The organism is Pseudomonas sp. PsB, from assembly GCF_043658375.1.
Classification (GTDB): domain Bacteria; phylum Pseudomonadota; class Gammaproteobacteria; order Pseudomonadales; family Pseudomonadaceae; genus Aquipseudomonas; species Aquipseudomonas putida_Z.
On record NZ_JBIGLU010000023.1, the window covers coordinates 1 to 57,671 of the forward strand.

At 64.3% G+C, this 57,671-nt stretch carries 47 protein-coding genes and 1 riboswitch; of the genes, 25 read left to right on the forward strand and 22 right to left on the reverse strand.

Translation table 11 applies throughout. The annotated features are described in order from the left end of the window. Positions 1 to 243: 243 nt before the first annotated feature. The 3 genes from ACGLHT_RS22390 (at position 244) to treS (ending at position 4,566) form a co-directional block, all read left to right on the forward strand. Complete coding sequence (locus ACGLHT_RS22390; RefSeq protein ID WP_075045108.1) at positions 244 to 1,464, forward strand: putative DNA modification/repair radical SAM protein; 1,221 nt, start codon at positions 244 to 246, stop codon at positions 1,462 to 1,464. Further along, positions 1,455 to 2,297, forward strand: coding sequence for a TIGR03915 family putative DNA repair protein (locus tag ACGLHT_RS22395; protein WP_025338955.1), 843 nt, complete (start codon positions 1,455 to 1,457; stop codon positions 2,295 to 2,297). Before ACGLHT_RS22390 ends, ACGLHT_RS22395 begins: the two co-directional genes overlap by 10 nt. A 202-nt stretch (positions 2,298 to 2,499) precedes the next feature. Next, the gene (gene treS, locus ACGLHT_RS22400; protein WP_274120905.1) at positions 2,500 to 4,566 is read left to right on the forward strand and encodes a maltose alpha-D-glucosyltransferase; all 2,067 of its coding nucleotides are present in this window, start codon (positions 2,500 to 2,502) and stop codon (positions 4,564 to 4,566) included. Positions 4,567 to 4,650: 84 nt separating this feature from the next. Here the strand turns inward: treS and ACGLHT_RS22405 are convergent, their stop codons facing one another. Continuing rightward, positions 4,651 to 4,893 (reverse strand): hypothetical protein, encoded by a 243-nt coding sequence (locus ACGLHT_RS22405; RefSeq protein ID WP_137163793.1) that lies wholly within the window; start codon positions 4,891 to 4,893, stop codon positions 4,651 to 4,653. Here ACGLHT_RS22405 and ACGLHT_RS22410 point away from each other — a divergent pair. Both ACGLHT_RS22410 and ACGLHT_RS22415 read left to right on the forward strand, forming a co-directional pair. Beyond that, entirely contained in the window at positions 4,892 to 5,518 is a 627-nt protein-coding gene (locus tag ACGLHT_RS22410) for a riboflavin synthase subunit alpha (RefSeq protein WP_075045104.1), read from the forward strand. The genes ACGLHT_RS22405 and ACGLHT_RS22410 overlap by 2 nt on opposite strands. Positions 5,519 to 5,528: 10 nt before the next feature. Then, positions 5,529 to 6,230 carry a YoaK family protein gene (locus ACGLHT_RS22415; protein ID WP_025338952.1) on the forward strand — a complete coding sequence of 234 codons (702 nt, stop codon included), beginning with the start codon at positions 5,529 to 5,531 and terminating at the stop codon, positions 6,228 to 6,230. Here ACGLHT_RS22415 and proP read toward each other — a convergent pair whose 3' ends face one another. The 6 genes from proP to glaH form a co-directional block, all read right to left on the reverse strand. Beyond that, complete coding sequence (gene proP, locus ACGLHT_RS22420) at positions 6,231 to 7,733, reverse strand: glycine betaine/L-proline transporter ProP (protein WP_075045102.1); 1,503 nt, start codon at positions 7,731 to 7,733, stop codon at positions 6,231 to 6,233. It lies immediately after the preceding gene. Between the two features lie 159 nt (positions 7,734 to 7,892). Then, complete coding sequence (gene hemB, locus ACGLHT_RS22425; protein WP_013972900.1) at positions 7,893 to 8,867, reverse strand: porphobilinogen synthase; 975 nt, start codon at positions 8,865 to 8,867, stop codon at positions 7,893 to 7,895. A 207-nt stretch (positions 8,868 to 9,074) separates the two neighbouring features. Beyond that, entirely contained in the window at positions 9,075 to 9,968 is an 894-nt protein-coding gene (locus tag ACGLHT_RS22430; RefSeq protein ID WP_025338950.1) for a PA4780 family RIO1-like protein kinase, read from the reverse strand. A gap of 87 nt (positions 9,969 to 10,055) precedes the next feature. Continuing rightward, positions 10,056 to 11,447 carry a GABA permease gene (gabP, locus tag ACGLHT_RS22435; RefSeq protein ID WP_025338949.1) on the reverse strand — a complete coding sequence of 464 codons (1,392 nt, stop codon included), beginning with the start codon at positions 11,445 to 11,447 and terminating at the stop codon, positions 10,056 to 10,058. 151 nt (positions 11,448 to 11,598) lie between these two features. Further along, positions 11,599 to 12,849 carry an L-2-hydroxyglutarate oxidase gene (lhgO, locus tag ACGLHT_RS22440; RefSeq protein WP_025338948.1) on the reverse strand — a complete coding sequence of 417 codons (1,251 nt, stop codon included), beginning with the start codon at positions 12,847 to 12,849 and terminating at the stop codon, positions 11,599 to 11,601. 114 nt (positions 12,850 to 12,963) lie between these two features. Beyond that, positions 12,964 to 13,941 carry a glutarate dioxygenase GlaH gene (glaH, locus tag ACGLHT_RS22445; protein ID WP_075045100.1) on the reverse strand — a complete coding sequence of 326 codons (978 nt, stop codon included), beginning with the start codon at positions 13,939 to 13,941 and terminating at the stop codon, positions 12,964 to 12,966. 195 nt (positions 13,942 to 14,136) lie between these two features. Between glaH and csiR the strand changes: the two genes are divergently transcribed. The 3 genes from csiR to ACGLHT_RS22460 all read left to right on the forward strand — a co-directional run bounded on the left by csiR (position 14,137) and on the right by ACGLHT_RS22460 (position 17,130). Further along, positions 14,137 to 14,832, forward strand: a complete 696-nt coding sequence (csiR, locus tag ACGLHT_RS22450) for a DNA-binding transcriptional regulator CsiR (RefSeq protein WP_015270630.1) — start codon at positions 14,137 to 14,139, stop codon at positions 14,830 to 14,832. Positions 14,833 to 15,080: 248 nt separating this feature from the next. Further along, complete coding sequence (locus ACGLHT_RS22455) at positions 15,081 to 15,761, forward strand: response regulator transcription factor (protein WP_025338946.1); 681 nt, start codon at positions 15,081 to 15,083, stop codon at positions 15,759 to 15,761. Next, a complete protein-coding gene (locus ACGLHT_RS22460) occupies positions 15,739 to 17,130 on the forward strand; it encodes a HAMP domain-containing sensor histidine kinase (protein ID WP_274079661.1) in 1,392 nt (463 codons plus the stop codon). The genes ACGLHT_RS22455 and ACGLHT_RS22460 overlap by 23 nt, the downstream gene beginning before the upstream one ends. 122 nt (positions 17,131 to 17,252) lie before the next feature. Here ACGLHT_RS22460 and cysS read toward each other — a convergent pair whose 3' ends face one another. Together cysS and ACGLHT_RS22470 are read right to left on the reverse strand one after the other, a co-directional pair. Continuing rightward, positions 17,253 to 18,635 (reverse strand): cysteine--tRNA ligase, encoded by a 1,383-nt coding sequence (gene cysS / locus ACGLHT_RS22465; RefSeq protein WP_025338944.1) that lies wholly within the window; start codon positions 18,633 to 18,635, stop codon positions 17,253 to 17,255. Positions 18,636 to 18,644: 9 nt separating this feature from the next. Then, positions 18,645 to 20,348 (reverse strand): glutamine--tRNA ligase/YqeY domain fusion protein, encoded by a 1,704-nt coding sequence (locus ACGLHT_RS22470; protein WP_025338943.1) that lies wholly within the window; start codon positions 20,346 to 20,348, stop codon positions 18,645 to 18,647. Positions 20,349 to 20,595: 247 nt separating this feature from the next. Here ACGLHT_RS22470 and ACGLHT_RS22475 point away from each other — a divergent pair, with 247 nt between their 5' ends. Together ACGLHT_RS22475 and ACGLHT_RS22480 are read left to right on the forward strand one after the other, a co-directional pair. Beyond that, on the forward strand, positions 20,596 to 21,096 hold the full coding sequence (locus tag ACGLHT_RS22475; RefSeq protein WP_025338942.1) for a peptidylprolyl isomerase: 501 nt from the start codon (positions 20,596 to 20,598) through the stop codon (positions 21,094 to 21,096). Next, on the forward strand, positions 21,093 to 21,815 hold the full coding sequence (locus ACGLHT_RS22480) for a UDP-2,3-diacylglucosamine diphosphatase (protein WP_025338941.1): 723 nt from the start codon (positions 21,093 to 21,095) through the stop codon (positions 21,813 to 21,815). The genes ACGLHT_RS22475 and ACGLHT_RS22480 overlap by 4 nt, the downstream gene beginning before the upstream one ends. Before the next feature lie 113 nt (positions 21,816 to 21,928). Here the strand turns inward: ACGLHT_RS22480 and ACGLHT_RS22485 are convergent, their stop codons facing one another. Then, entirely contained in the window at positions 21,929 to 24,238 is a 2,310-nt protein-coding gene (locus ACGLHT_RS22485; RefSeq protein ID WP_274120903.1) for an acylase, read from the reverse strand. Between the two features lie 195 nt (positions 24,239 to 24,433). On the opposite strand from ACGLHT_RS22485, the gene ACGLHT_RS22490 reads away from it, so the two are divergent. After that, positions 24,434 to 24,808 carry a fe2+ zn2+ uptake regulation protein gene (locus tag ACGLHT_RS22490; protein WP_137163786.1) on the forward strand — a complete coding sequence of 125 codons (375 nt, stop codon included), beginning with the start codon at positions 24,434 to 24,436 and terminating at the stop codon, positions 24,806 to 24,808. A gap of 36 nt (positions 24,809 to 24,844) precedes the next feature. Here the strand turns inward: ACGLHT_RS22490 and ACGLHT_RS22495 are convergent, their stop codons facing one another. Beyond that, positions 24,845 to 25,033 (reverse strand): hypothetical protein, encoded by a 189-nt coding sequence (locus tag ACGLHT_RS22495; RefSeq protein WP_003248064.1) that lies wholly within the window; start codon positions 25,031 to 25,033, stop codon positions 24,845 to 24,847. Between the two features lie 151 nt (positions 25,034 to 25,184). On the opposite strand from ACGLHT_RS22495, the gene ACGLHT_RS22500 reads away from it, so the two are divergent. From ACGLHT_RS22500 to ACGLHT_RS22515, 4 genes are all read left to right on the forward strand, one after another. Further along, positions 25,185 to 25,643, forward strand: coding sequence for a hypothetical protein (locus ACGLHT_RS22500; protein WP_137163785.1), 459 nt, complete (start codon positions 25,185 to 25,187; stop codon positions 25,641 to 25,643). A gap of 251 nt (positions 25,644 to 25,894) precedes the next feature. Further along, a complete protein-coding gene (locus tag ACGLHT_RS22505) occupies positions 25,895 to 26,275 on the forward strand; it encodes a Mor transcription activator family protein (RefSeq protein WP_025338937.1) in 381 nt (126 codons plus the stop codon). 64 nt (positions 26,276 to 26,339) lie between these two features. Continuing rightward, positions 26,340 to 26,999: a DUF2589 domain-containing protein gene (locus tag ACGLHT_RS22510; RefSeq protein ID WP_025338936.1), complete on the forward strand. Its 660-nt coding sequence runs from the start codon at positions 26,340 to 26,342 to the stop codon at positions 26,997 to 26,999. 76 nt (positions 27,000 to 27,075) lie between these two features. Beyond that, on the forward strand, positions 27,076 to 27,630 hold the full coding sequence (locus ACGLHT_RS22515) for a DUF2589 domain-containing protein (RefSeq protein ID WP_137163784.1): 555 nt from the start codon (positions 27,076 to 27,078) through the stop codon (positions 27,628 to 27,630). Positions 27,631 to 27,649: 19 nt separating this feature from the next. On the opposite strand, the gene ACGLHT_RS22520 is transcribed toward ACGLHT_RS22515, so the two are convergent. From ACGLHT_RS22520 to ACGLHT_RS22530, 3 genes are read right to left on the reverse strand one after another with little or no spacing between them, the layout of a single operon-like run. After that, positions 27,650 to 31,324: a translocation/assembly module TamB domain-containing protein gene (locus tag ACGLHT_RS22520; protein ID WP_274120902.1), complete on the reverse strand. Its 3,675-nt coding sequence runs from the start codon at positions 31,322 to 31,324 to the stop codon at positions 27,650 to 27,652. Then, positions 31,321 to 33,063 carry an autotransporter assembly complex family protein gene (locus tag ACGLHT_RS22525; protein WP_137164794.1) on the reverse strand — a complete coding sequence of 581 codons (1,743 nt, stop codon included), beginning with the start codon at positions 33,061 to 33,063 and terminating at the stop codon, positions 31,321 to 31,323. Before ACGLHT_RS22525 ends, ACGLHT_RS22520 begins: the two co-directional genes overlap by 4 nt. Positions 33,064 to 33,115: 52 nt before the next feature. Continuing rightward, the gene (locus ACGLHT_RS22530) at positions 33,116 to 33,766 is read right to left on the reverse strand and encodes an N-acetyltransferase (RefSeq protein WP_025338932.1); all 651 of its coding nucleotides are present in this window, start codon (positions 33,764 to 33,766) and stop codon (positions 33,116 to 33,118) included. 132 nt (positions 33,767 to 33,898) lie between these two features. Between ACGLHT_RS22530 and xthA the strand changes: the two genes are divergently transcribed. Beyond that, complete coding sequence (gene xthA / locus ACGLHT_RS22535; RefSeq protein WP_025338931.1) at positions 33,899 to 34,711, forward strand: exodeoxyribonuclease III; 813 nt, start codon at positions 33,899 to 33,901, stop codon at positions 34,709 to 34,711. Positions 34,712 to 34,811: 100 nt separating this feature from the next. Here the strand turns inward: xthA and ACGLHT_RS22540 are convergent, their stop codons facing one another. After that, the gene (locus tag ACGLHT_RS22540; protein WP_137163782.1) at positions 34,812 to 35,744 is read right to left on the reverse strand and encodes a LysR family transcriptional regulator; all 933 of its coding nucleotides are present in this window, start codon (positions 35,742 to 35,744) and stop codon (positions 34,812 to 34,814) included. A gap of 125 nt (positions 35,745 to 35,869) precedes the next feature. Between ACGLHT_RS22540 and ACGLHT_RS22545 the strand changes: the two genes are divergently transcribed. Further along, positions 35,870 to 36,133: a DUF2790 domain-containing protein gene (locus ACGLHT_RS22545; protein WP_085588407.1), complete on the forward strand. Its 264-nt coding sequence runs from the start codon at positions 35,870 to 35,872 to the stop codon at positions 36,131 to 36,133. A 1-nt stretch (position 36,134) separates the two neighbouring features. Here ACGLHT_RS22545 and ACGLHT_RS22550 read toward each other — a convergent pair whose 3' ends face one another. Further along, on the reverse strand, positions 36,135 to 36,827 hold the full coding sequence (locus ACGLHT_RS22550) for a tRNA (adenine(22)-N(1))-methyltransferase TrmK (protein ID WP_274079657.1): 693 nt from the start codon (positions 36,825 to 36,827) through the stop codon (positions 36,135 to 36,137). Positions 36,828 to 36,963: 136 nt separating this feature from the next. Here ACGLHT_RS22550 and ACGLHT_RS22555 point away from each other — a divergent pair, with 136 nt between their 5' ends. Both ACGLHT_RS22555 and ACGLHT_RS22560 read left to right on the forward strand, forming a co-directional pair. Next, positions 36,964 to 37,344: a RidA family protein gene (locus tag ACGLHT_RS22555; protein ID WP_015270613.1), complete on the forward strand. Its 381-nt coding sequence runs from the start codon at positions 36,964 to 36,966 to the stop codon at positions 37,342 to 37,344. Between the two features lie 216 nt (positions 37,345 to 37,560). Then, positions 37,561 to 39,561, forward strand: a complete 2,001-nt coding sequence (locus ACGLHT_RS22560) for a U32 family peptidase (protein WP_274079656.1) — start codon at positions 37,561 to 37,563, stop codon at positions 39,559 to 39,561. A gap of 701 nt (positions 39,562 to 40,262) precedes the next feature. On the opposite strand, the gene ACGLHT_RS22565 is transcribed toward ACGLHT_RS22560, so the two are convergent. Continuing rightward, the gene (locus ACGLHT_RS22565) at positions 40,263 to 41,588 is read right to left on the reverse strand and encodes a sigma-54 dependent transcriptional regulator (protein ID WP_025338922.1); all 1,326 of its coding nucleotides are present in this window, start codon (positions 41,586 to 41,588) and stop codon (positions 40,263 to 40,265) included. A gap of 341 nt (positions 41,589 to 41,929) precedes the next feature. Here ACGLHT_RS22565 and ACGLHT_RS22570 point away from each other — a divergent pair, with 341 nt between their 5' ends. After that, on the forward strand, positions 41,930 to 42,196 hold the full coding sequence (locus ACGLHT_RS22570; RefSeq protein ID WP_013972506.1) for a hypothetical protein: 267 nt from the start codon (positions 41,930 to 41,932) through the stop codon (positions 42,194 to 42,196). Between the two features lie 107 nt (positions 42,197 to 42,303). Here the strand turns inward: ACGLHT_RS22570 and ACGLHT_RS22575 are convergent, their stop codons facing one another. From ACGLHT_RS22575 to cobW, 4 genes are all read right to left on the reverse strand, one after another. Then, complete coding sequence (locus tag ACGLHT_RS22575; protein ID WP_137164793.1) at positions 42,304 to 42,870, reverse strand: VWA domain-containing protein; 567 nt, start codon at positions 42,868 to 42,870, stop codon at positions 42,304 to 42,306. A 101-nt stretch (positions 42,871 to 42,971) separates the two neighbouring features. Beyond that, entirely contained in the window at positions 42,972 to 43,994 is a 1,023-nt protein-coding gene (locus tag ACGLHT_RS22580) for an ATP-binding protein (RefSeq protein ID WP_274120901.1), read from the reverse strand. Between the two features lies 1 nt (position 43,995). Continuing rightward, positions 43,996 to 47,757: a cobaltochelatase subunit CobN gene (gene cobN / locus ACGLHT_RS22585; RefSeq protein WP_274120900.1), complete on the reverse strand. Its 3,762-nt coding sequence runs from the start codon at positions 47,755 to 47,757 to the stop codon at positions 43,996 to 43,998. 3 nt (positions 47,758 to 47,760) lie between these two features. Next, positions 47,761 to 48,828, reverse strand: a complete 1,068-nt coding sequence (gene cobW, locus ACGLHT_RS22590) for a cobalamin biosynthesis protein CobW (protein ID WP_085602303.1) — start codon at positions 48,826 to 48,828, stop codon at positions 47,761 to 47,763. Positions 48,829 to 48,927: 99 nt separating this feature from the next. Continuing rightward, positions 48,928 to 49,141: riboswitch (cobalamin riboswitch) on the reverse strand. Positions 49,142 to 49,239: 98 nt separating this feature from the next. Here cobW and ACGLHT_RS22595 point away from each other — a divergent pair. The 3 genes from ACGLHT_RS22595 (at position 49,240) to ACGLHT_RS22605 (ending at position 52,599) form a co-directional block, all read left to right on the forward strand. Continuing rightward, positions 49,240 to 49,599, forward strand: coding sequence for a hypothetical protein (locus tag ACGLHT_RS22595; RefSeq protein ID WP_112254063.1), 360 nt, complete (start codon positions 49,240 to 49,242; stop codon positions 49,597 to 49,599). A gap of 266 nt (positions 49,600 to 49,865) precedes the next feature. Next, a complete protein-coding gene (locus ACGLHT_RS22600) occupies positions 49,866 to 51,443 on the forward strand; it encodes an ATP-binding cassette domain-containing protein (RefSeq protein ID WP_274079652.1) in 1,578 nt (525 codons plus the stop codon). Positions 51,444 to 51,579: 136 nt separating this feature from the next. Continuing rightward, positions 51,580 to 52,599 carry a branched-chain amino acid aminotransferase gene (locus tag ACGLHT_RS22605; RefSeq protein WP_013972500.1) on the forward strand — a complete coding sequence of 340 codons (1,020 nt, stop codon included), beginning with the start codon at positions 51,580 to 51,582 and terminating at the stop codon, positions 52,597 to 52,599. Between the two features lie 246 nt (positions 52,600 to 52,845). Here the strand turns inward: ACGLHT_RS22605 and ACGLHT_RS22610 are convergent, their stop codons facing one another. Further along, positions 52,846 to 53,274 carry a multidrug/biocide efflux PACE transporter gene (locus ACGLHT_RS22610; RefSeq protein WP_039614872.1) on the reverse strand — a complete coding sequence of 143 codons (429 nt, stop codon included), beginning with the start codon at positions 53,272 to 53,274 and terminating at the stop codon, positions 52,846 to 52,848. Between the two features lie 92 nt (positions 53,275 to 53,366). Between ACGLHT_RS22610 and ACGLHT_RS22615 the strand changes: the two genes are divergently transcribed. Beyond that, entirely contained in the window at positions 53,367 to 54,221 is an 855-nt protein-coding gene (locus tag ACGLHT_RS22615; RefSeq protein ID WP_085588381.1) for a LysR family transcriptional regulator, read from the forward strand. A 180-nt stretch (positions 54,222 to 54,401) separates the two neighbouring features. Next, a complete protein-coding gene (locus tag ACGLHT_RS22620) occupies positions 54,402 to 57,587 on the forward strand; it encodes a T6SS effector BTH_I2691 family protein (RefSeq protein ID WP_394520348.1) in 3,186 nt (1,061 codons plus the stop codon). The last annotated feature ends 84 nt before the right edge of the window (positions 57,588 to 57,671 follow it).

Consider the following 57,671-nt stretch of genomic DNA (forward strand, 5'->3'; position numbering starts at 1 on the left):
GAAAGGGCCGCAACGCGGCCCCAGGATTGATGCGCAATAGTTGAAATTGCTGGGGCTGCTTTGCAGCCCTTTCGCGACACAAGGCCGCTCCCACAGAGGATCGCGCCACTTTTTCGGGGGCAGTCCAGGTTCCCTGGGAGCGGGCTGCCCGCCAAGGTAGTCGGGCATGGCCGGCGCACAATCGCTTGCAATCCGTCACATCTCAAAATACTGTATGAATATTCAGTGTCACAGGTCAGCCCCATGCAACTCATCGCCAAACTCGGCATCCTTGCCGATGCTGCCAAGTACGACGCATCCTGCGCCAGCAGCGGCGCGCCCAAGCGCAACTCGCGCGGGGCTGATGGCCTGGGTGCTACCAATGGCATGGGCATCTGTCACAGCTACACCCCCGACGGGCGCTGCGTCTCGCTGCTCAAGGTGCTACTGACCAACTTTTGCCTCTACGACTGCCAGTACTGCGTCAACCGCCGCTCCAGCAACGTGCCACGCGCGCGCTTCAGCCCCGAGGAAGTGGTCCGGCTGACCCTGGACTTCTACCGGCGCAACTGCATCAGCGGCCTGTTCCTCAGCTCCGGCATCATCCGGTCTGCTGACTACACCATGGAGCAGTTGATCCGCGTGGCGAAGCTGTTGCGCGAAGAGCACGACTTCCGTGGCTATATCCACCTCAAGACCATCCCCGATGCCGACCCGTTGCTGATCGAAGAGGCCGGGCGCCTGGCAGACCGGCTCAGCGTCAACATCGAGCTGCCGACCGACGCCAGCCTGAAACGCCTGGCACCGGAGAAACAGGCGCACACCATTCGCCAGGCCATGGGCGTGATCCACCAGGGCCAGCAAGCCGTGGCCCACGAACCCAAGGCGCCGCGCTTTACCCCGGCCGGGCAAAGCACCCAGGTGATCGTCGGGGCCGACAGCACCGATGACAGCACATTGCTGCGCAATGCCGAATCGCTGTACCAAGGCTATGGCCTCAAGCGCGTGTATTACTCCGCCTTCAGCCCCATCCCTGACAGCCCCGGCAGCGTCCCCCTGGCCGCACCACCGCTGCTGCGCGAGCACCGCCTGTACCAGGCTGACTTCCTGCTACGTGGCTATGGCTACAAGGCCGGCGAGCTGCTGGGCCAGAGCGGCAACCTGGCACTGGACATCGACCCCAAGCTGGCCTGGGCGCTGGCCAACCGCGAAGTGTTCCCGCTGGACGTGAACCGTGCCGAGCCGGCGCTACTGGCGCGCATCCCCGGCATCGGCCTGCGCAGCGTGCAGCGCCTGGTAGCCCTGCGACGCGAACGGCGCATTCGCTACGATGACCTGATCCAGCTGCGCTGCGTGCTGGACAAGGCGCGGCCGTTCATTGTCACCAGCGACTACCGCCCGGCCCAGGCCGAGCTGCGCAGCGGCCTGCTGAGGGCGCGCTTGCGTGAGCCGCAGGCGCCGGTGCAGATGGGCTTGTGGGGATGATCGCGCTCGACTGCGACGGCCTGTTCGCCACCTGGCGTGACCAGGCCCGGGTGTTGTTGGGGCATGGCATCGACCCGTCGGAAGTTACCTGGGCACAAGGGCCGGTGGCTGATTTGCTGGCCGTACCGACAGCGCTGCCGGAAGGCTCCGGTCCTTTTCGCGCCAAGGTGCCAGCGGCGCTGCTGAGCCAGCTGGAACAGGCCGCCCGCTACCGTGGCGAGCACCGCTGGAACCTGCTTTACGAGGTACTTTGGCGGGTGGCCCATGGCGACCGCACTGCAATGCTGGCGGGTGACCGACTGGGCAGCGAGCTGCAAAGACGGATCAAGCAGGTCAATCGCGAAGCGCACCACCTGCATGCGTTTGTACGCTTCGTGCCACTACCCGAAGTATTGGCTGAACAGCTGCAACTCGACCTGGTGGCCTATCACGAGCCGGCGCATGACATTCTGGAAAGCGCCAGTGCGCATTTCGCCGACCGCCTGGGGCGTTTGCGCTGGATGATTGCCACGGCGCACGACGGCATACGCTTCGATGGCCAGGCATTCGACTACCAGCGCCAGTGCCCCGAGCCTTGGCGCCAGTGGGCCCGCAACGCCGAAGACCCTGGCGCCGAATTGTGGCGCACCTACTATCGCCATACCTTCAACCCTGCCCGCCTCAACCCCGACGCCTTGCGCCTGCACATGCCCGGGCGGTTCTGGCGTCATTTGCCGGAGGGCATGCTGATTCCGCAGCTCGAAGGCCTGGCTCGGCAAGGCAAGCAACGGGACGGCCAAGCCCTGGAAGTCGCCTCCCAGGCTGGCAAACAGATCAGCAAGCCCACACGGTAGTTGCGTATTCGCAAACCTTGATCAGTGGGGATTTCTTCGCGGGCATGCCCGTCCCCACAGGTATTGCACTGTTCTCAACGTGTGTGGAGATCCTGTGGGAGCGGGCGTGCCCGCGAAGCAGCCAAACCATACTCAAGCCGAACGATCAGCCGCCACAGCCGTCATAACCTGAGCCGCTGCCGACACGCAAAGAGGACGCGAAATGACCCAACCCGACCCGTCATACGTCAAATGGCTCGAAGACCGCGCCATGCTCAGGGCCTCCCAGCAACGCACCCACCTGTACTCGGGCCAGTCGCGCCTGTGGCAACAACCCTACGCCGAAGCCCAGCCCCGCCGCGCCACTGAAATCGCTTCGGTCTGGCTGACCGTCTACCCCGACGCCATTATCGCCCCCGAAGGCTGTTCGGTGCTCGCTGCCCTGGCCCACGAAGCGCTGTGGAAGCGCCTGTCGGAGATCGGCATCCAGGGCCTGCACACCGGCCCGATAAAGTTGTCCGGCGGCATTCGTGGCCGTGAACTCACCCCCAGCGTGGACGGCAACTTCGACCGCATCAGTTTCGACATCGACCCGCTGTACGGCAGCGAGCAGGAGCTGATCCAGATGAGCCGCATGGCCGCCGCACACAACGCCGTGACCATCGACGACCTGATCCCCTCGCACACGGGCAAGGGTGCCGACTTCCGCCTGGCCGAGCTGGCCCACGGCTCCTACCCGGGGCTGTACCACATGGTCGAAATCCGCGAGGAAGACTGGCCGCTGCTGCCCGAAGTGCCTGCCGGGCGCGACGCGGTCAACCTGCTGCCGGCCCAGTGCGACGAGCTCAAGGCCCGCCATTACATCGTCGGCCAGCTGCAACGGGTGATCTTCTTCGAACCAGGTGTGAAGGAAACCGACTGGAGCGCCACGCCGCCGGTGACCGGTGTGGATGGCAAGACCCGGCGCTGGGTGTACCTGCACTACTTCAAGGAAGGCCAGCCGTCGCTCAACTGGCTGGACCCGACCTTCGCCGCCCAGCAGATGATCATTGGCGATGCCCTGCACGCCCTGGACTGCCTGGGTGCACGCGGCCTGCGCCTGGATGCCAACGGCTTTCTCGGCGTGGAGACCCGCGCCAGCGGCACTGCCTGGTCGGAAAGCCACCCACTGTCGATCGTCGGCAACCAGCTGATCGGCGGCATGATCCGCAAGGCCGGTGGTTTCAGCTTCCAGGAACTGAACCTGACCCTCGACGACATCGCGCAGATGTCCAGGGGCGGTGCCGACCTGTCCTACGATTTCATTACCCGGCCGGCCTACCAGCATGCGCTGCTGACCGGCGACACCGAGTTCCTGCGCCTGATGCTCAAGGAGATGCATGCTTTCGGCATCGACCCGGCGTCGCTGATCCATGCCCTGCAGAACCATGACGAGCTGACCGTGGAGCTGGTGCATTTCTGGACCCTGCATGCCCACGACATGTACCTGTACAAAGGCCAGACCTTGCCCGGCGGCATCCTGCGCGAGCACATCCGCGAAGAGATCTACGAACGGCTGTCGGGCGAGCATGCGCCGTACAACCTGCGCTTCGTTACCAATGGCATAGCCTGTACCACGGCCAGCCTGATCGCTGCCGCACTGGGTATCCGCGACCTCGGGCAGATCGGGGTTGCAGAAATCGAGCTGATCCAGAAGGTGCACCTGCTGCTGGTCATGTACAACGCCATGCAGCCGGGGGTGGTGGCGCTGTCCGGCTGGGACCTGGTGGGCGCCCTGCCCTTGCCCGCCGAAGCGGTCGCGCAGCGGATGCTGGATGGCGATACCCGCTGGATTCACCGCGGCGGCTACGACCTGGCCGGGCTGGAGCCGCAGGCCCAGACGTCGGTGCGTGGCATGCCCCGTGCCCGGGCGCTGTATGGCAGCCTGGACAGCCAGCTGGACAACGGCGATTCGTTTGCCTGCAAGGTGAAGAAACTGCTGGCGGTGCGCCAGGCCTATGGCATCGCCACCAGCCGCCAGGTGCTGGTACCTGAAGTCAGCAGCCCCGGCTTGCTGGTAATGGTGCATGAACTGCCGGCCGGGCGTGGCATCCAGATCACTGCGCTGAACTTTGGCCAGGAAGTGATTGCCGAGGAGCTGCAACTGACAGGGTTCACGCCGGGGCCGGTGGTGGACATGATCAATGAAACGGTCGAAGGGGATTTGACCGAGGATGGGCGCCTGATGGTGAACCTGGACCCGTATGAGGCGCTGTGCCTGCGGATCGTCAACAGCAGCGGCCATGTCTGAATTGTAATTGCCCTGCACAGATCCTTGTAGGAGCGGCCTTGTGTCGCGATGGGCTGCGTAGCAGCCCCGGCGATCTATGCTCGGCTAAAAACCCTGGGAGCGCTTCGCACTCCATCGCGACACAAGGCCGCTCCTACAGGCGGTGATATCCCAGAAGCGCTGGTCTGTGCCGCCTTCGCCTCCATTGCCTTCGCCGGTGAAGCTCTGAACGGCAGCCACGCGATACCTGTGGGTTTCAAGTGTCCAGACAAATGGCCGGCTTGCTTTTACCGCTCCACGGGCATAGCGTTCGGAAGTTTTCTTTTCCGTGCCCAGGAGCAACTCCATGTACACCGGCATCGTCCAGGCCGTCCGCCCTCTGCTTGATGTGACCACCTACCCGGGCCACAACCAGTTCACCATCGACCTCACCCCCGAACTGCTCGACGAGCTGAAGATCGGCGCCAGCGTCAGTGTCGAAGGCACCTGCCTGTCGGTCACCGAAATCCACGGCACCCAGGTCAGGTTCGACGCCATGACCGCCACCCTCGAGCGCACCAACCTGCGCAACTTCAAGGCCGGCCAGGGCGTCAACATCGAACGCTCGGCGAAGATGAACGCCGAAGTCGGCGGCCACCTGATGGCCGGCCACATCGCCACCACCGCCGAAATCGTCGAGCTGTCGATCAAGGAAACCGGCGCCTTCATCAAGTTCCGCATGCCACCGGAATGGGGCAAGTACGTGTTCCCGCGCGGCTTCATCGGGGTCAACGGCTGCAGCCTGACCGTAGCCGATGTCGAGGACAATGTGATCACCATCAACCTGATCCCGGAAACCCTGCGCCAGACCACCTTCCCCAGCTACAAGGCCGGCGAGCTGCTCAACATCGAAGTGGACCACCAGACCATGGTGCTGGTCGATGTAGTGGAGCGCACCATCAAGAGCACCCTGGCCCGCGAAATGCCTCGCTGAGTTCCCGAGGATGCTGCCCAACACCCTTCCCGCGCGCACAGCCAAGCGGCTGCGGCTGCAGATGCTGCGTGGTCGCGTGGGCCTCGGCCTGGTCGCCGGCCTGTCCGTACTTGCCGGCATGACCGATGCCATCGGCCTGCTGGCGCTGGGCGACTTCGTGTCGTTCATGAGTGGCAACACCACGCGCCTGGCCGTCGCCATCAGCGATGCGGACCTGGCCCTGGTGCTGCGCCTGAGTGCTGCTGTGCTGGGCTTCGTCGTCGGCAACGCCCTGGGCGTGCTGCTGGCGCGCGCTTTCCGCCGTCGGGCGTGGCCGGTGCTGCTGGTAGTCGCTGCCCTGCTGGGCTTTGCAGCCGCATGGCCCTTGGCAGCCACCTTTCCAGCGCTGCTCGCTGCCACACTGGCCATGGGCATGATCAATGCCGTGGTCGAACAGGTGAACGGCCTGCCCATCGGCCTGACCTACGTCACCGGCGCCCTGTCACGCTTCGGTCGTGGGCTGGGGCGCTGGCTGCTGGGCGAGCGGCGCAATGGCTGGCGGGTGCAACTGGTGCCTTGGGCCGGCATGCTGCTGGGCGCCGCGCTGGGTGCCTGGCTGGAGCACCACCTGGGCCTGCAGGCACTGACCGGCAGCTGTGCGCTGGCCTGCGTGCTGGCCCTGGTGTCGCGGTTCATTCCACGGACCTGGCAGCGTGGCTACATGCCACACTGATCACTCGATGCGCGGGTGCTGCTGCACCAGCAACTTGCGCTTGGCCTCCAGTTCGGCAATCTGCGCATCGATGTCCTCGATCCTTTGCTCGATGTTGTCGTGGTGCTCCTGCAGCAGCTCACGCGCTTCCTCGATATCCGATGCTGCCGGTGCCGCGCCGCGCAGCGGCTTGTTGGCGGTTTCCTTCATGGTCAGGCCGGTGACCAGCCCCACGGCGGCGATCACCATCAGGTAATAGGCCGGCATGTACAGGTTGCCAGTACTTTCCACCAGCCAGGCGGCGATGGTCGGGGTGAGGCCGGCGATCAGCACCGAGATATTGAAGGCGCTGGCGAGGGCGCTGTAGCGGATGTGCGTGGGGAACATTGCCGGTAGCGTCGAGGCCATCACGCCGATGAAGAAGTTCAGCAGTACGGCAATGATCAGCAACCCGGCAAAAATCACCCCCAGCACGCCGCTGTTGATCAGCATGAATGCCGGGATGGCCAGCACCAACAGGCCGATACTGCCGACGATGATGAACGGTCGACGGCCGAACTTGTCGCTGAGCAGCCCGATCATCGGCTGCACGAACAGCATGCCGACCATGATCGCGATGATGATCAGCACGCCATGGTCTTCGCTGTAGTGCAGGTTGTGCGACAGGTAGCTGGGCATGTACGTGAGCAGCATGTAGTAGGTGACGTTGGTCGCGATCACCACGCCAATGCAGGTCACCAGGCTGCGCCAGTGTTGGGTGGCCACTTCCCTGAACGACACCTTGGGCCCGGTCGCCAGGCCTTCGCGGTCGCCTTTCTCCAGCTTGTCGACGTGCTGCTGGAAGGCTGGCGTCTCCTCAAGCGCATGGCGCAGGTACAGGCCGATGATGCCCAGCGGCAAGGCGAGGAAGAACGGCAGGCGCCAACCCCATTCGAGGAACTTGTCCTCACCCAGCACCGTAGAGATCAACACCACCACACCGGCACCCAACACAAATCCGGCAATCGAGCCGAAGTCCAGCCAACTGCCGAGAAACCCCCGTTTTCGGTCAGGGGCATATTCGGCGACGAAGATCGACGCGCCGGTGTACTCGCCCCCCACCGAGAAGCCCTGGGCCATCTTGGCCAGCAGCAGCAGGATCGGCGCCCAGATACCGATGCTGGCATAGGACGGTATCAGGCCGATGGCGAAGGTGCTGAGCGACATGATCACGATGGTCGCAGCGAGGATTTTCTGCCGCCCGAAGCGGTCACCCAAGGCACCGAAGAACAGCCCGCCCAGAGGCCTGATCAGAAACGGCACCGAGAACGTGGCCAACGCCGCGATCATCTGCACGCTCGGGTCGGCATTGGGGAAGAAAACCTTGCCCAGGGCGTAGGCGACGAAGCCGTAGACGCCGAAGTCGAACCACTCCATGGCATTGCCCAGGGCTGCCGCGGTGATTGCCTTGCGCATCTTGGCGTCGTCGACAATGGTGATGTCCTTCAGGCCGATTGGCTGGAGGCTTTTCTTGCGAGGTTTCATGTCCGTATCCCTGTCGATGAATGCTCTAAGGGATGAGATACAACGGGACACTAAATAATTCAGCGCTTACGGTTTTTTTGTGCTTTTCCTCACCGGTTGCGGCACAGGCAAAAAAAAACCGCTGCGATGGCAGCGGCTTGTATGGGCAACGGCTCGCGGTCAGATGCCTTCGCGGGCCAGGTCCATGGCGAAGTAGGTGAGGATCAGGTCGGCACCGGCACGCTTGATCGCGCCAATGCTTTCACGCACCACACGGCCTTCATCGATGGCGCCAGCCAGGCCGCCGAACTTGATCATCGCGTACTCGCCGCTCACCTGGTACGCCGCCAGCGGCAGGCGCGAGGCGGCACGGATATCGGCGATCACATCGAGGTAGGCACCGGCCGGCTTGACCATCAGCACATCCGCCCCTTCCTGCTCGTCGAGCAGCGACTCACGCACGGCTTCGCGGCGGTTCATCGGGTTCATCTGGTAGCTCTTGCGGTCGCCCTTCAGCGCGGTACCACCGGCTTCACGGAACGGGCCATACAGCGACGAGGCGAACTTGGTGGAATAGGCCATGATCGCTGTGTCGTGGAAGCCGGCACCATCCAGCGCGCTGCGGATGGCCTGGACCTGGCCGTCCATCGCCGCCGACGGGGCAATGAAGTCGGCACCAGCAGCAGCGGCGATGACCGCCTGCTTGCCCAGGTTGGCCAGGGTGGCGTCGTTGTCCACGCCGTGGTCGTGCAGCACGCCGCAGTGGCCGTGGCTGGTGTATTCGCAGAAGCAGGTGTCGGACATCACCACCATTTCCGGCACGGTGTCCTTGCAGATGCGCGACATGCGCGCGACCAGGCCGTTTTCGTTCCAGGTGTCGCTGCCGACGGCGTCCAGGTTGTGCGAAACGCCAAAGGTCATCACCGACTTGATACCGGCGCGGGCATAGCGCTCGATTTCCTGGGCCAGCAGCTTCTCGGGGATGCGGTTGACGCCCGGCATGCTGGTGATCGGCACGAAGTCATCGATGCCCTCTTCGACGAAGATCGGCAGGATCAGGTCTTCAAGGCGGAACTCGGTTTCCTGGAAGATCGTGCGCAGGGACTCGTTCTGGCGCAGGCGGCGTGGACGAACGGACGGGAATTGGTTGGACATGACAGCTCCAGGGAATTTGAACGGCGTATACCTTATGCCTGTCACGCGCCAGTGAAAAGGCCAGATGACGAGATATTGTCTTGCGTCAAAGGCAATGGCTGCATTTTTCCTGTGCCGGCCTCTTCGCGGGCATGCCCGCCCCCACAAGTACAGCGCGATTCCTGTGGGAGCGGGCGTGCCCGCGAAGAGGCCGGCACAGGCAACACATCACTGCAGCCAGGGCGGCGCAGGCTCCTCTGCCCTGGCCGCCCCATGCTCAGCCTCGGCCCGCGCGGCGCGCCGGCGCGCATCATCCAGCCGGGCCGCATCGATCTCGCGCATCACCCCGGCCACGTCAGCCGCATGCTCGTCATCCTCGAACAGCCCCGTCAGCGGGCTGTCCGGGCGCAGTTCGCCCGCCTCGTACAAGGCCCACATTTCCTGCGCATACCGGGTGCTTTTCAGCTCCGGCGCAAAGCGCCCGAAATAATGGGCCATGTTGGCCACATCGCGCTGCAGCATGCTGAAGGCATGGTTGTTGGCCGCTGCATCCACCGCCTGCGGCAGGTCGATGATCACCGGCCCGTCCGGGCCAAGCAGCACGTTGAACTCCGACAGGTCGCCATGCACCAGCCCGGCACACAGCATCAACACGATCTGGCGAATGACGAAGGCATGGAACGCCCGGGCATCCTCGGCCTCGAGGTGCACGTCGTTCAGGCGCGGGGCCGCGTCACCGTCGGCATCGGTCACCAGCTCCATCAACAGCACGCCGTCCTGGAAATCGTAAGGCTTGGGAACCCTCACGCCAGCGCCGGCCAGGCGGAACAGCGCCGCCACTTCGGCGTTCTGCCAAGCGTCTTCGGCTTCCTTGCGGCCGTACTTGCTGCCCTTGGCCATCGCCCGGGCCTGACGGCTGTTGCGAACCTTGCGGCCTTCCTGGTACTCGGCAGCCTGGCGGAAACTGCGCTTGTTGGCTTCTTTATAAACCTTGGCGCAGCGCACCTGGCTGCCACAGCGCACCACATACACGGCGGCTTCCTTGCCACTCATCAACGGCCGCAGTACTTCGTCGACCAGGCCGTCTTCGATCAGGGGTTCGATTCTTTTGGGTGTCTTCATCAGGCTGCGTTCGGGGTCCTGGCTGTGATGACGGACATCCTCTCACAGCCTGATGCGACTTGCTCGTCTGTCTTCAGGCCGAACGGCTCAGGCGCCCTGCCCTACGCGGCCAACCACCACCTCGCGCGCCCGGCGCCGTGTGACCAGAAGGCCCGAACACACCACCAGCACCGCCAGCACCATGGTCGATACCACTTCAAGGCGGTGGTCCGGGCGGAACAGCATCAGCACCAGCACGCCACTGATGAACAGGATCACGCCCCACGTCAGCCAAGGGAACAGCCACATGCGGTAGCCCAGTGTCTTGCCCTGTGCGGTCAGACGCTGGCGCAGGCGCAGCTGGGAAACGGCTATCACCAGGTACACCAGCAAGGCAATGGCGCCGGAGCTTGCCATGAGGAAGCCGAACACCTTGGCCGGTACCAGGTAGTTGGCGATCACCGCCAGGAAAGCTGCGCCAGTGGACAGCAGCACAGCTACCACGGGGGTGCCGCTGCGGCTGGTCACCTGGGCACAGGCCGGCGCATCACCGCGGCGGCTCAGCGAGTAGACCATGCGCGACGCGGTATACAGCGACGAGTTGAGGCAGCTGGTCACCGACGTCAGCACCACGAAATCGATGATGGCCTTGGCATTCGGCACGCCAAGGGTATCCAGTACCGTGACATAGGAACCTTCGGTGGCCAGGCGCGGGTCGGTCCACGGCACCAGCGCGATGACGATGAAGATCGACAGGATATAGAACAGGGTGATCCGCCAGATCACCGAGTTGGTGGCCTTGGAAATATGCTTGCCCGCTTCGTCGGATTCGGCCGCGGCGATGGTCACCACCTCGGCGCCGAGGAACGAGAACATGGTAATCAGCATGGCGCTGAGCACCGCACCAAAACCGTTGGGCATGAAGCCGCCGCTATCCCACAGGCGCGACACGCCGCTGACACCAGAGCCTGGCAGCAGGCCGAAGATGGCGCACACCCCCAGCGCGATGAAACTGACGATGGCCACCACCTTCACCAACGCCAGCCAGAACTCGAACTCACCGTAGTTCTTCACGCTGAACAGGTTGGTGGCGGTCAGCAACAGGGTGATCACCAACGACAAGACCCAGATCTCCAGCTGCGGGACCCAGGAATTGATGATGGTGGCGGCGATATTGGCCTCGATGGGGATGATCAGTACCCAGAACCACCAGTACAGCCAGCCGATGGTGTAGCCGGCCCACTTGCCGATGGCGAGGTCGGCATAGGTAGAGAACGAACCGGTGTCCGGCGAGGCAACGGCCATTTCGGCCAGCATGCGCATCACCAGCACCACCAGCGCGCCAGCCAGAATATAGGCCAGGATGGTGGCTGGCCCTGCTTCGGCAATCGCACGGCCGGAGCCGACGAACAGGCCGGCACCGATCACGCCGGCAATGGACAGCATGGTGACATGCCGGGATTTCAATCCATGACTCAAATTGTTCTTGTGGGTTTGCATGGCGCTACCTTGTTGTTTTTGTCATGCCCACGCAGGGGCCGCCGGCTTGCACGTCACCGACGCAGGCGCGAAAAAGCCCGCCCTGCCCCAGGTGGTGAGTAGGGCAGTACGGGTTGAGTAAAACGAAACCGCAGAACGTATTACGGGTAGGTCAGCCGGCAGCCCGCTGACGAGGCGCCAGGTCGGCCTTGGGGAAACTGCCGCCCTGGCGGCCGACCTGCTCGCATACCTTGTCGACGATGTAGGCGCCGATCGGGATGGCGGAGGTGGCGGCCGGCGACGGTGCGTTGCACACGTTGACGCTGCGAGCGGTGTTGACGAACAGGAAGTCGTCGATCAGCTTGCCGTCACGCGACACGGCCTGGGCACGCACGCCGGCCGGGTAAGGCGTGAGGTCGGCCTTGGTGATGCTCGGGCAGTACTTCTGGACCTGCTTGAGGTAGCCACCCTTGAACAGCGAGTTCTTCATCTCGATCAGGCCAGGGCGGAAGTTCTTCGCCAGCACCTTGAGGATGCCGGGGGTGGTCAAGGTCTGGAACAGGTCGCCGGGGCTGACATCGCGCTTGCGGTAGCCCTCGCGCTTCATCGCCAGCACGGCGTTGGGGCCAACGGTGACGGTGCCGTCGATCATGCGTGTCAGGTGCACGCCCAGGAACGGCATGGACGGGTCGGGAATCGGGTAGATCAGGTGGTTGACGATCTGGTTGTGCTGCTTGGGCAGCAGGTAGTACTCGCCACGGAACGGGCAAATGACGAATTCGGTACGCAGGCCCAGCATGCTCACCACGCGGTCGGCCATCAGGCCCGAGCAGGTCACCAGGAAACGGCTGCGCAATTCGTCACCCTGCGTGCGCACGACCACTTCGCTGGCCAGCTCCTGCAGGCCGACCACCTCGGCGCCATAGCGGATTTCACCGCCGGCGCGCTGGAACTCGGCGCCCATGGCCGCAGTCACTTCGGCGTAATTGACGATGCCGCTGGAGGGCACGAAGATGCCGCCCATGCCAACGATATTGGGCTCGCGCTCGCGCAGCTCGGCCGCCGACAGCCAGTAGCGCTCAAGGCCATTGGCCGCGGTGCGCTCCCACAGCGCCTTCATGCGCTGCATTTCCAGGTCGTTGGTGGCCACCAGCAGCTTGCCGCACTCATCGAAGCGGATACCGTGCTGGGTGCAGAAGGCCTTGGTGGCCTTGTTGCCTTCCAGGCAGAAGCGCGCCTTGAGGCTGCCGGGGGTGTAATACACGCCGGCGTGGATCACGCCGCTGTTGTGGCCGGTCTGGTGGCGGGCCGGGCCGGACTCTTTCTCCAGCAGGAGAATCTTCGCATCCGGGTAGACCTTGATCAGGTGCATGGCCGTGGACATGCCCACAATGCCACCGCCAATGATGATGAAATCGTACACAGCCTTACCTCACACGCAGGCATTGCCTGACTGGCTCACCAAGGCCCGCGCGGGCCCTGGTGGCATCGTTTTGTGCAAAGGCGCGTGGGCGGGCGCCCGCCCCGCGCCCTGTCATTATTGCCCGCGCTGGTACAGCGGTTTGGGGAAGGCCACGTAGCCGCGCTGGCGCATCAGCTCGCGGCGTAGGCCTTCGTGCGGCGTGAAGCGGTCGCGGCCATGCAGCCAGAACAGGTTGTTGATCAGCAGGAAGCTACCCACGCCAACCGGTACCGAAAGCTTCTTCTCGCTGCCTTCCAGCGATTCGGACAAGGCGTTCAGCCAGATGCCCTCCTCGTAGTTTTCCGGCTGCACGAACTGGTCGATGTAGCGCATGGTCGGGCGGCCTTCGGCATCGGTGTCGAATACCGAGTGGAACACATCCTCGGACACCTTCTTGCTTGGCGGTGCGGTCCAGCGCATCTCGCGACGGGCCAGCGGGTGGCGGAAGAATTCGTCGCACTGTTCCCAGTCGTCCAGGTGCAGCAGCAGCGAGTTGCCGCCTTCCATGTTCTTTTCGTCGATCTTCAGCATCAGCACGTAGTCGGTGATCTGGTTGACGAAGGTGCCGTCGTTGTGCAGCTCCATGACCCGGTGCGGCTGGCGCAGGTAGCTGTCGGAGTTGTCGGTGTTGACCACCACGAAGCGGGCGTAGAACTGGCCACTCATGGCGTCGTAGTTGGAGCGGCCGATCAGGTGCGCGCAGGCGGTTGTGAACTTGACCATGTCCTCGGCCTGGCTCACGTCATCCAGGCCGACCGGGGTGATCAGCATGCCGCCGCTGGCGCGATTGAGGATGGTATTGAGCAGCACCGGCCGCAGGGTGCCCTGGCACAGCTCGTCGAGGATCTCGCCAACCCGGAAGCGCAGGAACGACTTGTACTCCAGCGCCTGCACCGGCCACTGGGCAACAGCCTGGACGAACGCTTCGACCGTTTCGCGGGCAAAGGTGAGCTCAAGCAGGCGCGGCGACTGTTTCGAGGGGGCGATGGTGAAACCACGCGGTTCGAGCGGCAGTGGCATCACAAGTTCGTCGATCTGCGTAAAAGCGTTCATGGCAGTGTCCTGGCAGAGAAAGTGAGTGGCGCCGTCCGGTCATGACCTGGATCAGTGCGGGCGAGCTAAAATTATCGCCATAAACGCAAAATGTCTACATTTTTATTTTTCAAAGACAAAATGCGTGTTTGTCCATTGTTTTTCGCCAGCGAATGCTTTCGGTATGATCGACAAAACCGTTTGAGGAACAGGACCTTGGAAGCGCTCGCCCCCCGACAAAACTCAGCATTCAGCGGGTATGAGAGGCTCAAGAAGGACATCATCCGCGGCGTGTTCAAGCCCGGAGAAAAGCTGTTGATGAGCACCCTGAAGGAACGCTACGACCTGGGCGTGGGCCCGCTGCGCGAAGCACTGTCGCAGCTGGTGGCCGAGCACCTGGTCAACGCGATCAGCCAGAAGGGCTACCGTGTGGCGCCCATGTCGCTGGACGAGATGAACGACATCTACGATGCCCGCGCCAACCTGGAGGCGATGATCATCACCCTGGCCATCGAACGTGGCGACGACGCCTGGGAGGCGTCGGTACTGGCCCACTCGCATACCCTGGCCAAGGTGGTGGAAGTGAAGACCCGCGAGCAACGCCTGGATGTATGGGACGAACGGCACAAGGCGTTCCACACGGCCATTGCCTCAGGCTGCGGCTCCAAGCACCTGCTGCAGGCGCGCACCTACCTGTTCGACCAGGCCGAGCGCTACCGGCACCTGTGGCTGACCCAGACGGTGTTTTCCGAACAGGCCCTGGAGCTCAAGCGCCAGGAGCATGCGGCATTGGTCGAGGTGATTCTGGCCCGGGACGCCAAGCGCGCCAGCGCCATGATGCGTTCGCACCTGATGACTCCGGTGCCGATCATTGCGCAGATCATGCATGCCGAGGGTATCGGCGCACGCTGAGCGCTTTGCCCTGGCCTGCGCGGTCCTTTGTAGGAGCGGCCTTGTGTCGCGAAAGGGCTGCGAAGCAGCCCCGGCAATTTGTGCATTTGTGCTGAAATCCCGGGGCTGCTGCGCAGCCCATTCGCGACACAAGGCCGCTCCTACAAGGGGGCGGTCAGCCGGTCAGGTGGCCAGATGAATTTTTCTTAAATCGCCGTTTGGCTATTCTTTGGCACAATCAAGTCTCCATTAGATGCCCGGGAACCAGCATGCCTCGCGTACTGACCATCGAAGACGACGCCGTCACCGGCCAGGAAATCGTCGCCGAACTTACCAGCCACGGCCTTGAGGTGGATTGGGCCGACAATGGCCGTGAAGGCCTGGCCAAGGCCATTGCCGGCGGCTACGACCTGATTACCCTGGACCGCATGCTGCCCGAGGTCGATGGCCTGACCATCGTCACCACCCTGCGCAGCCTCAAGATCGCCACGCCGATCCTGATGATCAGCGCCCTCTCCGACGTCGACGAGCGGGTACGCGGCCTGCGTGCCGGGGGTGACGACTACCTGACCAAACCGTTCGCCTCCGACGAGATGGCCGCGCGGGTCGAAGTGCTGCTGCGCCGCAACAGCGTGCCCATGACCCAGACCCGCCTGCAGGTCGCCGACTTGCAACTGGACCTGATCAGCCACGAAGCCCGCCGTGGCGAACAGACCCTCAACCTGCTGCCCACCGAGTACAAGCTGCTGGAGTACCTGATGCGCCATAGCGGCCAGGTGATCACGCGGATGATGATTTTCGAGGAAGTCTGGGGCTACCACTTCGACCCGGGCACCAACCTGATCGACGTACACATCGGTCGCCTGCGCAAGAAAATCGACTCGCCCGGCCAGTCGCCGCTGATCCGTACGGTACGGGGCTCCGGCTATGCCATTGCTGAACCCGTCTAAGGGCTGGAGCTCCTCGACCAGCCGCCTGCTGGCGCTGTACAGCTTTCTGTTCGTGGCCTGGAGCAGCATCCTCATGGGGGTGCTGTACTTCGAGGTGTCCAGCTACCTGAACAAACTCACCCGCCATTCGATGCTGCAGCGCCAGCACCTGTTCGCGCACATGAGCGGCAAACAGCTGGACGACGCCCTGGTCGCCAGCCAGGCCTTCGAAGAGCGCAGCTTCGACGCCTACGGCCTGTTCGACAACCAGCTAAACCCGATCGGCGGGCGCATTCGCGCCATCCCGCCAGAGCTGGGGCTGGACGGCAAGGTTCACGAACTCAAGCGCTGCCTGGACGCCGACGACCCGCACATGCCGCGTGACAGCTGCGATGCGGTGGCGATCAAGGTGCAGGATGGCCGCTGGCTGGTGCTGGTGCGCGACAACGGATCGCTGTTCGTGGTCACCCGGATCATCCTGCATGCCCTGCTCTGGGGGATCTCGCTGACCCTGATCCCAGGCTTTGCCGGCTGGTACCTGCTCAGGCGCCGCCCGCTCAAGCGCATTCGCGCGATCCAGGCCCAGGCCGAACTGATCGTCGCCGGCGACCTTACCCACCGCCTGCCGCTGTCGGCCCGGCGTGACGAGCTGGACATGCTGGCGGCCATCGTCAACGCCATGCTCGACCGCATCGAACGGCTGATGCACGAGGTCAAGGGCGTATGCGACAACATCGCCCACGACCTGCGCACCCCGCTCACCCGCCTGCGCGCCCAGCTGTACCGCATTCGCCAGCAAAGTGACGCTGACTCCACCCAGGCCGAGGCACTGGACCAGGCCATTAGCGAAACCGACACCCTGATGGCGCGTTTTCGCGGGTTGTTGCGCATCAGCGAACTGGAAGACCGCCAGCGGCGGGCCGGTTTCGTCCAGCTTGACCCGCACGAGTTGCTGGTCGAGCTGCACGACTTCTACTTGCCGTTGGCAGAAGATGGCGGCATCCGCCTGGAACTGCAGCAGCCAACCGAACTGCCGGCATTGCATGGTGACCGCGAACTGCTGTTCGAGGCACTGGCCAACCTGGTGGGCAACGGCATCAAGTTCACCCCCGAGGGTGGGCTGGTGCGGATAACGGCGACGCAGGACGACAACGGCCTGCACCTGGCCATCGAGGACAGCGGGCCGGGTATTCCGAAAGAGGAACGCGCGGCAGTGCTGAAGCGCTTCTACCGTAGCGATGAAGGCCACCGCCATGCAGGGTTCGGGCTGGGGTTGTCAATCGTTGCGGCGATCGTCGACCTGCATGGGTTCGGGCTGGAGGTGGAGGAAAGCGAGCTGGGTGGGGCGAGGCTGGTACTGCACTGCCCGCTTGCGGGGCTGGTCAAGTAAAGGCCGGGGGCCGCCATGCGGCCCATTCGCAGCACAAGGCTGCTCCTACAAAGGGACCGCGTATCCCTGTAGGAGCAGCCTTGTGCTGCGAATGGGCTGCAAAGCAGCCCCAACTGCATCGATCAGTCGGCCAGACGCCAGGTAGTCCCACCCTTGCTGTCTTCCAGCACCACACCCATGGCGGTCAGCTGGTCGCGAATGCGGTCGGACTCGGCCCAGTTCTTGTCCGCACGCGCCTGCAGGCGCGCCTGGATCAAGCCCTCGACCTCAGCAGCATCCACCTTGCCTTCGGCACCGGCGCGCAGGAAGTCATCGGCTTCCAGCTGCAGCACACCCAGCACATCACCCAGCTCGCGCAGGCGACCGGCCAGGCCGGCAGCGGCCTCCAGGTCGCTGTCGCGCAGGCGGTTGATCTCGCGCACCAGGTCGAACAGCACGGCGCAGGCTTCGGGGGTGCCGAAGTCGTCGTTCATGGCCACGCTGAAGCGCTCGACAAACTCTTCGCCACCCTTGGCCGCCACCCGTGGCAAGCCGCGCAAGGCGTGGTAGAAGCGCTCCAGTGCGCCCTTGGCATCGCGCAGGCTGTCTTCCGAGTAGTTGATCGCGCTGCGGTAGTGGCTGGCCACCAGCAGGTAGCGCACCACTTCAGGGTGGTACTTCTCGAGCACGTCACGGATGGTGAAGAAGTTGTTCAACGACTTGGACATCTTCTCGCCATTGATCCGGATCATGCCGCAGTGCATCCAGGCGTTGGCGTACTGCTTGCCGGTGGCCGCCTCGCTCTGGGCAATCTCGTTCTCGTGGTGCGGGAACTCCAGGTCGCTGCCGCCACCGTGGATGTCAAAGCTTTCACCCAGGCAGCAGGTGGACATCACCGAGCACTCGATGTGCCAGCCCGGACGCCCTGGGCCCCATGGCGATTCCCAGCTCGGCTCGCCCGGCTTGACGCCCTTCCACAGCACGAAGTCCAGCGGGTCCTGCTTGGCTTCGTCAACCTCGATACGGGCACCGATGCGCAGGTCTTCGATCTTCTTGCGCGACAGCTTGCCGTAACCGACGAACTTGCCGACGCGGTAGTACACGTCGCCATTGCCCGGTGCGTAGGCATAACCCTTGTCGATCAGGGTCTGGATCATCGCGTGCATGCCGGCGATATGGTCGGTGGCACGCGGCTCCTGGTCCGGCGGCAGGATGTTCAGGCGGCGCTCGTCTTCGTGCATCGCGTCGATCATGCGGGCGGTCAGGGCGTCGAAGCTTTCGCCGTTCTCGTTGGCCCGGTTGATGATCTTGTCATCGATGTCGGTGATGTTGCGCACATAGGTCAGCTCGTAGCCGCTCTTGCGCAGCCAGCGGGTGACCAGGTCGAAGGCCACCATGCTGCGGCCATGGCCCAGGTGGCAGTAGTCGTATACGGTCATGCCGCACACGTACATGCGCACCTTGTTGCCATCCAGCGGCTTGAAGGTTTCCTTCGCTTTGCTCAGCGTGTTGTAGATGGTAAGCACGGCGGTTCCTCAGCTGCCCCAGGAGTCACGCAGGGTGACAGTGCGGTTGAACACCGGGCGGCCCGGCTGGCTGTCTTTCAGGTCGGCGCAGAAGTAACCTTCGCGTTCGAACTGGAAGCGGTCCTCGGGCTGCGCCTGGGCCAGCGACGGCTCGGCACGGCAGCCGCTGAGCACTTGCAGCGAGCCTGGGTTGATGTTGTCCAGGAAGCTGCCGCCCTCCTCGGTCTTTTCCGGGTTCGGCGAGCGGAACAGGCGGTCGTACAGGCGCACTTCGCACTCGACGCTGCCCTCGGCCGGCACCCAGTGGATCACGCCCTTGACCTTGCGGCCTTCCGGGTTCTTGCCCAGGGTGTCCGGGTCGTACGAGCAGCGCAGCTCGACGATGTTGCCGTCGGCATCCTTGACCGCCTCGTCGGCGCGGATCACGTAGCTGCCGCGCAGGCGCACTTCACCGGCCGGTTCCAGGCGCTTGTAGCCCTTCGGCGGCTCTTCCATGAAGTCGTCGCGGTCGATGTACAGTTCACGGGAGAACGGCAGCACGCGCACGCCCATGTCTTCCTTCGGGTGGCGCGGCAGTTCGAGCTGCTCGACCTGGCCTTCCGGGTAGTTGGTGATGACCACCTTCAGCGGGCGCAGCACGCACATGGCGCGCGGTGCGGTGCGGTCCAGGTCGTCACGGATGCTGAACTCGAGCATCGACATGTCGACCACGCCGTCGGAACGGTTGGTGCCGATCATTTCGCAGAAGTTGCGGATCGAGGCCGGGGTGTAGCCACGGCGACGGAAGCCGGACAGCGTCGACATGCGTGGGTCGTCCCAGGCTTCGACGTGCTTTTCGTCCACCAGCTGCTTGAGCTTGCGCTTGGAAGTGATGGTGTAGTTCAGGTTCAGGCGGCTGAACTCGTACTGGCGCGGGTGTGCCGGCACCGGCAGGTTGTCGAGGAACCAGTCGTACAGCGGACGATGCCCTTCGAACTCCAGGGTGCAGATCGAGTGGGTGATGCCCTCGATGGCGTCCGACTGGCCGTGGGTGAAGTCGTAGTTCGGGTAGATGCACCACTTGTCACCGGTCTGGTGGTGGTGGGCATGGCGGATACGGTACAGGATCGGGTCGCGCAGGTTCATGTTCGGCGAGGCCATGTCGATCTTGGCCCGCAGCACGCGCTCGCCATCCTTGAACTCGCCGGCTTTCATGCGGGCGAACAGGTCGAGGTTCTCGTCAACGCTGCGCTCGCGGAACGGGCTGTTCTTGCCCGGCTCCTTGAGGTTGCCACGGTATTCCTTGGCCTGCTCTGGGGTAAGGTCGCAGACGTAGGCCTTGCCACGCTTGATCAGCTCGACCGCCCAGTCGTGCAACTGGTCGAAGTAGTCGGAGGCGTAGCGCACGTCGCCGGCCCAGTCGAAGCCCAGCCACTTGACATCGCTCTGGATGGCGTCGATGTACTCCTGGTCTTCCTTGGCCGGGTTGGTATCGTCGAAACGCAGGTGGCAGACGCCCCCGAATTCCTTGGCCAGGCCGAAGTTGACGCAGATCGACTTGGCGTGACCGATGTGCAGGTAGCCATTGGGCTCCGGCGGGAAACGGGTGACGATGCTGCTGTGCTTGCCCGAGTCCAGGTCGGCCTGGATGATCGGCCGCAGGAAGTTCGCAGGGACAGCGGGGGCGCCTTTGGCAGCGGCGTTGGGCGCGTTGTCGGCAGTGGGCTTGCTCATAGGATCCTTGAATGCACGTGTCCGGCCTGGGTAGGCCGATTGAATCAAAGGGCCTATCATAGCCGAAGCAGTCAAGCTGCTGACAGTCGGGCCCGGACAAACTGGCGTGATTTATCACGGCTTTTTGCCGCAGCCTGGCAAAATGGCCAGTGCGCGCCATGTGTCGCGATCGCCTGATCCTGCGTCAGGTGATAACCCGCGCCCTGCGCACCCTAATTCCGATTGCCTTGAAAGAGCGAGTTTCAGCATGTCCAAAGTCAAACTGAGCACCAACCACGGCGACATCGTCCTGCAACTGGACGCCGAGAAAGCGCCGCTGACTACCGAAAACTTCGTTCAGTACGTCAAGGACGGCCACTACAATGGCACCGTGTTCCACCGTGTGATCAAGGGCTTCATGATCCAGGGCGGCGGCTTCGAGCCTGGCATGAGCCAGAAGAAGACCCGCGCCAGCATCCAGAACGAAGCCGACAACGGCCTGAAAAACAAGAAGTACAGCATCGCCATGGCCCGTACCATGGAGCCGCACTCCGCCTCGGCGCAGTTCTTCATCAACTCGTCCGACAACGACTTCCTCAACCACAGCGGCAAGAACGTGCAGGGCTGGGGCTACGCGGTATTCGGCGAAGTGATCGAAGGCCGTGAAATCGTCGACGCCATCGAAAAGGTCGCCACCGGTTCCAAGGCTGGCCACCAGGACGTGCCGAAGGACGACGTGGTCATCGAGAAAGCCGAGATCGTTGAGTGATCCTGCTGATCTCCGATCTGCACCTGCAAGAAGAACGCCCGGACATTACCCGGGCGTTTCTTGATCTGCTCGATGGCCGTGCCCGCCACGCCAAGGCGTTGTACATCCTTGGCGACTTCTTCGAAGCCTGGATCGGCGACGACGCCATGACGCCCTTCCAGCAGTCGGTCTGCCAGGCCATGCGGCGGCTGAGCGACAGCGGCACGGCCATCTACCTGATGCATGGCAACCGTGATTTCCTGATTGGCCAGGCCTTCTGCGACGCTGCGGGCTGCACGTTGCTGCACGACCCCAGCGTGATCGAGCTGGGTGGTGAGCAGGTGCTGCTGATGCATGGCGATACCCTGTGCACCCGCGACCTGGCCTACATGAAAATGCGCCGCTTGCTGCGCAACCCGCTGAGCCTGTGGGTGTTGCGGCACCTGCCGCTGTCGGCCCGCTACAAGCTGGCACGCAAGCTACGCAGCGAAAGCCGCACGCAAACGCGGATGAAGTCCACCGAGATCGTCGATGTCACGCCGGAGGAAGTGCCGAAGGTGATGGCGGCGCATGGTGTACGTACCTTGGTGCATGGGCATACCCATCGGCCGGCGATACACAAGCTGGTGGTCGACGGGCAACCGGCACGGCGTATCGTGCTGGGCGACTGGGACCGCCGTGGCTGGGCCTTGCAGGTTGACGAGCAAGGGTTTCAGCTGGCGCCGTTCGAGTTTTCCTGACCGACCGAGTCGCCTTCTTCGCGGGCATGCCCGCTCCCACAGGTACTGCACCAGGGCCACAAGCGGTGCGGTACCTGTGGGAGCGGGCGAGCCCGCGAAGAGGCCGGTATGCCCTACTGCTGGACCACTGCCCCCTTGTCCCGCTCACTGATCACCACTTCCCGGTACTCCGGATCCGCCTTGATCTGCGCCTCGGTAAACGGAATCACCGCCAGTTGCCCGGCCGCAAACGCCTTGGTCTGGTCACCGGCATGCACCGAAGCCGCTTCACTCGACTGGGAAAACGCCAACAGCCCACGGGCCTGCGGCCCCTTGTCGGTAAAGCTGACCAGTTGCAGGTAGCTGGTACCACTGACCACCAGCCGCTTGCCCTGCCCGTGCGGCACGCTGTAGATCGCGTTGTACACGCCCAACGCCTGCGGGCCACCCGGCACCGGCGTGCCATCGCTCGCCTGTTGCACCTGCCCCCAGCGCGCGTCCCCTGCCATGCCGCTGTCACGCACCCGCTTGAGCGACGCCAGCGCGGCCTGGTGCAGCAGCTTGCGCACGGCCGCCTGCTCTACCGCCAGCCCGCGGGGGGTGTGCTGCGGGTCGGCCGGGTCGAAGGCCACCCGCCAGCTTTCCGGGTGCTCGGCCAGGGCATCGAACAGGTTCTGGAAATGCACCAGGCCAATGCCGCTGTCCAGGTCAGCCTTGCCATTCCAGGCCACCAGGCTGCTGCATACCGCCCGCACATCCGCATCGGCGCCCTTGCACCAGTGCAGCAGGTCAGGCAGTAGCAGGCTGGCCAGGTACACCTCGTCATCGGTCACCATGCGCTGCAGGTCGTCAACGCCCAGGCGGGCCGTACCCTGCAGGCGTTGCAGGGCAAAGCGGCCACGCATGCCCAGCGGCTGGTCACTGCGGCTTACCAGCGGCGAATATCCGGTCAGCGGCTGCGCCGGGTTGGCCATCCAGGCCGGGTCGTTGGAGTTCTGCACGAAATCCTCGCGCTCCAGGCTCGGCAGCAGCCGCGCAGGGAAGATCCCCGGCTGCGCGGCCTGCGCATCGACCTTCCACTGGCACGCGCTGCGTGAGCCATCCAGTACCACCAGGCGCCCTTGTGCCTGCGGGTTGCTGCACGCACTCAGCAGTTGCTGATCCACATATGGCACCACTGACTGGTTCAGGTACAAGGCCTTGCCTGCCGGGTCCACCGCCAGCGTGTTGACCCAGGGAATACCCTGCAGCTGTTCGATCGAGCCTTTCAACGTAGCCAGGCTGTCGGCATGGTTGATCTGGTACCACTGCTGCAACACCCGAGTGTTCTCGAGGTTGGCGTCGCGCAGGCTGTAGGCGGCATGCGCATCCCAGTCCAGGCGACCCGGCCACTGCACCACCGGGCCGAACTGCGAACTGTAGACCTGGCGCTGTACCTGGCTCAGGCTGCCATCCTCGGCCTTGACCGCAACGCTGACGGTTTGCCGGGCCAGCGGTAGGGACTTGCCATCGAGCAGGTAGCGGGTCGGGTCCTTGGGGTCGAGTTGCAGGCGGTACAGGGTGAAGTGCTTCGATGTGTCGACGGTGTGCGTCCAGGCCAGATGCTGGTTGAAACCGATGTTGACGACCGGCAGGCCCGGCAATGCCGCCCCCATCACATCGAGCTGGCCGGGAATGGTCAGTTGCATCTGGTAGAAGCGCATGCCACCCATCCACGGGAAGTGCGGGTTGGCCAGCAACAGGCCGCGGCCATTGGCCGAACGTTGAGCTCCGACGGCCACTGCATTGCTACCGCGCTCCGTGGCAAAACGCTGCTGCCTGGCCAGCGCCTCGGCAAACCCTGTCGGCGCCTGCTGGCTGGCCAGCATTGGTGGTTGCGCCCCCGCCAGCGCTTCGACGAACTGCCCGACACCGCCTTCGGCGAGCAGTCGACGGGTCAGCTTGACCAGGTCCTCGCTGCTGATCGGCCGCAGCCACTCGCCGTTGCCACATTCGGCAGGCAACCCCTGGCTGCGGCGCTCGGCCAGCGCCCGGTTGTAGCCGCTGGCATAACCTGCCAGCAGCGCCTGTACTGGCGCGGGCTGCGCCTGCAAGAACGCATCGACTGCCGCCGGCGTGTTGAGCCAGGCGAAGAACACATCGCTGGCCAGGTTGTCACGCTGCTCAAGGGTCTTGCCCTTGGCACCGAAGTAGCGTGAGCGCTCGCCACTGACGGTCAGCACTTCATTGGCCAGCAGGCACAGGTTGTCCTGGGCGTAGGCGTAGCCGATGCCATAGCCCAGGCCCCGCGCGTCCTTGGCAACGATGTGCGGTACCCCGTAACTGGTTCGCCGAATCTGCGCACTGGCATCGGCGGCGGACTGCAGCGGCGCTGCGCCGACGCTGAAGGCTACCAGGGCGGCGGCCAGGCCAGCGCAAGTCATGGGACGGGAAAGTGGAAACACGGGCACTCCTCGGGTTCGGGGGTTATCCCGATCAGACGAATGGCCAGATGAAAATTTTACGTATTGCAAGGCAATGGAACGTCTTGAACAGAACCAGGCTTTTTTTTGCGCGTGGGCTGCAGTTTTTCCGTTCTCATTCGTCCTAGTAAGTGAGGCACCCAAATTTCGGGTTCGTCCACGAAAAGGAGCATTCACATGTACAACCCGCAACCCTCGATCCAGGCTGGGCGCGTCCCAGGCAAAGCGCCCAGGGAACAGGACGTTTTGGCTGACGAACGCATCGGCAACGAACAGATCCGCGAGCTGTTGCGCAGTTTCGGCCTGCGTACCAGCCTGATCCGCCTCAAGGTCATCGATGCCTTGCACGCCGCCGACCGCAATGGCCGCAGCATTGGCGTGCGCGGCGTGCACGCGCAACTGGAACAGCTGGATATCCCGCTGTCGTTCCTCAGCGTGCGCGAAGTGCTCAAGCGGCTGTGCAGCGAGGGCGTCATCCAGCTGGGCAGCGACAAATGCTACAGCCTCGACCCGCAGGCGCGCGCCGTGCTGGAGCGAACGCCTGTGCGCTGAGCGCATGGCCGGCCATGACTGGCCGGCCCGCCAGGATCAGGGCTTGACCTTGCGCCGCAGGATGCCGTTGATCACCACGACCACCACGGCGATGGCAATGGCCAGCATCTGGAAGGTCTGCTCACTGATCGTGCCCTGCTTCTGCAGGTGGGACAGGCCCAGCATCAGGCCCAGTACCACCAGGATGATCAGAAGGGAATATTTGAGGCGCTGCACGTGTGTCATCGAAGGTTCCTTGCAACATCAGGGGCAAATGGCTCGCAACGAGCCGCGGCAATGATACAACGGCCACCGGCCCCGGCGCTGCATTTCCTGCTGGGTGGGGCGGCGCCTGCCTGAAAGCATGGGGCTCCCAAGCACCCATGCCGGAGGCACCATGTACAAACCCCTTCTGTTCGCGTCGCTATTGCTGACCCCCTTTTCCCTTCATGCGCTGGACACCCGCCAGACCTCGGCCGAGCAACTGCTCGAACTGGGCCGCGAACTGGCTGCCCAAGCTGGCGCCAGCCAATGGCAACAACTGTGGCAGCGCGTGCGCCAGGCCGGTTACCTGCAGGCAAACGGTGCGTCGGTGCATTTCACTGCCCCCCCGGCGCAACTGCCCGAGCTGGCCCGGCAAACCCTGGCCCAGGCCGACCAGGTACAAGCGCAGCAGCAGACCCAGGCACTGTACCGCCGCAGTTTTGCCGACCAGGTCATCGGCCATCGTGACGGGCAGCCGCTGCATGCGCTGTGCCTGCTGGTCGATTGGCGGACGCTGCCACAAGGCATGCGCGATTCCCCCCAGGCCTACCTGCGCAGCGCCAGCCTGCTGAGCAGCTATCCGTGCGATTGAGGGTTACCACACCCAACGCCCTGCACAGGGAGTGACGTGATGGGAAATCACCCGCCACAGCCAAATGTTGAAGCCATGTCCTACAGCGCCGGATATCGCTGCCTGCAAAACCTGTTCGCTGAAGCTACAACCCCCAACCCATATGCCGCCTAGCGACGCGGCTCGGCTGTCACAGAAAATCCGGTCACACCTTCGACATAACGCCGCTGGTGATCGGGTAGCACAGCCCATCCGCCCCGAAGGAGCGCCATATGCAATTACCAGACTTGAGCCAAATCGATATCAGCCAACTGCCCCACTCGCTGCAGGCCCTGATCGACTGCATCGGCATCGAAAACGCCTACCAGCTGACCTGCGCCTACGGCGGCAGGCCCAAGTACATCCCCAAGCACCGCGAGCGCACCAAGCTTGCCGACGTGCTGCCGGCCGAAGCGCTCGACGCGCTGATCAAGCGCTTTGCCGGTGTCGCCTTGGAAATCCCCAAGGCGGACCACTTCCTGCGCCAGTTGCGCAACCTGCAGATCCAGAAGGAAAGCGCCAGCGGCTTGTCCCGCAGCCTGCTCGCTGACAAGTACGGCCTGAGCCTGCGCCAGATCGGCAACATCCGCCGCCAGGAACATTGCACGCGCTGAAGCCCAGGCATCGTGACCACGATTGATAGCCACGTTTTAACCCAACCAGAAAGAGACCCCCGCCATGTCGATAGATAACAGCCTCATCGGCTCCGTAATCAATGCCCTGCCGATGGACCGCATGATCGCAGGCCCCCTGCAGGCCATGGTCCAGGCCCAGGTCACCGCCAGCAAATCCTACGCCGACTTCCTGATGCAGGTGTGCGTCCAGGACGGCAAGGCCGTGGCCATCCAGTTCGACTACGACGAAACCATCGTCGACGAACAAGGCGAGTACAAGGGCGTGGTCAGCAAGACCATGAAAGTGCCGCTGGTGGCAGCCATCACCCACCCGAACATTTCCATCGAAGAAGGTAATGTCGAGTTCGAGCTGGTCATCAACCAGATGTCGGAAGACGTTTCCAGCAAGGACATGAACGCCGAAGCGACCGGCTCGCTGGGCTGGGGGCCGTTCAGGCTGAACGTGAAAGGCAGCGTCAGCCACAAGTCCACGCAAACTCGCAAGACAGACACTCGCGCGCGCTACGCTTTCAACACGACCTTGAAGCGCCAGGAGCCGCCTGAAGCGATGATGCGGGTGATCGAATTCCTGACCGACGCCGCGACAAAGCCAACCGTCGTCAAAACCGCCACATTGGACAGCCAGGACGAAATTTCCCAGGCAGACACCTTGAAGAGCCCCGCAGCTGACGGCACGCCTGCCCCTGGCGCCGGTATGCCTTGAGACGCACCTCCCTGCCCCGAACAGCCCCCCTGACCGGCAACAAGGGGGGCCCCACCTGGCCTGAGGAGTCGAACCATTGGATAAATCCCCCGCCCCCATGACCTCCATCGACCTGCGCGAGATCACCCGCGGCCTGCAGGAAGCCGCCAGTGCTACCAACAGCCTGATCGCGCAGCAGTACATCAACCTGTTCGACCAGTTCTTCGAGTGCGACACCGAGGCGTTGGGCGCGCCCATGAAAGCCAAGATGGTCGAGGTGGCCATGGACGGCCAGCACATCATGCGTGTACCGCTGTTCGCGCTGGTGTCGCCAAAGGGCCTGGCCCTCGAGCGCATGCAGGTCGACCTGTCGGTTCGGGTCAAAGGCACCGAAGCACAACAGGCACTGCTGACCGGGGGCGAGAACAAGGCCGCGAGCTTCAAGGTCACCATCGGCGGCCAAGGCCGTCAGGGCGACAGCCGCGACCCCGATGAAGTGCAGATCCGCATGCAGTTCCAGGCCAGCGAACCACCAGAAGCCCTCAACCGGCTGATCGAGGAATACACCAGCCTGATCGTCCCGGTACGCGCCCCCAGCCCGCCGCCCTCGTCCGACACCAATGAGTTCATCGAGGCGGCCATCGTCCGTTGACGGCCGCCCCCGCGACGGCTCAGAAGTCGCGCTTGTAGAAGATGTCCAGTGAGCTGGCCAGCCCGCTGGCAGCCTCGAGGTACACCTTCTTGCTCAGCTTGTAGCGCAATGCAATGGTGTTCGCAGGCTCGAACACCCCTACCCCATAGCGCAGGCTCAGCTTCTCGGTGAGGTTGCCGCTGGCGACCACGCTGGTGGTATTGCCCGAACCTTCGGTGTCCAACTGGAAGTCGTCGATACCCAGGCGCGAGGCCAGGCTGCCAGTGATGCCGGCGCTACCCGCCAGGCCCAGGCCCAAGGCCGCTTCGGCGAGCATGTTGTTGTCTTCGCCGGAAGCGCCCAGAGGCCGCCCCAGTACCAGGTACGACAGCGCCTGCTCCTGGCTCATGGCCGGCTCCGAGAACACTTTGCTGGTGGGCTGCTCGGCACTGCCGCTCAGGCGGATACCGGCAATCACGTCGTCGACCTTGCGGATCGCTTCAATGTCCAGATACGGCTGGTCGATCGGGCCCGCGAACAGCAGCCGCGCACGGCGGATGGTCAGGCGCTGGCCGTAGGCACGGTAGCGGCCGTCGGACAGGCTCAGCTCACCACGGGTATCGAGGTTGTCGCCGATGTGCACATGGCCGAGCAGGTTGGCCTTGAGACCAAAGCCACTGAACGAAAGCTTGTCGCGGCCCACTTCGACATCGATGTCCATCGCCATCGCCATGGGTGGCTTGCCCTCTTCGGTCTGGTGACCAACGATCACCGTGTCATCCGAAACCTTGACTGTGGACGGTGGCAGCTCGCGTACAGTGATCGTGCCCTTGGGCACCTGTACCTTGCCGGTCACCGCCAGCTTGTCGTCGATCAGGCGCAGGGTCAGGTCCGGGGCGACCTCCAGCGTTGCATAGGGCTCGACCGTGACGGGCAGTTGCTGGCCCTGCAGACGCAGGTCCATGCCCAGGGCCTGGCCCCAGGTGAGGTTGCCATTCAACTGGCCCCGCCCCGCCTCGCCGCTGCGCCAGCCGCCATTGAGCTGTACCTGCTCGCCGGCAATCAATGCCTGCAATGACAGGTCCTCGAGGCTGACCGGCAGCTCGGCGCCGCTGACTTCGCCACCGCTGAGCATCAGGTTGCCGTTGACCTGCGGCGCCAGCAAGGTGCCCGACAGCCGGCCACTGCCATTGAGCTGCCCGGCCAGGCGCTCGACCATAGGCACGAACGGGCGCGCCACCGACAGGTCGAGACCGGCAAGGCGGAAATCACCCGATAGCGGTTTGTTCTTGCCCAGTGGATCGAGGCGGGTGTTGACGTTCAGCTCGCCCAGGCGCTCGCCGCGGAACGCCAGGCGGGTATCGATGCGCCGTGGCGCCAGCGTGCTGTCCAGGCGCAGGGCCTGGTACGGGAAGTCGATCCAACGGTCCTTGTCGCGCACGCGCAGGCTACCGCCACTGGCGTCGACGACGATGTTGCCCTTGGGGCCACTGGCCGGGATGTCCAGATTGATGTCGGCATTGAGCAGGCCCTGCCAGGCGAAGTCCTTCGGCAGCCACTGGGCCAGGCTGTCCAGCGGGAACTGCTTGAGGTGGTAGCGCAAGCGTGGTTCGGGGGCCAGACGCTGGTCGTCGCCACACAAGCTGGCCTGGCCGGAGCGCCAGCAGTGCGCAGCAAAGTCCAGCTGGCCGCTGGTCAGCCGCTGCAGGCGCGCCGGTGCCTGCAACTGCCAGTCCTGGCCGCCGGCCTGGATTCGCCCACTGGCCAGGCGCCCACGCCAGTCACCCTTGTTCAACTGGCCGTCCAGGCCGAGGTCGAGCTTGAGCTGCGGGCCGTCCAACGCCAGGGTCAACGCTTGCTGGCGAATGTCGCCTTTGCCGTGGGCCTGCAAGGTGCCCAATGCCGTGTCACCCAGGTGAATGCCGCTGGCCTTGAGCTCGATCACGCCGCGCTGGGCGTTATCCAGGCGGGCATCCAGGTCCAGCTGCTGCAGGCGGTTTTCCGCCTGGGCCAGGCGCTGGCCCTGCAGGGTCAGCGTACCTTGCGGGGCTTGCAAGGTGCCGGCGACGTCCAGCCGGCCCTTGACCTGGCCCTGCAACCTTGGCCATAACTGGCCCAGGCGCGGCAGGTCGAGGTCGACCCGCCCGGCCAGGCGCTGCTGCAGGCTGCCACTGCCATTGATGCGGTTATCCCCCAGCTGGATTGCCAGGGCGCCCAAGGTCCAGCTCTGCCCTGCCCCCTGGGCCTCGACCTTGAGCATTGCCGGCTGGCCGCGCAGGCGGCCTTTCAGGTCAAGCTGGGCATCGAGGCTCAGGGCGTCGCCTTTCATCTCGCCTTTGCTGCGCAGCGGCCCCGCCAGGGTACCCGGCAGCTCGGCCAGCCAATAGGCTGGGTCGAGCGCCGACAACTGCAGGTCGACATCCCATGCCAGGGTGTCGGCAAAGCGCACGGCGACACTGCCGGCAGCCTTGCCTTGCCCGGCGCTCAGCGCCAACTGCGGCAGCTTCACCTGGTTCAGGTCACCTTCGAACGGGCTGGCCAGGCTGAACGCGCCGGCCGGGCCATCCAGGTCGCCATTGAAGGTACCCTGGTAGTTGCCATCGCGATAATGCACCTGGGCCATGAACCGCTTGAGGGTAACCTCGGGCGGCGTCTCCAGTGGATACAGGCGCAGCCACGGGAAGTCCTGCCAGTCCAGTCGGGCGTCGGCGACCAGGCCTTGCTGCCAGTCAGCCGTGGCTTGCAACTTGACCCGCTGGGTATCGCTGGCGTTCAGGTCCAGGGCATCGAGCCTGGCGCCTTTGCTGTCGACCAGCCCGGACAACAGCACGGCGATCGGCGACTGCTCGGCCGGCAGGCTGGCCGACCCCGACAGTTGATAGCCCTTGAGCAGGTCGCCCCGGGCGTCGAGCTTGAGCTGGTTGAACTGCACGGTGTCGGGCAACGAGGCAGCCGGTTTGAATGCCTCGGAGCGGATCTGCAAGGTCGCTGGCAGGTGCTCGGCCAACGCCTGCAATTGCCCGTTCAGCGTGGCGTCGAGGTAACCACTGCTGGTGCCGGCGAGTTTCAGGGTTTTCTGCAGCTCGCCGGTGGCGGTCAGCGCCAGCTGCCAAGGTTTGCCGTCCACCGCTGGCAATTGCAGCTGCGCCTGGAGTTGCACCGGCCAGCCAGCTTCGGGCTGCAGGTCGCCCTGCAGGTTCAATTGCAGGTCATCGCGCTGCAGGTGCAGGCTGTCGATGCGCAGCCCGGTATTGGTCCAGTGCGCCGCCAGTTGCAAGTCGCCAAGCAGGTCGCTGCCATCCAGGCGCAACTGGCCAACCTTGACCTCACCCAGTTCGATGGCCAGTGGCAAGCGCAGGGCTGGCAACTGCAGCGGGCCGCTGTCGGCCGATTCGGCGCTGGGCGCAAAGGCCATGTCGATGCGCTGTGCCTGCAACTGGTCAATGCACAAGGTAGAGCGCAGCAGGCATGCCGGCGACCAGGCCAGCAGCGGTGCCTGCACCTCTACCGTGCTGCCGGCATCGGCCCAGCTCAGCCGGCTGGCTTGCCAGCTACCGGCCAGGCGGCCCTGGAAGTCAGCCACCTCAAGCCCGGGCACCTTGCCCAGCACCCAGCGGCTGCCGGCCTCGGTCCCCAGCAGCAGGCCGAATACAAGGCCCAGGCTTGCGGCGACCCCGAGCAGGCCCGCCAGAATGTACTTGATCACGCGTTTCACAGCTCAGGCCCCATGGAAAAGTGCAGGCGAATTCCCCCTTCATCATCCAGCGCCTTGGCCAGGTCCAGGCGCAGCGGCCCGACCGGCGACACCCAGCGCACGCCAAAACCGACACCGGTCTTGAGGCTTGGCAGCTCCAGGTCGTTGAACGAGTTGCCCTGGTCGACGAAGGTTGCCAGCCGCCACTTTTCGGTCAGCGAATACTGGTACTCGACACTGCCGGCGACCAGGTAGCGCCCGCCAATGCGGTCGCCGTCGCTGTTCTTCGGTGACAGGGTCTGGTAGTCATAGCCACGCACGCTCTGGTCGCCACCGGCGAAGAAGCGCAGCGACGGCGGAATGTTGTTCTTGAAGCCATTGGTCGCGCTGCCACCGAACTGCACCCGGCCGAGCAAGCGGTGGTCATGGCCAAGCGTGGTCAGGCCCTTGAGCAGCACGTTGCCATGCAGCAGGTTGGTGTCCGAGACCAGCCCTTCCTTGGCCACCTGTACATCGAACTGCAGGCGGTAGCCGTTATGCGGGTCGATGCGGTTGTCACTGCGCAGGAAGGAGTAGCTCACCCCCGGCATCAGCAGGTTGCTCAGCCCGGAGTCATCACCCAGGCGGTACTCCTCGCGCTGGTACTTGAGGGAAATCACCCGCTGCCAGCCGCTTGGCAGTTTGCTGTGCCACTCGGGGCCCACCGTCAGCAGTTTGCTGAGGGTATCGGTGCCGGCAATTTCTTCGTTCTGGTAGCCGCCGGCAAAGCGCAACTTGTCGGTCAGCGGCGGGTCGAGGGGGATGTCGTACCAAAGGCCGACGTTCTGCCGGGGCGCCGACAGTTCGGTTTCCCAACCGTAGCTATGGCCCTGCGGGTTGACCCAGTGGCGGGTCCAGTTGGCCTTGCCGCGCGGCCCGACGTCGGTCGAGAAGCCCAGGCCCAGTCCCATGGTGCGGGGCTTGCGGGTTTCCAGGCGGACATCCACGGGGATTTCTTCGCCCACGGCGGCGGTGGGCGCCGCATCCACGCGCACGCCTTCGAAGTAGCCGCTCGATTGCAGGTCGTTGTTCAGCTCGGCGATCAGTTCCGAGTCGTAAGGTGTACCCGGCTTGAACGAGACCATGCGCTGCAGCAGGTCGTCGTCCAGCGGTGTGTTGCCACCGAAGGTGACGGCGCCCAGGTGATAGCGCGGGCCGCTCTGGTAGACCAGTTCGATATCGGCCACGCCCGCCTGAGGGTCGACCGCCAGGCGCTGGCGGCTGAAGCGCCCACTGAAGAAGCCATAGCGCGACGCCTGGTTCTGGATCAGCCGCTTGGCATCCTCGTAATGGCCGTGGTTGAGTTGTTCGCCCGCGCGCAGGGCCTTGCTGTCGGGCACGCGAAAGGCCTTCATCTCGCTGGCGGGGCCTTCGATGCGTACGGTCACGTTGCGCAGGCGAATCGGCTCGCCGGGGTCGATGGTGATGATCAGTTGCGGGGAACGGTCAGCCTCGCTGGCGGGCTTGACCTCTGTGTCGATCTGCGCCTGGTAGTAGCCAAGTGCCTGCGCGGCTTTGCGCGCCTGCTCCTGGGCGCCGCGACTGAAGCGCAGCAGCGCTTCTTCATCGCGGTCGCCAAGGGAACCGATATAGCCTTCGACATTGGCCCTGAGCGCCTTGTTGGCCGGTTTGACCTTCACCAGCAACTCGCTCTGGCCCCATGCTGCGAAACTGGCGACCCAGATAACCAGGCCCCAGGTCAATCTTCCTGAATACGTCATGCGGCGCATGCTACCAGAGCCGGGCGCTCAAGGGAGCCGCCGCGCGGTCTGCTCAGGCAAAAGCAGAATTGGAAGAGACCGGATTGGGATGGAAGAACACCCTCTCACGGATTGGTCCTACAGCCACCTCGCCAATTTCCTCATAACCCTGGCGCTGGTAAAAGGCCAGGTAGTGCTCGTTGCCGGTGTCCAGCACCACACCCTGGGTACCAGGGTCGTCTGCGCACCAGTCATGCACAGCTTGTAACAATTGCTCGCCGTAGTGCTTGCCCTGAAATTGCGGGTGCACGCCCAACAGCGGCAGCACATGCACCTCGTCGGTGGGCAGGCAGGTGGCCAGGGCGGCCTGGTAGTCCATGTAACGGCGCGTACAGCGCAGGCCGGTGCCCATCATCATGCGCAGGCGCCAGGCCCAGCTGTCGGCCACGCCCAGCCGGCGCAGCGGCGGCACGATCAGGGCGAGTGCGATCAGACGGTCCTCCACCAGCAGGCCGATGGCGGGCAGTTGCAGGTAGAAGTGCTGGCGTACCCACTCGCGCACCATCACCCGCAGGCGCCGCTCATAGCCTGGGCGCTGGGCCTCGAAGATATAGGCGAAGGTAGGTTCGTGACGGTAGGCGTTGTACAGCAACGAACGCGCCTCGCGGCTGTAACCGTCATCGAGCAGGCAGACACGGGCCGGAGCGGCAGTGGTTTCGGGCATTGCGGGCAGTCCTCCTGGAATGGGCTTACAGTGCCCTGGGAAGGACGTTAGCAGCAGGCTCCCGAAGCCGCCATGCTGGTGATGGCAAGCGATGTCGGCTAGCATCGCGCCTTTTACCGGGATTATCTTTCCATGAAGATCGTCTGTTTCAACATCAACGGCCTGCGGGCCCGCCCGCACCAGCTGGCGGCGCTGATCGAAAAGCACCAGCCGGACGTGATCGGCCTGCAGGAAACCAAGGTCAGCGACGATCAGTTCCCGCTGGCCGACGTGCAGGCGCTGGGCTACCACGTGCATTACCACGGCCAGAAAGGCCACTATGGCGTGGCCCTGCTGTCGCGCCAGGCACCGCTGAGCCTGCACAAGGGCTTTGCCAGCGATGAAGAAGACGCCCAGCGCCGCTTCATCTGGGGCACCTTCGCCGATGCCGATGGCAACCCGATCACCATCATGAACGGCTACTTCCCCCAGGGTGAAAGCCGCGACCACCCCACCAAGTTCCCGGCCAAGCAGCGCTTCTACAGCGACCTGCAGGCGCTGCTGGAAGGCCAGTTCCGCAACGACCAGCCACTGCTGGTGATGGGCGACATGAATATCTCGCCGCAGGACTGCGACATCGGCATCGGCCCGGACAACGCCAAGCGCTGGCTCAAGACCGGCAAGTGCAGCTTCCTGCCGGAAGAACGCGAGTGGATGGAACGTTTGAAAGGCTGGGGCCTGGTGGACAGTTTCCGCCACCTGTATCCGGAAGTTTCCGACCGCTTCAGCTGGTTCGACTACCGCAGCCGTGGCTTCGAGGACGAACCCAAGCGCGGCTTGCGCATCGACCTGATCATGGCCTCGCAGCACCTGGTGCCGCGGATCAAGGCGGCGGGTGTGGACTATGAACTGCGCGGGATGGAAAAGCCGTCGGACCATGCGCCGATCTGGCTGGAATTGAGCTGATCACCAGCTGAACGCACAGCACCTGTAGGAGCGGCCTTGCGGCCCTTTCGCGACACAAGGCCGCTCCTACAAGGGCCAGCGTTAACCGCCCCGCACTCGGCTATCGCCAATAGCGCGAATCATCCACCACCCTGGCATGCCCCTCGAACAGCGCTGGCAGCTGCTCCTTGAGGTAGTCGATCCAGGTGCGCACCTTGGCATCCAGGTAATGCCGTGACGGGTAGATTGCATACAGCGCGCTCTCGCGCAGGCGATACGGCGCTAGCAACCGGCACAACCGCCCCTGCTCGATCGCCTGGCTGGCGGTGTAGAACGGCAGCAGGCCAATGCCCATGCCCAGCTCGCTGGCCACCAGCATGGCGTCGGCGACGTTGGTGGAAAAACTGTCGTTCGGTGCGATCACGCACTGGTCCACCCCTTGCGGGAACACCCAGTCACCTTCGTACATCGGATAAGCCATGCGCAGGCAACGGTGCTGGTGCAGGTCTTCCGGGCGCTCTGGCACGCCATGGGCCACCAGGTAGCTCGGCGCTGCGCAGGGGATGCTGAAAATGTTGCCCAGCGGCACGGCGATCAGCTGCGAATCCGGCAACGCCCCGTCCACGGTAATCACCACGTCATGCCCTTCGGCCAGCGGGTCGGGGTTGCGCTGGGACAGGGTCAGCTCGATCACCACCTCCGGGCACAATGCGTTGTAGCCGGCCACCAGCGGCATCAGCAACAGGCCCAACCCGTGCGGGCAATGCAAACGCAGGTGGCCGCGGGGTGTAAGGTGCGCGCCACGGGCTTCGCCCACCGCCTCTTCGGTCAGCAACATGATCTGCCGCGAGCGCTCGAGAAACCGCTCGCCCGCCTCGCTCATGCGCAGACGCCGCGTGGTGCGGTGCAGCAGGCGGGTCTGCAGCTGGTTTTCCAGCTCGGCAACGATGCGCGAAACCTGCGCCGCAGAAATGTCCAGGGCATTGGCGGCCGCAGCGAAGCTGCCACATTCCACCACACGGGCGAAGGTACGCATGGCATGCAGCATGTCCATGAAGGTGTGCTCCTTGTTCGGTCTTATTCTTGCGTTACAGGCAGGAATCTATCACGGGTTAGCCCATTTATTGTGGATGACCAATGAATGGATCATTAGCCATACATTGAAAAAAGGAGCCTGCCATGAAACGTTCGATCGCTGTCCTTGCCGTTGCCGCTACTCTCGCCTCGTTCGGTGCCTTTGCCGACACCGGCAGCAACCAGCCGGTCAGCAGCAGCAACTACGAATACGGCATGCCGCTGGACGTGGCCAAGGTCATATCCATCACCCCGGCCAGCAACGCCGCCGACTGCCAGGTTGGCACCGCGCACATGGTGTATGTCGACCACCAGGGCCAGAAGCGCGAAATCGACTACCGGGAAATGGGCAACTGCTCGCAGCAGTGAGTCAGGCCAGCACCTCGGTGATCCAGCTGACCTGTTGCCTGAAGTCGTCGATTTTCGCCTGAGGCACCGCACCGCGGGCACGCTCGAAGTTGGCCAGGGTCTGCTGCTTCTGCCGCAGCATGCGCCGCCACTTGACCAGGAACGCTTCGCTTTTCTCCTGCACCAGCACCGGGCCGAAGTACAGCTGTTCAGCGGTGTACGCCGCCCCGCCCGGCTCGGCGACGATGATCTCGTAGTCGAAGCGGTTTTCCCGCAGCAGCTCTTCGCTGACGATCCGGTAACCATTGCCCACCAGCCACTGGCGCAGTTCGCGCTCGGCGCCATTGGGCTGCAGCACCAGGCGCGTGACGCCAGCCAGGCGCTGCTTGCCGGCCTCGAGGATTTCGCACATGGTGTCGCCACCCATGCCGCAGATACTGATCACCGAGATGCGGTCTTCCGCCTCAACCGCTGCCAGGCCATCGGCCAGGCGCACGCTGACCCGCCCTTCCAGGCCGTTCCTGCGCACGTTGCGCTGGGCCGAAGCAAATGGCGTCTGCGCCACCTCGCCCGCTACCGCCGCGTCCAGCACGCCGCGCAGCATCAAGGCCACCGGCAGGTAGCCATGGTCCGAGCCGATGTCGGCCAGGCGCGCGCCTTGCGGTACTTGTGCAGCCACGCGCTCCAGGCGCCTGGACAATGTCTGTTCGTTCAACGTAAACCCCTGCTTTGCAATCGGCCGCGATTCTGACGGCGAACGCCGCGCATTTCAAACACCGGGGTGCCCTCGACCGTGCCGGCGCGCTCGCGTAGGCTTGCCGCTTTCCTTCCGTAGCAAGGCAAGACACACCATGGCACAAGCAGACATCATCTACACCCCGGACCCGGACGCCGAGTCGATTTCCTCCGACGTTGCCGAATACAACGGCGTGCTGGTCACCACGCAGATCCCGACCCACGCCGATGGCAGCCTGGAACTGGGCGGCATCGTCGAGCAGAGCGAGTGCACCCTGCAGGCGCTGAAAGTGGCGCTGGAGAAGGCCGGCAGCGGCATGGACCGCGTGCTGCACCTGACCATCTACCTCACCGACATGGCCGACCGCGCGGCATTCAACGAGGTGTACCAGCGCTTCTTCAGCAAGCCCTGGCCGGTACGCGCCGCCGTGGGCGTGGCTGCACTGGCATTTGAAGGCATGCGCGTGGAAGTGACCGCAATGGCCGCCAAGCGCTGACTTTTGCCTGAGGCACGATCCTTGTAGGAGCGGCCTTGTGTCGCGATTGGGGTGCGCAGCGCCCCCAGGTTCTCAGCTGCGCAGCAGATATTGCCGGGGCCGCGTTGCGGCCCTTCGCGACACAAGGCCGCTCCTACAAGCACCCCGATGATGCCGCCAGCCCGTTTCGCCGCTACAATGCCCGCCTAAACCGTGACAGCCCGAACCTATAACGACATGTCCCTTCCAAAGAATCACCTGGAACTGCTCAGCCCTGCCCGTGACGTGGCCATCGCCCGCGAAGCGATCCTGCACGGCGCAGACGCCATCTACATCGGTGGCCCGAGCTTCGGCGCGCGCCATAACGCCTGCAACGAAGTCAGCGATATCGCCGAACTGGTCGAGTTCGCCCATCGCTACCATGCACGCGTGTTCACCACCATCAACACCATCCTCCACGACAACGAGCTGGAGCCCGCGCGCAAGCTGATCCACCAGCTGTACGACGCCGGTGTCGACGCGCTGATCGTGCAGGACCTGGGGGTGATGGAGCTGGATATCCCGCCGATCGAGCTGCACGCCAGCACCCAGACCGACATACGCACCCTGGAACGGGCCAGGTTCCTCGACCAGGCCGGCTTCTCCCAGCTGGTGCTGGCGCGTGAGCTGAACCTGCAGCAGATCCGCGCCATCGCCGCCGAAACCGACGCCGCCATCGAGTTCTTCATCCACGGTGCGCTGTGCGTGGCCTTCTCCGGCCAGTGCAACATCTCCCATGCGCAGACCGGCCGCAGCGCCAACCGCGGCGACTGCTCGCAAGCCTGCCGCCTGCCCTACACCCTGAAGGATGACCAGGGCCGCGTGGTTGCGTTCGAGAAGCACTTGCTGTCGATGAAGGACAACAACCAGACCGCCAACCTGGCCGACCTGGTCGATGCCGGTGTGCGCTCGTTCAAGATCGAAGGCCGCTACAAGGATGTGGCCTATGTGAAGAACATCACCGCCCACTACCGCAAGGAGCTCGACGCCATCCTCGAAGGCCGCCCGGAGCTGGCCCGCGCCTCCAGCGGCCGCACCGAGCACTTCTTCGTGCCCGACCCGGACAAGACCTTCCACCGCGGCAGCACCGACTACTTCGTCACCGACCGCAAGGTCGACATCGGCGCCTTCGACTCGCCAACCTTCACCGGCCTGCCGGTGGGCGTGGTGGAAAAGGTCGGCAAGCGTGACCTGCAGGTGGTCACCGAGGTGCCGCTGACCAACGGCGACGGCCTCAATGTGCTGGTCAAGCGCGAAGTGGTGGGCTTCCGCGCCAACATCGCCGAACCGCGTGGCGAGTTCGAGGAAGACGGCGAGAAGCGTTACCGCTACCGCGTCGAGCCCAACGAAATGCCCGAAGGCCTGCACAAGCTGCGGCCCAACCACCCGCTGTCGCGCAACCTCGACCACAACTGGCAGCAAGCCCTGCAACGCACCTCGGCCGAGCGCCGCGTCGGCGTGCAATGGCAGGCGGTACTGCGCGAACAACGCCTGGCGTTGACCGTCACCAGCGAGGAAGGCGTGAGCGCGCAAGTGGCACTGGACGGCCCGTTCGGCCCGGCCAACAAGCCGCAGCAGGCGCTGGACCAGCTGCACGACCTGCTCGGCCAGCTGGGTACCACCATGTACCACGCCGACAGCATCGAGCTGGACGCCCCGCAGGCGTACTTCGTCCCCAACTCGCAGCTCAAGGCCCTGCGCCGCGAAGCCATCGAGGCGCTGACTGCAGCACGGGTGCAGGCGCACCCGCGTGGCGGGCGCAAGGCCGAGACCACGCCACCGCCGGTTTACCCCGAGTCGCACCTGTCGTTCCTGGCCAACGTGTATAACCAGAAGGCCCGCGACTTCTACCACCGCCACGGCGTGCAACTGATCGACGCGGCCTACGAGGCCCATGAAGAGCACGGCGAAGTGCCGGTGATGATCACCAAGCACTGCCTGCGCTTCTCCTTCAACCTGTGCCCCAAGCAGGCCAAGGGCGTGACCGGCGTGCGCACCAAGGTGGCGCCGATGCAGCTGATCCAGGGTGATGAAGTGCTGACCCTGAAGTTCGACTGCAAGCCGTGCGAAATGCACGTGATCGGCAAGATGAAAAGCCACATCATCGACCTGCCGACCCCGGGCAGCGCGGTTGCGCAGGTGGTTGGGCATATCAGCCCGGAAGACCTGCTGAAGACCATTCCTCGCGGGCCGCATTGATCGGTAGCTTGTAAGGGCCCTTTCGCGGGCACGCCCGCTCCCACAGGGATCTCCACAGTCCTCCATACCTGTGCAGTACCTGTGGGCGGGTTTACCCGCGAACACCGGCGTAGCCGGTGCCATCCACCGCGGCGCCTGCTTCGCGGGTGAACCCGCTCCCACAGGGATCGCGCAAGGTCTTGGGGCTGGCGCCATGCCTGTAGAGGCAATGGCCTTGCTCAAGACCTCGAAGCCTGCACGGTCAATGTGGGAGGGGGCATGCCCGCGAACACCGGCGTAGCCGGTGCCATCCACCGCAGCGCCTGCTTCGCGGGTGAACCCGCTCCCACAGGGATCGCGCAAGGCCCCGGGGCTGGCGCCACGCCTGTAGCGGCAATGGCCTGAATCAAAGACCTTGAGGCCTGCACGGTCAGTGTGGGAGCGGGTTTACCCGCGAACACCGGCGTAGCCGGTGCCATCCACCGCAGCGCCTGCTTCGCGGGCATGCCCGCTCCCACAGGGATCGCGCAAGGCCCCGGGGCTAGCGCCATGCCTGTAGAGGCAATGGCCTAAATCAAAGACCTTGAGGCCTGCACGGTCAGTGTGGGAGCGGGCATGCCCGCGAACACCGGCGTAGCCGGTGCCATCCACCGCGGCGTCTGCTTCGCGGGTGAACCCGCTCCCACAGGGATCGCACCAGTACATGACCTTTGCGCTGCTGCTCAGCGAATCTGATGCTTGTGCAGCAAACGATAGAAAGTCGGCCGCGATATACCTAGCACCTTGGCCGCCACGCTCAGGTTGTCACTGTGCCGGCTCAGTACATCGCACAGCGCCTGGCGCTCGGCCCGGTGCTTGTACTCCTCCAGCGTACCCAGCGGTTGCTGCATCTGGTCAAGGGTCTGCAATCCCAGGTCCTGCGCCTCTATTTGCCGACCTTCGGCCAGCACCAGCCCGCGCCGCACACGGTTGGCCAACTCGCGGACATTGCCCGGCCAGTCATGCCGGCCCATGGCCGCCAGGGCATGGTCGCTGAACGAACGCGGTCGACGCCCGGTTTCCAGACTGTAGAAATGGGCAAAATGGCTGGCCAGCATCGACAAGTCGCCATGACGGTCGCGCAAAGGCGCGGTCACAACCTGCAACACGTTAAGGCGGTAATACAGGTCTTCGCGAAAACGCCCTTGCTCGATGGCCCTTTCCAGGTCCACGTGGGTTGCCGCCAGCACCCGCACATCCACCGGAATCGGCTGGCTGCCCCCCACGCGCTCGATGTGCTTTTCCTGCAGAAAACGCAGCAAGTTGGCCTGCAACTCCAGCGGCAGGTCGCCAATTTCGTCGAGGAACAACGTGCCACCATGAGCCGCTTCGATGCGCCCGGCCTTGCGCTGATGAGCACCGGTGAAGGCGCCCTTCTCATGGCCGAACAGTTCCGACTGGATCAGGTGCTCGGGGATCGCCCCGCAGTTGATGGCAATGAACGGCTGTTCGCTGCGTTGCGACTGACGGTGCAGGGTGCGGGCCACCAGTTCCTTGCCGGTGCCGCTTTCACCGCGGATCAGCACCGGCGATTCAGTAGGCGCCAGCTTGCCCAGCAGCTTGCGCAACTCGCGGATCGGGCGGCTGTCACCGAGCAGCTCGTGGCTGGTTTCATCCACCCTCGCCAGCCCTTTGCCACGCAGGCGCGCCATGCCGAAGGCCCGGCCCAGGGTGACCTGCACGCGGGAAACGTCGAACGGCAAGGTGTGGAAGTCGAAGAACCATTCACAAACGAAATCGCCGACGGCCGGCATGCGCAACTGTTCGGCGCTGAGCACGGCAATCCATTCGGTGTTGCTGCGCTTGATCAAGTCCTTGACCCCGTCCGGGCGCCTGAGGTGCGACGCCTGCAAGCGCAACAGGCCCACATCGCAAGGATGATCCAGCGCGGCACCGAGCATGCAGCTGTCCACATCCCAGCCTGCGCTGCGCAATCCAGGCAACAAACGGTGGCAGTCATCGCAGGGGTCGACGATGAGCAAACGGCGTAGAGCGGCAGGCTGCTGCATGACCGATCCTTGGCGCCAGTTTTCGGTTTTTTGAAATAAAACAGTAAGTTGTGGCGCCCGATTAACAGTAGCAACGAAGTTGACGGTTCCCAGTACCGTCTGTCTGCCGAATCATTTTTTTACAATCAGTGACGGGAATTTTCGCACTTTATCGACATCACATGGCGGCATGGGCAAGAACGGATTCGAACCTGGCAAATTTTTTTACAACCAATGTGTGACTCGCCACCGGACAACGAGCATCAGTACACATAACCCCGCGCTGCACTTCGCGATAACCGAGGCGACTTTGAAGCAACGCGGACTTACCTGGATGTTTGGGACCATAGAGAGACCGAACCATGAATGCCCCGCTCCGTGTCAACGAAGCACTGCTGATTGCCGACCACGCCTTCGAACCTTTCCAGTGCGTAGCCTGGGATGCACCCAACGGTACTGGTGAACTGAGCCTGGCAGTGATCGACCGGACCAGCACCCGCATCGGCAGCAAGCAAGTGTCCTCGCGTATCTACTCCGACCCGGCCCAGTGGGCCAGCCTGATCGAGGAAGTGCGCGCCGAACTGTGCGAAAAAGGTTACGACCTGCAACCGTGGTCGATGCCGAAATAATATCGGCCGGCAAACCAAGTGCGTGCACCGCCACGCACTTGTACAACTTCCGGGTTGCTGTTCTGGCAACTTTTCTTATTGCGACATAGTGTCGCATCGATACTTTTTCAATCCACCAACCTGAACTGTTGCAGGTGCTGGTAATCAGCCTGAAGTTGTTGCGCCAGACGCTGCGCACGGCCCAGGCGCACCGGCGCCAGTTCCATATCCACCAGCAAAGTGGCGCACGGCATCGGCTGCACGGCATTCCAGTGCTGCAGGCGACCGTCGGTAAACACCAGGCAGCGCAATGCTTCTTCAGGGTGGGCCCGTTGCCGCGCCTGCAACCAGTGCCGAGCCTGTTCCAGTGCTGCGATCAACGGCGTGCCGCCACCGGCACCCAAGGCTTGCAGCCAGGGTTGCAAAGCGGCCGAGGCCTTCAGGCCGTGGCGCTGCCACTGCGGCGTGCGCCCGCTGGCGGTAAGCAGGGCCAGCCGGGCACGCTGGCGGTAGGCCTGGTCGAACAGCGCCGCCAGCAGCCCTTTGGTTTGTGCCAGCGCCTGGTGGCGGCGGGTCGAGGCCGACGCATCGACGATTACCAGCCACAGTTCTGCGGGCCTGGCCTGGCGTTGCTGCCAGCACAGGTCCTGGCGCTGGCGTGGCCGGCCCTTGAGCAGGGTCGGCAGCCAGGCCACCCGACCGGCCGTGGCACTGCGCGACCGGCCTCGGCTGGCAACGTACTGCTTGCCTGCGCCTGCTTTGGCATCCACCCCTTTGGCAGGTGGCTGGGGGATGCTCAGGGCTTTTTTGCCCAGTTCGGCACCTCGCGGCGGGCGCCGCTGGCCACCGGCTGCGCCGCCATCGCACCCCAGTCGCCCTGCCCGCCCTGTTCGCCAGGGTTGCCTGCGCCTTGCCGACTGGGCTGTTGCTCAGGCTGCTGCGGCGCCGCAGGCGGGTTGGCCTGGGGCGCAACGCGGCGGCGATGGCGCAAGGCGAACTCGGCCACTGCATCGACATCGGCCTCTTCGATGGCCTCGCCACCGCGCCAGGCACAGTGGGCGCGTGCGGCGCGCAGCCAGACCAGGTCGGCGCGCAGGCCGTCGACCCCGGCGGCGTAGCAGCGTTCGGTGATCCAGGCCAGCGCCTGGTCGTCCAGGGCAATGCCGGCCAGGGCCTGGCGCGCCGCCTGGCAGCGCTCGCGCAATTGCGCCTGGGCCTCGGCCCATTGCGCGCAGAAGGCCTTCGGGTCGCTGTCGAAGGCCAGGCGGCGGCGAATGATCTGCTGGCGCGCTTCAGGCTCGGGCAAGCCTTCCAGGGCCACGTTGAGGCCAAAGCGGTCGAGCAACTGCGGGCGCAGTTCGCCCTCCTCCGGGTTCATGGTGCCGATCAGTACGAAGCGGGCACTGTGCCGGTGCGAGATGCCGTCGCGCTCGATGCGGTTGGTGCCACTGGCTGCCACGTCGAGCAGCAGGTCGACCAGGGTATCGGGCAGCAGGTTGACCTCATCGACATACAGCACGCCGCCATCGGCCTGGGCCAGCACCCCGGGGGAAAACTGCGCCTTGCCCTGCCCCAGCGCGGCATCCAGGTCGAGGGTGCCGACCAACCGTTCTTCACTGGCGCCCAGCGGCAAGGTGACGAACGGGCCCTCGCCGAGCAGGTCGGCCAGGCCACGGGCCAGGGTGCTCTTGGCCATGCCACGCGGCCCCTCGATCAGCACGCCGCCGATCTTCGGGTCGATGGCGGTCAGGCACAGCGCCAGTTTCAGGTCGTCGGCACCGACCACGGCTGCCAGTGGAAATTGCACGGGTTCACTCATTTCAAGCCTGTTCCTCGCCGTCGAGCAGTTGTTCCTCGAGGGCTTCGCGGTAGTCGCCAGGCGCCTGCCACAGGCCGCGCTGCTGGGCCTCCAGCAAACGCTCGGTAAGGTCGCGCAGGGCCTCGGGGTTGTGCTCGCGCATGAAGTCGCGGGTCGCCGGGTCGAGCACGTAGGCATCGGCCAGCGCCTGGTAATGATGGTCGTCGATCAGCTGCGTGGTGGCGTCGAAGGCGAACAGGTTGTCGACCGTCGCCGCCATCTCGAAGGCGCCTTTGTAGCCATGGCGCTTGACCCCGTCGATCCACTTCGGGTTCAGCGCCCGGGCGCGGATGACCCGGTTCAGCTCTTCCTTGAGGGTGCGGATGCGCGGCCGGTCGGCCTGGCTGTGGTCGCCGTGGTAACTGGCCACTGCCGCACCAGACAAGGTTTCCGACGCCGCCAGCATGCCACCCTGGAACTGGTAGTAGTCGTTGGAATCGAGCAGGTCGTGTTCGTGGTTGTCCTGGTTCTGCAGCACCGCCTGCACCTTGGCCAGGCGCTGGGCGAACTGGGCCCGGGCCGGGGTACCGTCGTCGCTGGCGCCGTAGGCATAGCCGCCGTGGTTGAGGTAGACCTCGGCCAGGTCGTCGCGGCTGTGCCACAGGCGCCCGTCGATGGCGTTCTGCACCCCGGCGCCGTAGGCCCCGGGCTTGGCACCGAACACCCGCCAGCCAGCCTGGCGCGCGGCCTGCTCGGCGTCCACGCCCTGCGCCTGCAGCGCGGCACGCTCGCTACGCACGCGGGCGGCCAGGGGGTTGAGATCGTCGGGCTCGTCCAGCGCGGCCACCGCCTGCACTGCGGCATCGAACAGGCGGATGAGGTTGCCGAAGGCATCACGGAAAAAGCCGGAAACGCGCAAGGTCACGTCCACCCGCGGTCGGTCGAGCAGGCTGAGCGGCAGGATCTCGAAATCGTCGACCCGCTGGCTGCCGGTGGCCCACACCGGTCGCACGCCCATCAGCGCCATGGCCTGGGCGATGTCGTCGCCACCGGTACGCATGGTTGCCGTGCCCCACACCGAAAGGCCGAGTTGGCGCAGGTGATCGCCGTGGTCCTGCAGGTGGCGTTCGAGGATCAGGTTGGCCGAGGCGAAGCCCAGGCGCCAGGCGGTGGTGGTGGGCAGGTTGCGCACATCCACGGTATAGAAGTTGCGACCGGTGGGCAGCACGTCCAGGCGCCCACGGCTGGGCGCACCACTGGGGCCGGCGGGCACGAAACGCCCGGCCAGCGCCGCCAGCAGGCCATTCATTTCGGCGCTGCCGCAGGCATCCAGGCTGGGTGCCACCGCTTCGCGCAGCGCCTGCACCACGTCGTGCACCGGCTGCCATTCGCTCTGGGCTGGTAACTGTGCGGTGCCGCCCAGCGCCTGGTCGATTACCTGCAGCGCCAACAGTTCGAGGCGTTCGCGGGTATCGCCACAGGTGCGCCAGGGCTCGCTGCTCATGGCCTGCAACTGCTCGGGGCGTGCGCCCTGCCATGGCTGCCCGAGTTCGCAATCGAGCGGGTCGAAACCTGGCACCAGCGCCTTGGCCAAAGCCCGCAGCAGGCTGGCATTGCCGCCGCGACCGTCGCCACGCTCGACCCGCAACAGCGCCAGCAAGGTATCCAGGCGCAGCCGGCCTTCCGGGGACTGGCCGAACACATGCAGGCCATCGCGAATCTGCGATTCCTTCAGGTCGCACAGGTAGGTGTCCAGGCGTGGCAGCCACACGGCGGCATCGTCCAGTTGGCCTTCCAGCTGCAGTTCGCGGTCGATGTGGTTGGCCTTGACCAGTTCGAGAATGTCGCGCTGCAACTCGCGGGCGCGCCGCGGGTCGAGCAGCTGCGCTTCGTAGAACTCATCGGCCAATTGCTCCAGGTGGCGCAACGGGCCATAGGTTTCGGCACGGGTCAGCGGCGGCATCAGGTGGTCGATGATCACCGCCTGGGTGCGGCGCTTGGCCTGGGCACCCTCGCCCGGGTCGTTGACGATGAACGGGTAGATATTCGGCAGCGGGCCGAGCAAGGCGTCCGGCCAGCACTGCGCCGACAACCCGACGCCCTTGCCGGGCAGCCATTCGAGGTTGCCGTGCTTGCCGACGTGGATCACCGCGTCGGCGGCAAAGGCATGGCGCAGCCAGAAGTGAAACGCCAGGTAGCCGTGCGGCGGCACCAGGTCCGGGTCGTGGTACACCGCGCTGGGGTCCACCTGGTAGCCCCGCGCCGGCTGAATGCCGACGAAGGTCAAGCCAAAGCGCAGGCCGGCCACCATCAGCCGGCCACTGCGGTACATCGGGTCCTGCTGCGGTGGTCCCCAGCGTTCCAGCACAGCCTGGCGGTTGGCCTCGGGCAGGCGCTCGAAGGCGGCCTGGTAGTCGGCCAGGCTGAGGCTCTGCGCGCAGGGGCGCAGGTCCAGATGGTCGAGGTCGTTGGTCACGCCGCCGAGCAACTGGTGGATCAGTTGCGTGCCACTGCCCGGCAAGTCGGCCAGCGGATAGCCTTCGGCCTGCAGGGCCTTGAGGATGTTCAGCGCCGCCGCTGGCGTGTCCAGGCCAACGCCGTTGCCAATGCGGCCATCCCGGGTCGGGTAGTTGGCCAGCACCAGGGCCACGCGCTTTTGCGCATTCGGCAGGCGCGCCAGCTCGACCCAGCGGCGGGCCAGTTCGGCGACAAAGTCCATGCGCTCGGGGTGGGCGCGGTAGCAGACCACGTCGGACTGGCTGCGCTCGCTGCGCCAGGCCATGTCCTTGAAACTGACCGGGCGGGTGATGATGCGCCCGTCCAGTTCGGGCAGGGCAATGTGCATGGCCAGGTCACGCGCCCCCAGGCCCTGCTCGCTGGCTTCCCAGCCGGGCTGGTTGTCTTGCGCGCAGATGGCCTGCAGCACCGGGATGTCGCGACGGAACGGGCGCAGGTTGGGCCGTTCGGGGCTGGACAGGGCAAAGCCGGTGGTGTTGACCAGCACTTCGGCACCCACCTCGTCCAGCCAGGCTTCGACCTGCTCCAGGCAGGCGCTTTCCTTGAGGCTGGCCACGGCGATCGGCAACGGGTTGAGCCCGGCGGCCTGCAGGCGCTGGCAGAACACATCGATGAACGCGGTGTTGGCCGCCTGCAGGTGCGAGCGGTAGAACAGCAGTGGCGCCACCGGCTGTTCGGGATGCCACTGCGGGTACCAGTCCTCCAGCGTGGCGCTGCCCTTGGCCGGGTGATACACGGCGGTGCGCGGCAAAGGCTGCGGCTCGTCCCAGGCATAGTCGCGGCCCAGCCACTGGCTGGCCAGGCAGTTGAACAGGTTGATGGCGTTGGCCTTGCCGCCCTGGCGCAAGTAGTGCCAGAGGCGTTCGGCCTGCTCGCCGCTGACACTGCCCAGGCTGGTCAGCTCCGGGTCCGGGCGGTCGTCGCCCGGCACCAGGATCAGTTGCACGCCACGGCCAGCCAGTTCGACCAGTTGCTCGACGCCATAGCGCCAGTAACCGACGCCGCCGTGCAGCGACACCAGGATGACCTTGGCATGGCGCAGCACCTGGTCGACGTACAGGTCGACCGAGGCATGGTTCTGTACCTGCATCGGGTTGGCCAGGCGCAGGCTGGGGTAATTCTCGGGCAATTGCTCGGCGGTATCGGCGAGCAATGCCAGGTGCGAATCGCCGCTGCAGAGAATCACCAGCTCGGCGGGCGTCTGGCCGAGGTCGGCAATGCTGTCATCCGGCACGAAGCCGCCGGGCTGGGTCCGCAGCAGGTGCATGGGTCAGGCGCCCAGTGCCTGGCGCAGGCGCGCTTCCAGCTGGGCGGCGTCGAGGTCCTGGCCGATCAGCACCAGGCGAGTGATGCGCGGCTCGTCGGCGCGCCAGGCGCGGTCGAAGTGCTTGTCGAAACGGGTGCCCACGCCTTGTACCAGCAGGCGCATAGGCTTGCCCGGGATGGCAGCGAAGCCTTTGGCGCGCAGGATGCCGAACTCCACCACCAGCTGGGTCAGGGCGTCGAGCAGCAGGCTTTCGTCGGCTTCGGGCAGGTCGATGGAGATGGAGTCGAAGGCGTCGTGGTCATGATCGTCATGGTCATCGCCGTCATGATGCGAATCGTGGTGGGTACGGCGGCCATCGATGTGCGCCTCGGACTCGGCGCCCACGCCCAGCAGCACCTCCAGCGGCAGCTTGCCGCTGCTGGCCTCGATCACCTTGACCGCCGGCGGCAGTTCTTCGGCCACCTCGGCGCGGACCTTGGCCAGGCCTTCGGCGTCGATCAGGTCGGCCTTGTTCAGCACCACCAGGTCGGCGCTGGCCAGCTGGTCGGCGAACAGTTCGTGCAGCGGCGACTCGTGGTCCAGGTTGGGGTCGAGCTTGCGCTGGGCATCGACCTGGTCCGGGTAGGCGGCGAAGGTGCCGGCGGCCACGGCCGGGCTGTCGACCACCGTGATCACCGCGTCGACGGTGCAGGCATTGCGGATTTCCGGCCACTGGAAGGCTTGCACCAGCGGTTTGGGCAGGGCCAGGCCGCTGGTTTCGATGAGGATATGGTCCAGGTCGCCACGGCGTGCCACCAGCTCGCGCATCACCGGGAAGAACTCTTCCTGCACGGTGCAGCACAGGCAGCCGTTGGCCAGCTCGTAGACGCGGCCGGTGGCTTCTTCTTCGGTGCAACCGATGCTGCACTGTTTGAGGATTTCGCCGTCGATGCCCAGTTCGCCGAACTCGTTGACGATCACCGCAATGCGGCGGCCCTGGGCGTTGTCGAGCATGTGGCGCAGCAAGGTAGTCTTGCCCGAGCCGAGGAAGCCGGTGACGATGGTGACGGGGAGCTTGGCCAGTGTTTTCATGTCGCATTGCCCTTGGCAGATTGGCGCGGGCATGCAGGACGACAGCCACGGGCCAGGCCGGCCGGGCTTGTTCGCCACCGGATCACCCCGCCCGGTTGAAAGTCGAAAACGTGACGAGGCAGGTCTCCTGGCTCGCACCGTTCCATGTGCCCGCTGGTGCAGCGGGCTGGCGGGATGACGCCTTCCCGCGCGCGGGCGCAGTGGCTGTGTCGATCCGTTGTCGGTGCTTACAGTTGCGGGGGCAGCCGCGGCTTGTACCGCGTTCCCGTCTTAGCTTCGGCCTGGCCGAAGAACCTCGAAGTGGCAAGGCTACGCAGTGGCTGGCGGGTGGTCAACCATTGCTGTCGGGCTGGCCGACAACAAGTGGCGCAACTGCGTTACAGTGGTGGCTTTGAGCAGCGAGGCCCCCCGGTGAAACCCCTGAACAAGCGCGATATGGCACGCCTGGAGCGTGAACTGGTGGTTTGCCTGACCGAAGCCTGCGAAACCGCCAAGGCGGAGATCGTCGGTTTCAGCTGGCTTACCCATCGTCTGGCTCCCGAGGATTTTCCGGCCAGCCTGCGTATTACCTGGGTGTTCGAGCGAGAGGCCGACAAGGCTGCCGCCGTGGCGGGCGACGCGAAGGTACGCATGCTGGCGCTGACCGGCCTGGCTTTGGAACAGGCCGGCATTCAACTGGATCATCCGGCCTGGCATGTGCGGTTTGACAGTGAAGAGGCCTGCCAGCAGAGCCACGGGGGCGACTGGAGCAAGCGCTTGATGGGGCGCTGAACCAGGGGCATGCGCGGTCCTGGCTCTTCCTGCCTGCACTGGGCACCGGCTTCGCCGGTGTTCGCGGGCACGCCCGCTCCCACAGGGGCCGCGGCGCACTCGCGGAATGTGTTTTCCCGCGACAACGATGCCTCTATCCGTTAGGCTACGCATTCCCCTGTCACGAGGTATTCGTCCAATGCGCCATTGATGCCGCCGTCCCTTCGACGGCCAGTCTTCAGCCTCCGGTTCCCTCCGGAGATGTCGCGGCATTTGTGGAGTTGTGCATGACGAACACGTCGATCCTGACGCTGGACAGCGTCTCCTTGGCCTTGCCTGATGGCAGGCTGTTATTTACCGACCTCAGCGAAACCTTCGACCAACGCCGCACCGGCCTGGTCGGGCGCAACGGTGTGGGCAAGAGCCTGCTCGGGCAGATACTTGCCGGCCAGCGCGAACCAAGCAGCGGCCAGTGTCGGCGCCTTGGGCGCATCCATCTTCTGGACCAGCAGGTGATCGAGCGCAGCGCCACGGTCGCCGACCTGGCCCAGGTGGGCGCGGTGCTCGCTGCGCTGGAGCGCATCGAGCAAGGCAGCGTCGCACCCAGTGACTTCGACACCGTCGGCGAACGCTGGGATATCCGCGAGCAATTGCAGGGGCACCTGCAACGCCACGGCCTGGGCCAGCTCGACTGGCACCAGCCCGCCCACAGCCTGAGCGGTGGCCAGGCCATGCGCGTGGCGCTGGTCGGCGCCTGGCTCAGCGAAGCGGACTACCTGATCCTCGACGAACCGAGCAATCACCTGGACAGCAACGCCCGCGCCCAACTGCTGAGCATGATCGAAGCCTGGGACCGGGGCTTGCTGGTGATCAGCCATGATCGCAGCCTGCTCGCGCACATGACGCGCATCGTCGAATTGTCCAGCCTGGGCTTGCAGGCCTATGGCGGCAACTACAGCTTCTATTCGGCCCAGAAAGCCAGCCAGACGGCGCTGGCCCAACAGCAACTAGCCCGGCTGAAACAGGAGCAGCAACGCCAGGCGCGCGAACTGCAGCGCCAGCGCGAAGACCTGGAACGTCATCAAGCCCGCGCCGGGCGCAACGCCAGGCACGCCAACCAGGCCAAGATCCTGGTCGATCGCCAGCAGGAACGCAGCCAGGCCACTGCGGGCAAGCAGCGCCGCGACCATCGCGACGCCCGGCAGGCGCTGCAGGGCAAAGTGCGTGACGCCGCCCGCGAAGTCGAGCAGGACAGCGCCATTACCCTGCATGCACCCACGCCGCAGCGTCATCCGGGCCGCGAAGTGCTGGCCTTGCAAGCGCTGCACCTGCCCCGCGGCACGCGCAAACCACTGAACCTGCGCTTGTGCCTGGGCCAGCGGGTGGGCCTGGTTGGCGCCAATGGCAGTGGCAAGTCCACCCTGCTCAGGCTGATCAACGGTGAGTTGCCAGCCCCGCCCGACAGCCTGCGCCTCAGTGGTGAAACCGCCCTGCTCGATCAGCACTGCAGCGCACTACCAGGCCACACCAGCGTGCTCGACCACCTGCGCCAGGCAAACCCGACCCTGGCCCAGGGCGACTTGCGCAGCCGCCTGGCGCAACTGGGCCTGGATGCGGCCCGCATCGAACTGCCCAGCGGCCTGCTCAGCGGCGGAGAGCGGATGAAGGCAGCACTGGCCGCCGTGCTATACCGCGAACGGCCGCTCGACCTGTTGCTGCTGGACGAACCCGGCAACCACCTGGACCTGCCGTCACTGGCCGCACTGGAACACATGCTCGGGCAGTTTCGCGGGGCGCTGGTGGTGGCGTCCCACGACCAGGTACTGCTCGACCAGCTGGCGCTGGACGAGTACCTGCACCTGTAGAAGCCGCAATGAATGCATTGCAGGCTATCAATTCGTGACTGGCCGTTCCCGATCTGCCACGGATGTATTATGGTGGCGTGGTGCGCATATAACAGCAGCCCGAGCAATCGGGCACTTGCAAGACAATGAGGGTGTCATGAGCAACGAAAGCATTAATTGGGACAAGCTGGGTTTCGACTACATCAAGACCGACAAACGCTACCTGTCCGTATGGCGCAATGGCGAGTGGGACAAAGGCACCCTGACCGAAGACAACGTACTGCACATCAGTGAAGGCTCCACGGCCCTGCACTACGGCCAGCAGTGCTTCGAAGGCCTCAAGGCCTACCGTTGCAAGGACGGTTCGATCAACCTGTTCCGCCCGGACCAGAACGCCGCCCGCATGCAGCGCAGCTGCGCCCGCCTGCTGATGCCGCAGGTGCCGACCGATGTGTTCATCGAGGCGTGCAAGCAAGTGGTCAAGGCCAACGAGAAGTTCGTGCCACCGCATGGTAAAGGCGCCCTCTACCTGCGTCCGTTCGTGATCGGCACCGGTGACAACATTGGCGTGCGCACCGCCCCCGAGTTCATCTTCTCGATCTTCGCCATCCCGGTTGGCTCGTACTTCAAGGGCGGCATGAAGCCGCACAACTTCCAGATCTCCAGCTTCGACCGCGCAGCCCCGCAAGGCACTGGCGCGGCCAAGGTCGGTGGCAACTACGCCGCCAGCCTGCAGCCGGGTGCAGAAGCGAAGAAAGCCAACTTCGCCGACGCCATCTACCTCGACCCGCTGACCCACACCAAGATCGAGGAAGTCGGTTCGGCCAACTTCTTCGGCATCACCGCCAACAACGAGTTCGTCACCCCGAAATCGGCTTCGGTGCTGCCAGGCATCACCCGCCTGTCGCTGATGGAACTGGCGCAATCGCGCCTGGGCCTGACCGTGATCGAAGGCGATGTGGAAATCAACAAGCTGGACCGCTTCATCGAAGCCGGCGCCTGCGGTACCGCTGCGGTGATCACCCCGATCGGCGGCATCGAGTACAACGGCAAGCTGCACGTGTTCCACGACCTGGAAAAGGTCGGCCCGGTTACCCAGAAGCTCTACAACGAGCTGACCGGTATCCAGAGCGGTGACGTGGAAGCACCAGCTGGCTGGATCGTCAAGGTTGCCTGAGGCGCTTTAACGGTTTGAAAAACGGGGCATGCCAGCGATGGCATGCCCCGTTTTTTATTGGCTGACGCGGTCAACTGGCACCGGCTGCGCCGGTGTTCGCGGCTAAAGCCGCTCCCACAGGTACAGCGCAAGCCTGAAGCCTGCGCCGTCCCTGTAGGAGCGGCCTTGTGTCGCGAAAGGGCTGCGAAGCGGCCCCAGGATATCCGCACGATGCACAAATCGAAAGGCCGCGCAGGCAGGTAGTTCTCATGCAAGGCGACGCTGCATCAGCAGGTGCCGGGCTTTGTCGAAGGCCCAGTTGTACAGCACGGTGTAGGGCAGGATGATCACAAAGAAGCCCAACTCCACCATGAACGCCTGCAGCAACGAAATCTCCAGCATCCACGCCGCCACCGGCAGGCACCACACCACCAGCCCGGCTTCGAAGCCCAGGCCGTGCACAAAGCGTGCGCTGGCCTTCCAGTGGATGCGCTCGACCTGCACGTAGCGATCGACCAGCGCGTTGTAGACCATGTTCCACAGCATGGCGATCACCGACAGGGTCACCGCCAGCGCCCCTGCCGTCGCCAGCGACTTGCCCATGATCCAGGACAACAGCGGCGCACACAGCAGCACGGCGAACACTTCATAACCGACGGCGTGAACCAGGCGTTCGGTGAAAGAGACGTTTTTCATTGCAAATTCCATCCATTGCGTGAGTCGTGCTTCCTATTTTCTTTGATAGAACTGATACTCGCGACATAGCTACCATCGGTTTTATCAATACCATGCGCTACTCACCCGAAGCTCTGGTCGCCTTTGTCGAAGCTGCATCGCTGGGTTCGTTTTCTGCTGCGGCGCGCAAGTTGCGCAAAAGCCAGTCCACCATCAGCATCGCCATCGCCAATTTCGAGGCCGATGTGGGTTGCCCGTTGTTCGAGCGTGGCGGTCGCCACCCCACGCTGAACGAGGCTGGGCGGCAGGTGCTGAGCCATGTCGAGGCAATTCTCGATGCCAGCGCCCAGCTCGATGCCCTGGCGGTGCGGTTGGCGGAAAACGTCGAGGCTCTGGTCTCGGTGGTGATGTCGGACAGCTACAGCGTGACCTTCCAGGGCGCGGTGATGGCCCGCTTCGCCCAGCATTACCCGCATACCGAGCTGCGCTGCGGCCCGTCGGAAGATGCCGATGTGATCGAGCTGATCCAGCAGGGCCTGGCACACGTCGGCATTCTTGCCACCCAGCCCAGCTACCCCGCTGACGTTGCCGTGGCACGCTTGCCCGAGCAGGCAGAGTTTGGGGTGTACGTGGCCAGCGGTCATCCGTTGGCGGCTTTGCCCCAGGTGCAGACGCAGCACCTGGAGAACGTCCGGCAGCTGTATATCAAGACCTATGCCCCCAGCTTGCACCACGGTCGTGGCCAGGCCTGGTCGGCACCGGACTACCTCACCCTGCTGGAGTTCGCCGTGCGCGGGTTCGGCTGGGCCGAACTGCCCAGGGCGCTAGTGGCACGGTTTGGCAGTGGGCTGGTGGAGTTGCAGGTGGCCGGGTATCCGCGACGGGTTGACATGGATGTGGCCTGGTCAAGCCGGCGCGCGCTCGGGCCGGCTGGGCAGTGGCTGGTGCGGCAGATGTTGGGGCAGTAGGCCTTTATCGCCTGCAAGATCCTGGGGCTGCTGCGCAGCCCGTCGCGACGCAAGGCCGCTCCTACAGGGCACTAAAGCGAAAAATCCTACAACGTTTTAGGAAGCCCATTGCTCCCCCGCGAAGGCGTTCCTCGCTAGTGTTTTGGCCGTTGCGTCAAATCACTGGAAAAGGAACTCCTGATGAGCATCAGCAAAGCCATCCACATCGCCATGCAGGAAGAGATCCCCAACACCTACGGCACCTGTAATGCCTGCGAACGCTCCGGCCTGCCGATTCTGCTGCTGCGCGAGGCCTACGCCCCGCGCCCGGATACAGGGCGCCCCTATCGCCTGGCAGACGATAGCGAAATCATCTTCCACCCGATGCACACCGACCAGTTGCGCCTCCTGCGCCAGGGTTATGTCTACGTACTGCTCGACCAGGAAATCTGGCAGGCCTACGAGGTAGCGGCGGAAGGTACCTTGCAGCGCTTTCCGGTATCGCAGATGCCCTTCGGGCCACCCAGGTCGTTACCCAAGGTATGCGCCACCGAAGGCCACGATGTGATCGCCTCGTTCATCAACATCGATACCCTGCTCTACCGCAAGGCCTGGATCGCCTTCGCCAACGACCCCTGGCCCCGTGCGGTACTCGACCGCTATCGGCAAGGCATCGCCGACAGTGACCCGGGCACCCTCGCCCGCTTCGTCGAGGTGGACCTGAACACCGCACGCAACGACCCTGCCAGCCTGGGCATCGCCATGACCGACAGCTTCCGCTTCGGCCTGGAACAGGTGCTGGAGTTCTCTACCTTTTCCTCTGCCAGGTTTACCAGCGCTCATGGCTTTTACAGCCGCCTGGGCCGCTGGCATGAAACCCGCACGCATGTGCGCAATGTCATCCAGCAGGAACAATTGCCCAATGGCCTGCTGGCGCTGACGCTGCCCGACCCGGTCGGCATGGTCATGGAGCTCAACGCGCAACGCACTGGCTGGGTGCAGGCCCTGCAGGAATGGCGGGCGCAGCCGCAGCGGCACTTCGAATACTTCACCTCGCAAGCACTACTGGGCATCCGCGAACTGCACGCTGCCATGGCTGCCGTGCAGGGTGCCGAGGACGCGCAGCGGAAAGCCCGGCAGGTCGAGCAGTGGAACGACAGCCCGATCGCGGCCAAGGCGTATCTGCCGCCGGTGGACATCGACGCGCAGACCGAACGCAACACCGCGCGCAAGCAGCAGGACGCCCGCGAGCGGCTGGAAGAGCGTTACGACGAAAGCGCCCGCGCCGCGTTCCAGGCCGATTACGACCGCGAACTGAAAAACTGGCAGTCGATGATCGACCAGGTTGGCGATCTGTATGCGCGGCACTATGCCAAGCGGGCGTTTCAGCAGATCGGCTACTACGACTATGACGCGACCTCCCCTGTTTCGGTGGAGTACTTCATCCAGATGATGGCCGCCTGCCTGGCCGGCGGGCCTACCGAAACCCTGCCGCAGGAGGGTCAGCCACTCGGGATCACCCAGCATATCTGGCAGCAGCTGCTGGAAGACGACCGCAGCCTGCTTTACCAGGCACTGCTGGCCAAGAACCAGAAGCTGATGCAGCAGGTGGCCAGCGCGCTGTCCGGGGACGACTTCGGCAAGGTGTACGACATCATCAAGGGCATCGCCGGTACCGCAGACGGCCAACTGCTGATGATCAAGCCGATACAGGATGCCGTTGGCCAGTTGCTGGCCGCGACCAACAGCGCAGGGAATGCGCTCAGCCAGCACCTGAGTGAACGGACCAAAACCCTGATCGGCCATGTGCATCGCTCGGCGTTTGCCCTGTTTGCGGGGCAGCAGGTAACGCCGCTGCGGGTGTCGCTGACAGTGGGCGAATACATGAGCCTGCTCAATGAAGCCCTGGAGGCGCGGACCGATGCGTTTCTGCAGCAGGTAGACAAGCAGTTCCGTGACCCACTGGGCCGCAAGGTGCGGGCCATGGTGCTGAGTGGCGCGATCAATATTGCGGCAGCGGGTAACCGTAGCCAGATGATCGAGGTGATGCTCTGGACGTTGGAAAGTGCTGAAAGTTTACAGGCGCGGCTGGTGCAGTTGCGCGAAGGTGCAGCCGGTGGCGTCGGGGCGCTGGTACGCAATGTTGCGATTGGTGCGGGTACGCTGCGTGCGCAGGTTACGGGTGGTTTGAAGGTCAGTTCTACGGCCGCGCAAAGCGTGGCGAGCGATGCGATGCGCAGCCTGCGGGATGCTGCAGCGAGTAGCGGAGGTGTCGGGCTGCTATTTGCCTTGGGCAGCATGTGGTTCCATCAGGACAGCTTGGGCAAGAACTATCGCGCGTTGCAAGAGACGCATCAGGACAACCCGGAGGCGCTTGCGGCGATCTGGTCTTCATCCCTGGGTTTGTTGGGGGCAAGCGTGGAGGCGGCAGGACTGGCTGTTGCAGTCATGCGGCCGAAGATACCGTGGCCCGGAACAGTGACGACAACATCTTTGGGAACCGGTATTGCTCGATACGGCGCCGGCATTGCGGGAATAGCTGGAATCATGGATGGGGTACAGTACAAGTTTGCAAGCTCCAGAGCCGAGCGAGTAGGAGATGAAACTGCGGCTCAAGCCTATCAGTACGCAAGTGCGACCTCATTTGGGGCGGCAGTATTTGGAGCTTTGGCTGCGGTTGGCTATAGCGCGTTACTTGGACCGATAGGCATAAGTATCACGCTGGGAATAACAGCCTATATTCTTGCAACTATAGCCAAGCGGAGCGAGTCATCTCCAATTGAACTCTGGGCCAAAAATGGGAGATGGGGGCTACCTCCCGCACGGCGCCAATGGGCTACCCACAATGACCTCGACACTGCAATTGGCGCACTTAATGCCGCAATCATCGGGCTCGAGGCAGAAGTTTCAATCCAGATACAATTCGATCTCAGCCACACCATTCACAGAGGGGATGAAGTACCGATATTCTTTGGCGACGATAGTGCGGTGCCGGCGAGCTTCTACCTGCATTACTTCATTCGCCTCCCAAATTACAACCAGCACCTCTCGCACTATCAGTGGAGTCTAACCATACACCGCGGAGGTAGGCATCATGAGACAGTCATATTATTGGCTGATGGTTTGTCACCGGTAAAACTGGACGATCAAAATCAATCACCTAAAGACTTTTTCTCGGCAGCATCCGATATGCAACCGATTATCAAGCTAAACGGCGCAACGGGAGCTCTCAGCATCCAGGGATCACTGCCACTGTCCGACCACCACACGATTCAGGCCACCGAGTTCAACGTATGCTACTGGCCAGATAAACATGACCCAACGACATGCGCCCGAGTCGTTGTAAAAGAAAACAATATACGTACCAGCAGGAATGACAAACAATGAGCCGGCCAGCGCTGAACCCGCCCTGTACTGGATGGAAGGAAGACTTACCCCCCCCCTGCGATGCGCCGCTTTCAGAGCCTCATC

Coding starts and splice junctions, on each gene's coding strand:
- proP (WP_075045102.1), bottom strand. CDS start 7,733: ATGAAACCTCGCAAGAAAAGCCTCCAGCCAATCGGCCTGAAGGACATC.
- treS (WP_274120905.1), top strand. CDS start 2,500: ATGACCCAACCCGACCCGTCATACGTCAAATGGCTCGAAGACCGCGCC.
- ACGLHT_RS22525 (WP_137164794.1), bottom strand. CDS start 33,063: ATGACGTATTCAGGAAGATTGACCTGGGGCCTGGTTATCTGGGTCGCC.
- ACGLHT_RS22455 (WP_025338946.1), top strand. CDS start 15,081: ATGCCTCGCGTACTGACCATCGAAGACGACGCCGTCACCGGCCAGGAA.
- ACGLHT_RS22580 (WP_274120901.1), bottom strand. CDS start 43,994: ATGAGTGAACCCGTGCAATTTCCACTGGCAGCCGTGGTCGGTGCCGAC.
- ACGLHT_RS22430 (WP_025338950.1), bottom strand. CDS start 9,968: ATGAAGACACCCAAAAGAATCGAACCCCTGATCGAAGACGGCCTGGTC.
- ACGLHT_RS22510 (WP_025338936.1), top strand. CDS start 26,340: ATGTCGATAGATAACAGCCTCATCGGCTCCGTAATCAATGCCCTGCCG.
- ACGLHT_RS22620 (WP_394520348.1), top strand. CDS start 54,402: ATGAGCATCAGCAAAGCCATCCACATCGCCATGCAGGAAGAGATCCCC.
- ACGLHT_RS22410 (WP_075045104.1), top strand. CDS start 4,892: ATGTACACCGGCATCGTCCAGGCCGTCCGCCCTCTGCTTGATGTGACC.
- ACGLHT_RS22505 (WP_025338937.1), top strand. CDS start 25,895: ATGCAATTACCAGACTTGAGCCAAATCGATATCAGCCAACTGCCCCAC.
- glaH (WP_075045100.1), bottom strand. CDS start 13,941: ATGAACGCTTTTACGCAGATCGACGAACTTGTGATGCCACTGCCGCTC.
- ACGLHT_RS22545 (WP_085588407.1), top strand. CDS start 35,870: ATGAAACGTTCGATCGCTGTCCTTGCCGTTGCCGCTACTCTCGCCTCG.
- gabP (WP_025338949.1), bottom strand. CDS start 11,447: ATGCAAACCCACAAGAACAATTTGAGTCATGGATTGAAATCCCGGCAT.
- ACGLHT_RS22475 (WP_025338942.1), top strand. CDS start 20,596: ATGTCCAAAGTCAAACTGAGCACCAACCACGGCGACATCGTCCTGCAA.
- ACGLHT_RS22555 (WP_015270613.1), top strand. CDS start 36,964: ATGGCACAAGCAGACATCATCTACACCCCGGACCCGGACGCCGAGTCG.
- ACGLHT_RS22460 (WP_274079661.1), top strand. CDS start 15,739: ATGCCATTGCTGAACCCGTCTAAGGGCTGGAGCTCCTCGACCAGCCGC.
- ACGLHT_RS22600 (WP_274079652.1), top strand. CDS start 49,866: ATGACGAACACGTCGATCCTGACGCTGGACAGCGTCTCCTTGGCCTTG.
- ACGLHT_RS22560 (WP_274079656.1), top strand. CDS start 37,561: ATGTCCCTTCCAAAGAATCACCTGGAACTGCTCAGCCCTGCCCGTGAC.
- ACGLHT_RS22490 (WP_137163786.1), top strand. CDS start 24,434: ATGTACAACCCGCAACCCTCGATCCAGGCTGGGCGCGTCCCAGGCAAA.
- hemB (WP_013972900.1), bottom strand. CDS start 8,867: ATGTCCAACCAATTCCCGTCCGTTCGTCCACGCCGCCTGCGCCAGAAC.
- ACGLHT_RS22415 (WP_025338952.1), top strand. CDS start 5,529: ATGCTGCCCAACACCCTTCCCGCGCGCACAGCCAAGCGGCTGCGGCTG.
- ACGLHT_RS22540 (WP_137163782.1), bottom strand. CDS start 35,744: ATGGACATGCTGCATGCCATGCGTACCTTCGCCCGTGTGGTGGAATGT.
- ACGLHT_RS22470 (WP_025338943.1), bottom strand. CDS start 20,348: ATGAGCAAGCCCACTGCCGACAACGCGCCCAACGCCGCTGCCAAAGGC.
- ACGLHT_RS22615 (WP_085588381.1), top strand. CDS start 53,367: ATGCGCTACTCACCCGAAGCTCTGGTCGCCTTTGTCGAAGCTGCATCG.
- cobN (WP_274120900.1), bottom strand. CDS start 47,757: ATGCACCTGCTGCGGACCCAGCCCGGCGGCTTCGTGCCGGATGACAGC.
- ACGLHT_RS22405 (WP_137163793.1), bottom strand. CDS start 4,893: ATGGAGTTGCTCCTGGGCACGGAAAAGAAAACTTCCGAACGCTATGCC.
- ACGLHT_RS22530 (WP_025338932.1), bottom strand. CDS start 33,766: ATGCCCGAAACCACTGCCGCTCCGGCCCGTGTCTGCCTGCTCGATGAC.
- ACGLHT_RS22500 (WP_137163785.1), top strand. CDS start 25,185: ATGTACAAACCCCTTCTGTTCGCGTCGCTATTGCTGACCCCCTTTTCC.
- ACGLHT_RS22495 (WP_003248064.1), bottom strand. CDS start 25,033: ATGACACACGTGCAGCGCCTCAAATATTCCCTTCTGATCATCCTGGTG.
- ACGLHT_RS22605 (WP_013972500.1), top strand. CDS start 51,580: ATGAGCAACGAAAGCATTAATTGGGACAAGCTGGGTTTCGACTACATC.
- ACGLHT_RS22570 (WP_013972506.1), top strand. CDS start 41,930: ATGAATGCCCCGCTCCGTGTCAACGAAGCACTGCTGATTGCCGACCAC.
- ACGLHT_RS22610 (WP_039614872.1), bottom strand. CDS start 53,274: ATGAAAAACGTCTCTTTCACCGAACGCCTGGTTCACGCCGTCGGTTAT.
- cobW (WP_085602303.1), bottom strand. CDS start 48,828: ATGAAAACACTGGCCAAGCTCCCCGTCACCATCGTCACCGGCTTCCTC.
- xthA (WP_025338931.1), top strand. CDS start 33,899: ATGAAGATCGTCTGTTTCAACATCAACGGCCTGCGGGCCCGCCCGCAC.
- ACGLHT_RS22390 (WP_075045108.1), top strand. CDS start 244: ATGCAACTCATCGCCAAACTCGGCATCCTTGCCGATGCTGCCAAGTAC.
- ACGLHT_RS22565 (WP_025338922.1), bottom strand. CDS start 41,588: ATGCAGCAGCCTGCCGCTCTACGCCGTTTGCTCATCGTCGACCCCTGC.